Genomic DNA, 57,671 nt, shown 5'->3' with positions numbered 1-57,671 from the left:
ACCACGGACCCGCGCACCACCGATCCTCGCACTGCGGATCCGCGTACGTCCGATCACCGCGCTTCGGACCCGCGTACGTCGGACCCGCATCGGGACACCCCGCCGCGGCCGGACCAGACGCGTCCCGATCCCCTGGAGCATCCGCGGTCGGAGACCCCGGACAGGGACCGGTCCGAGCTGCCGGACCAACCCCGGCCGAACGACCCTGCCCCTGACCGGTCCGACAGCCACAACGACCGTCCGAGCGACATGAACAAGGACTCCGCGGTCCCCACGCGCGAGAGCCTTCCGAACGGCAAGAACGCCGATGCGGCCAACTACGTCAAGGACTCCGTCAACGGGAAGAAGCCGCTGTACGGCGACATCGCGCCCGAAAACCCGGCGCAGGCCTCCCGGCCGACGAGTCCTGAGCGTCCCTCCGGTCCTGCGGAGCCCGCAGGCAGCACCCCTGACGGCAACGGTCAGCCAAGCGGTCGGCAGCGTGATCTGGACATGCTCGCGCGCGCCAATGCGGGGATGCGCGCGCGTGACAGAGGGGAGGAGTCGGCGGACCGAACCTGGTTCGAGAAGTACTACCACCCGAATAGCGGGTACCGCAGGAGCAGGACGAACCCGGCCGAGGACGGACGCCCCGTTTCTCAGCTGCATCCGACAAACGATCCCGAAAACCCGTGGATGCTGGCCAACGATGCGCCGGACGCCCCTGAGGAAACGTACATCGACGAGGGAGCGAGGACGGGAGAGCGGAAGAAGGGGATCTCTGAGGAGAACCAGAAGCGGCTCGACAAGGCCGCAAAGGCCCGCCAGGACGCAATCGACGCGGACTGGCAGCCGCACAAGGATCGGAAGGCAGCCAAGGACGCGTACGAAAAGAACAAAACGCCCGAGAACAAGAAAAAGTTTGATCAGGCGGACGCGATACACAGCCCGCTGCACGGAGAGATGACGCGGGCCAGTGAGGACTACGGCGAGCAGGTGGCCGAGTTCCACGCGATGCCCGAGCACTTCGGGGAGTACACCCGCATCGACGACCGGGCCACGGGTAACAACCGGTTCGACCAGATCTGGACGATCCCGGACAGTGATCCGCCCAAGTTCGTCGTCGTGGAGGCCAAGGGATCTACGGACGCCGAGCTCGGCCAACGACGCGGCATACCGTCGGAGGAAGGCTCCACCCCGGACTCGTCGCCCCACAGTTCCGTCCCGGACCAGACCGATGGCGGGCAGAGCGACGGCCAGGACAGTCAGGACGACCCGCGTCCTGGTGTGCCAAAGGTCAGGCAGGGTACGCGCGAATACTTCGAGACGATCCTGCACGAGATGGAGCAGCGGTCGCAGAGGATCCTCGCCGACCCCAAGAAGAGCGAGGCTGAGAAGCTGGCCGCCGTGGAAGAGGCAAAGCTGGCACACGCTCTCGCCGCGGCTCTCGAGGACGACCCGTGCCGGGTCACCTACATACTCGTCAAGGGCAAGGCAGACAAGCAGGGCAACCACGACGGCTACGAGATGAAGCAGTTCGACACCAGGCCGCAAGCAGAGAAAGACAGAGAACGAAACAATGACCAGGATCCCGAGGCATAACGCGCGCTCCACCAGCCACCTAGAGCTCCAGCTGGAAATCGCGAACAGCGGATTCTGGCAGAAGGTCGGTTTTCTCAAGAAGAGTCCGTCCTGGTTCTCGAATGCTCTGGCAGGGGCCGTACAGCTGTTGAACCTGCGCTGCTCGGTGGACACCGAGGCGGACAAGGTAGAGACCTGGGAGGCCTGCGTCACTGCCATGCAGGTCGGTTCCGCCCTGTTCGCCTCGGCCCGCGCCACCACCGACACCGTCGAATGCCGCATCGGTCACGAGGTGCGCACGATCCGGGCCGGCGCGCTGCCCCGGGCCCACGCGGGAAACTGGCTGACCGCGTTCTGGCTGGCCGCCGTCTGCCGCGAGAAGAAGCGCATGAGCGAGCTGTGCCAGTTCCCGGTCTCCCAGCTGCGGGAGTCCGGCGCCACCTTCGACGCGTACATCTACGACTGGGTGGAAGCACTCCAGGCGTACTGGCTCAACAAGCCGGAGTTCGGCGACAAGCTGGTGGCCGCGGTGGAGGGAACCGACCCCGACTCGTTGCAGCACGCCCCGCGCGACAGCGTCCTCAAGATCATGTACCCCCCCATGAACCTACTGACCCAGTTGGCCCGCGGTGACGAGGAAAAGTTCAACACCGAGCTCGCCAAAGCCCTCGAATGGCACAAGGACTACTGGACGCACAACGAGGATCGCGCCCTGGACGCCGAAGGGCTCACTGCCCTGGGCCCCCTCGCCGTCTCATGCCTCGCCCGTGACAAGGGCTTCACCATCACCGTCGAATCCGAGTACCTCCCCAAGTACCTCCTCGACGGCGGCTGGGTGAACGAGTTCCCCACGTAATCCTCCGTCCGTACTCCTCCTGCACAGAGAGGCCGCCCTCATGGCGCCGGAAAGCCCCGCTGCCCCCCCCCCACACACCCCGCCCACCACCCCCGACCAGGCCCTGGCCATCGTCCGCAGCCGCTACGCCCAGCCCAAGCTGCCGGACGGCACGACCGCCGAGCTGAACGTCCACGAGTTCGACATCGGCTACCTGGTGTACGCGATCTTCCCGCCGCGTACCGACGCCGCCGGCCGGCCACAGCCCTCCCCGCCAGGCGGAGCCAAGATCGTGGTTTCCAAAGAGACCGGCAAATCCGTCACCGTCCCCAACTACCCGATTGAGCAAGCCATCGCGCTCTATCGCAAGAACCTCGAACGCAACATCTAGTCGTCACCCGACGCCAGACAGCCAGCCTTCGCCCGTTACCCGGCACCCGCGAGGACCACACCCATGACCGCCCCGACCAACGGCTACGCGCCACATCCCCACATAGGCGGCCGCGTCGCCGTACTGCGCGCCCTCGCTGCCTGGCGGATGGAGTGGCCAGGAACGCCGCGCGTTATCGTCCTCACCGGCAGCCCGGGCAGCGGTCGTTCGCATCTGGTCACCGGGTTCCTCATGCTGTGCGACCCGGAGTTCCGCAAACGGCTTCCGCTGGCCGACCTCGACCCGTCGACCGTGCCGCCCGAGCTCCCCGCCCCCGCGGTGCCGAGCCCGGCAGGGCTCACCGCGGCGCAATTCGGGTGGCTGCTCGCGGAGCATTACGGTCTGCAGGCCACGCGCATCGAGGACGTGTACGCCGAACTGGCCGCCCTCGACCGGACCGTGACCGTCGTCGTGCCGGACACCGACCTGGCAGGCCCCCTCCGAACCACAGGTGAGCCGGCCCGCCTCGTACAGGAAGCACTCAGACCTCTCGCCACGACGGAAACCGTCCGGCTCCTTGCCGACGTACCGCGTGAGCTCGCCGCGAGCCTCATTGAAGGGTTGCCGCCCGGCACCGCGCAGATCATCGACCTCGACGACCCTCGGTGGGCGGACCCCCAGGGTCTGGTGCTGCAGGCCGAGGCCCTGCTCAGCCCCGAGCACGGGGCGCCGGAGCTGCCGTTCACCACCGACCCTGCGACCCGGCGGACCCTCGCTGAGGCGATCGGGCGCCGCGCGGGGACCAGCCCACTCACCGTGCAGCTTGCCGTCCAGAGCATCCTGGCGAGTCCAGCAGGCTTCGTACCCACAGACGAGAGCCAACTGCCAACATGCCTGGGCGAGGCACTCGATCTGCACGCACGCCGACTCGGAGCCGATCCCCAGACACTGCGCCAACTGCTCGCTCCCCTGGCCTTCGTTGAGGGGGACGGTCTGCCGGTCGACCTGTGGGGGCGGCTCGTCAGCACCCTGGCCGGCAAGGACATGACCACGGCGATCTCGGGCAGTGCAGCGCTGGCCGGTCCGTTCGTACAGTCCCTTCAGACGGGCGCGAACAGCGAGCGCACGCTGCTCAAGCCCATCCACCCCGCGCTCGCCGAAGAGCTCCGATCCAGTCTCCCCAACGTCCGGGCCGCACAGTCGCAGATCGCCGTGGCACTCCTGGAAGCCGTCCCCGGGCAGGACTGGAGCGAGGCCGATCCCTACATACGTGACTACATCGCCGGCCACACCCTGGAAGCGGGGCTGCTGCCCCAACTTCTGACCGACCCCGGCTTGTTCGTGTACGCCGACTCGATACCGCTGCGCGCAGCGGTCGAAGCCGTCCCGGTGGAGGAGCTCGGTGCACCGGGACGCACGTATCTGCGTATCGCCCCCCTGCTGACCCGCACGCAGGCGCCCACCCTTTCCCGCGCTGCGCTGCTGGAGAGCGCGTTCGTCGAGGACCAGCTTCCGGATTTCGCCGCGGCGGTGCACCGGCTCAACCTCGACCTGCCCTGGCAGACCCTGTGGAGCGTCCGCCTCCGCAACATCAGCGAAGTCACGATCGGCATGCTCCCACGCCCCGCAGAAGCGCCCACCCCTGTCGCCGCTCTCTCGGTACCCACCGGCACCCCCGGCGCCTTCCCTGTGGCCGGGAACAGTGATTCCGCCCTGCTCATGCACAGCCTCGTACAGCCGACTGTCTTCAACGAGCCGGGACCGGAACAACTGCTGCGGCTGTCCGAACAGGACCGGGCAACCGCCCCGCTCACGCTCCACCGAGGCACAGATCAGCTTCGTGTCTGGGACCGGTCACGCCAGACAGTCGCGGCTGCCCTGATCTCGGACTCCGCCTTCACCGGCGCCGACCTCTCCCCCGACGGCATCCTGGTCGCCGCGACCGAGCATGGGGCGAAGGCGCTGCGGATCCGGCAGCCGGCGCCGGCCACCTCGTAGTTCAGCGAACGCCGACGACGCAGTTCCGCGAACAACAAGGGGCAGGAATGACCACGCGAGTACGCCGTCACGAGGTGCCTGCCGACCGGGTTTCCAGCGTGCAAGCACCCGTTCCTTCACCTGTATCACCGGAACAGACCCTGACTGATCTGCTCGAGTGGCAGAACAGTGAAACTCACGGCGTGGCTGAGCTGACCGGCCCCCCGGGCTCCGGGCGGACCCAGACACTGCTTCGGCTGCGTGAGGCCGTTCCCGGAGCGGTCTTCGTGGATGCCACCGGGCTGACCTCTGAAGACCTCATCGAACGCGTCATGGAAGCAGCCGGACTCGACGTTCCACCTGAGCGCCGTGCCGACTGGGGTTACGCCCTTCGACGCTCCTCGTTCAGTGGTGGCTTGGTCATCATCGCCAACGCCCAACGGGCAGGCCGCACACGACGCTCCTCAGAGCCTGACCGGATGGTGCACCGCTTCACGGTCGAACTGGCTGTTGCCGGCCGCTTGAAGGTCTTGATCGAACGGGACATGCCCGATGCCAGAAGCCGGCACAGGAATGTGGTGGTGGCGCTCCAGCCGAGTACGGGCGAAGAGGCTGCGGAGGCCGTGGAGCGGCAGCTTTCCCGGACGGATGCCGACGCTCTGCGAGCGCTCGCCCTGGCCGAGGTACGCCGTGCACCACTTGTCGTCTGGACAGCGCTCGCTCGGGCCCTGGGATCGCATACGGGCCGGCCCGCTGATGCCACTTCAACACTGCGGTCAGCCAGTCAGCTGCTTGAGGTCGATGCCCGGCTGGGTCTCCTTCCGTGACGAGCGCATCGCCGAGTCCTTCCACCGCACCACCGACCTCGATGTCGTACGTGCGGTGAACCTGGAGTTCGTCGAGTGGCTGCGGAGCCGGTCGGCAGCGGAGACAGCAGGCCCGTACCTGGCACGAGGGCTGGCCATGCATGCTGTGCAAGCCGGCCAGTTCGATGCCGTGCAGCGCTCCGGCCGCCTGGTGGCCCACCTCGACCAGGTCGCACTGATCGACGCGGCCCATTGCGACGACCCCTACAGGGTCGACCCCGAATCCCCGGCCGGAGACGCGGTCAATCTGTGGGTATCGGGCGTGGATTCCCTGCCGCAGGGCGAATGGGCGTCCTGGCTGCACCTGATGAGTACCGTGCGCGGCGACCTGGAGACCGCCGCCGACATCGCGGCCTCCGGGCAGCAGCTCCCGTGGCGGGTGCGTTGGGCACGCTGGCGGCCGCCGGGCGCACTGAGCGCGGCGTTCGTCCGGCCCGGTCCGTTGGAAGACCCGACCGTCGCCCCTGAGGGCTACTGCCCCGGGCGGCGTGCGGTGATCGCCCAAGGGGAATGGGACGGGCGGTACAGCGTCTGGGACGTCGAGACCGGTGAGGAGCTGGCCGGCCCCTGGCCGGATGCGGTGCCCGCACCGGGACAGGGCGAGACGCTGTGGCTCCCCGACACCGAACGCAACGTCACACCTGCCTGGGACGACCTGACCGTGTTCGACACCTTGGGACCGCCCTTCGTCGCGGAGCAGTTGGCGCTGGGCGACGTTGTGGTGGTGACCGGGCTCGGCGGTATCTTCGCCGTCGAACCCCAGGACCCCGCTGCCGCATCAGGGATCAGCAGAGTGCACGGCGAGCCGATTTTCGGTGATCACGGCTTCCTCCCCGCCCTGCACACCGGGACGCCGCAGCGCCGGGGCGCGTACGACCCCGATCTCTTCGAACCAGGTGTGGTACGTCGGCTGCCCACCAACCGGCTCCCCGAGGGGGTGACAGACACCGAGACGCGGCGAGTCCTTACCGACATCGGTCTGCCCGCCTTCGAGGGCGTCGAGATGCAGCTTGCGGCCCTGGACGAACAGGGCCTGCCCGAATTGGACACCGCCGAACTGCCGGCGGGGGTCCTCACCGGGGCGTACTACAAGATCGGTGAGTGGGTGACCAGTGACATGGTCCTCCACGGCCCCACCGGGCAGGTCTTTCTGCTGGACACGGACGGCTGGGCCAATACCGAAGACGACTTCGACGACTACTTCGACGACGAGTCCGGCGACGAAGACGACGGTGAAGCGCAGGGCGGCCAGGCCGTGTTGGTCGCCAGCAGCCTGACGGCGTTCATCGATCTGCTCCAGTTCTACGTCATGGGCCGGTGCATGCTCGCAGCATCAGGCAGCCGCATCGAACGCGTGGCGGTCAGAGACCACTTGGCGGGCACGCTGCCCGACCTCGACGAGACCGGCACCGCCGCAGGCGTCTGGACGGCCGCCTTCCAGGCAACCGACTGACCATAGGATTTTGCTCGTACCAGCCCCTTCTCAGCGAACGGCGGAGGACCGAGACTGTGACCGCCCCGAGTGACGGCTACATGCCTCACCCCACATAGGCGGCCGCACAGCAGTGCTGCGCGCCTTGGCCGCGTGGCGCATGGCGTGGCCCGGTGCCCTGCGCATTGTCGTGCTCACAGGAGGGCCGGGCAGCGGGGTGTCCCGGCTGATCACCGGTTTCCTGATGCTCTGCGACCCGGACTTCCGCAAGCAGCTGCGCCTCGACGAGATGGACCCGGCCACGGTGCCACCGGAGCTGCCGGCTCCTGCCGTGCCCAGTGCTGAGAGGCTGACGGCCGCGCAGCTCCTGTGGCTGATCGCAGATCATTACGATCTGGAGGCCACGGACTCAGCAGGGGTGTACGCCGAACTGTCCACGCTCGACGAACCGGTAGTGGTCTTCGTGCCTGATGTGGACCGCGCAGGGCCAGTCCGCGGCTCGGGTGAGCCCGCCAGAGTCGTGGGCGAGGTACTCAAGCCGCTCGCCGCGGTCGAGAACCTCCGGCTTCTTGCGGAAGTACCACGGCATCTCGCCTCCGATCTGGCGGCCGGCCTGCCGTCGGGCGTAGTGCAGGTCATCGATCTCGACGAGCCGGAGTGGGCCGATCCCGATGCGCTCGTCGGGCACGCCGAGGCGGCCCTGAGCACCCGGTTCGGTGCCCCCGAGCTGCCGTTCACGGTGGACGCCGAGGCACGCCTCGGCCTCGCCGAGGCAGTCGGCCGCCGGGCCGGGGCCAGTCATCTGGTGGTGGAGCTCGCCGTCCAGTGCGTTCTCATGGCCCCCGATGGCTTCGACCCCGCCGATGAACAGCAGCTGCCGAGGTCTGTGGGAGAGGCCTTGGGCCTGCACGCCCGCCGGCTCAGCGCTGATCCGCAGATGCTACGGACCATGCTGGCCCCGCTCGCGCTCGGTCCGGACGACGGGATGCGGTCGACCTCTGGGTACGGCTCGCCGGAGCCATCGCAGGTCATGACATGAGCGCGCCGATGGCCGACGGGATGCGGCTCGCCGGTCCCTTCGTACAACCTGCTGCCTTCGTACAACCTGCTGAAGGCGCCGAGGGGCGCCCCCTGGTCCGGCTGACTCATCCGGCCATCGCCGACGACATACGCGCCGGTCTTCCCAACATGCGCAGCGCCCAGTCGCGCATCGCCATGTCGCTGCTCGAAGCCGTGCCCGAGCAGGACTGGAGCAGGGCGGACCCTATGTACGGGACCACATCGCGGGCCACACACTCGAGGCGGGTCTGCTCCCACAACTCCTCACCGACCCAGGGCTCTTCGTGTACGCCGATCCGGTGCTCCTGCGCGCCGCGATCGAGGCTGTCGCTCCCGAGGAACTGGGGGCACCCGCCCACAGCTATCTGCGTACTGCACCGCTGCTGACACGCACCATGGCTCCCGTGCTGCTGAGGGCGTCCCTGCTGGAGACCGCGTTCGTCGAGGACGGGCTGCCCGGGTACGCCGCCGCCGTGCACCGCCTTGGCCTGGAGCTACCGTGGCAGACCCTGTGGAGCCTGCCAGTGGCGGGCGTCAAGGCGGTGACGATCGGCAGCCTGCCGCAGCCCGGCGGTGCGGAGGCGATCCCCGTCGCGGTTCTCGTCGTGCCCGAAGGCACACCCGGGGCTCGCCCTGTGGGCGATGGGTCCGCGCTGCTGGTCCACAGCCTCGTACAGCCGGCGCCTCTCGGTGAAGCGGCACCGGAACAGATCCTGCGCCCCTACGAGGACGAGCGGGTCGCTGCGCCACTCGCGCTCAGCCGCGGCGCCGACTACCTGCGGGTCTGGGACCGGGCGAGTGAGGAGGTCGTCGCGGCACTGATCACGGACACTCCCTTCACCGCCGCCGACCTCTCTCCCGACGGCATCCTTCTCGTCGCCACCGAGCGCGGGGCCAAGGCCCTGCGGATCCGCCCGCGCGCCGCACAGATAGCCTCGTAAACCTACGTCGACCCACTTACCCCACGGCCTCGAAGGAGTCCCCTCGTGATCAGCCAGGAGCAGGCATTCGCCACCGCCGACCGTTGGCTCAACCCCGACGGTTCGCAGGCTCCACGCCGCGAGGTCCGGATGCGGGAATTCGACCTGGGGTGGGTGGTGTGGGCCGCGCCCGCGCCGCTGGAGCGTGACCCGGTGACCGGGGAGCGGCGGCCGCCCGCCGAGATCGGGGACGCGTGCGGGGTTGTCGACCGCCGGACCGGTGAGCTGACGGTCTGGCCGTCGGTGCCGGTCGAGGACGTCGTACGGATGTATCAGCAGAAGCACGGCGGCGGTGCGGTGGAAGGTGCCCGTCCGGTCACCGGGCCCGGAAACACCGCCGTCTTCACGTACCTCGACCCGTCGACCGGCGAGGAGACGACCCTCTTCCGCAATTCGGGTCCCGGCCTGCCGCCCGTCGAATACCAGGCCTGGTCCGAGCTCCAGCGCATGAACGTACCGATCGGCAATGTCGTCGCGATCCACACCGACCTGCGCCCGAGCCTGCTCCCCGGCGGCTACACGGCCGAGTTCCTCAACACCTTCCCCAACGCCCAGCTCTCCTGCGCACACACCTATGGCGCCAGGCCCGAGACGCGCGCCGAAGGCATCGCCTCGCTGCTCCAGCACGTCGAGACGATGCACCGGATCGCCGACCAGCAGCCGCCGCCGCGACCGCACCGCGTCCCGGTCCCCGCGAGCGTGACCCCGGCCGAGCCGATGCGCGACGTAACCCTGGGGCGGCACCTTGCCGAGGTCTTCGGCCAGGACGGTGTACGCCGCTACGACGCCGACGACCTCGCCGACAGCCGGCTGCCCGAGGCCGCCCGGTCGACGCTCACCCGGTCCGGGCTGCCGGCCGACATCCCCCTCTTCTTCACCGCCGACCGGCCGGACAGCCCGCCCGCCGGCGGCCTGTTCACCGACATCGCCACGAACCTGCGCGAGCGCCGCAGCCCGGCCGGCGAGGAGAAGATCGCGGCGCTGGCCCACCTGGCCCGCATCGGCTGGGACGGGGTGGCCGCCATCGCCGTACAGTGCCAGCCCGGCCCGACGGAACCCAACGGCCTCGGCGCCCTGTGGGCGATCGACCCTGTCAACGCGGCAGCCCGCTACATCAACATCTCAACCTCCGCCTTCGCCCGCTCCCTCGCCCTCCTCGCCACCACCCGGCAGCAGATGCGGGGCATGGATCCGGTCGCGGCCGGTGCGGCGATGGCGACGTTCCAGGAGCAGCTGACCGCGATCGACGCCTCGGCCCTGGCGGACCCGGGTGCCTGGTGGTCGCTGATCGTCGAGCAGATGTGGCACGGGCTGTTCTGAGGGCAGGGAACGACGAGATTGAGGAGCACCGTTACGTCCGTGATCCACCACCCAGTCGTCGGCCTCCCGTGACGGCTCCCCTGCTCGTACGGCGAGCCGACCCGTACCACTCAGCTCAGGAGGCCGGCTCAGTACAACGAGAAGCCACCGCTGTGCCGCGCCGGTCCCTTCTTCCGCGGCTCGGAAGGCTGGCCCGCCGGGCGCCGGGGCTCATTCGGGTCCGAAGGGGCACCGGTGCCGTCCGGAGGCACCTCACCGAGCCTGATCTGTTCGCGCTCTTCCTCGGAGAGCGACTCCCACTGGCCCCGCAGGGACGCCAGGCCGCTGCCCAGGGCACGGGCAGCCGACGGGTCGTCCAGAACCTCACGCAAGGGCAGGCGGCCCGAGAGCATTTTCTTCGCCGTGTCCTGCAGTTCCTTGCTCCCGCCGCCACCGTCGGCGAGCTTGCGCAGCGCGGAGTTCAGGGAGCGGACCTGCTCGGGCTCGAGCGCTTCGTCCCACACGCCGCGGTCGGGGCCGGGTCCCTGGGGGTTCCGGGGTTGCTGGGCCATCTCTCTTCTCCTCACCTGTGGTCCCCCAGTATCTCCCGTCAAGCGACGGACCATGCTTCAGAGTTGGCTCTCCATGCCCTCAACAGTGTTCGGCCACCCGGTGCCGTTGACGCGCTACAGCGGTCATCCGCCGTACCACATGATGGGCTGCTTCCAATTCCTCTTGTCGAGCCCCGCCCGCTCCGCGCGTGCGATACGTTCGGCGCCGGCCTCGGCGCGCCTCTTGGCTGACTTCTCCCAGTCCTCAGGGTTGAGAAACAGCAACGTTTCGTTGCCGGGCACCACCAGTACGCCGCCGAAAGGGAAGTCGCCCGCGAACCATGCGCCGTTCTCCACACCTCCCGGCCAGCGGCGCTTTCCCGCAGCGTTGATGGCCAGCATGGTGGCAGCGCCGCTTTCACCCCGAGTCGAGATCCGGAGCGTGTACACGTCGGCATATTCGGCGTGAAGCACGCTCTTCTTCACCACCCGGGTGTGAAACTCGAGCGGATAGTGGCGCAGCACCCTCGCACACTGCACGAGACGCACTCCGCACCTGATGCGGTAGACCGTCAGCACGAAGAAGACCATCGCGGCGACGAGAGGCAGGGCCAGGAAGAACGTTGCTTCGGCGCCGGACCTGTTCAACCAGATCGGCACACCGACCAGTACCGCTATGACGGTGATACGTGCAGCTAGAAGCCTGTAGAGCTGGCGATAGCCGGACTTCAGTACCTGTTCGACGTCCGGGGCCACCGGCTGGTCTGTCATCCGAAGTCGCTCCTCACCATCGCAGCCACGGATCCCGGTTCCGGGTCCCCGTCCGTGGCATCCCCCGCCGTTTCCGGAAGCGACGGGTCTGTGAACGAGACAGTGTGTGCGACACCGATCAGTATGTCCCGGTAGTGATCGGCGAGATCGACAGCAGGCGTCACCATCTGGAGCACGAGGATGTCGGAGTTGCCGGGGCAGGTAAGCGCGACCGTACCCTGCCACACGGTCTCGACGGGAGGGTCGTCGCTGCCCTCGGGCGGGGGCCCCGGTGCAGGCATGCTTCGCATCTCCTCGGTGAGCAGGCCCAGGCCGGCAGGCAGCTCCAGCGGGCGCAGGCCCTCTTCCGGTGAGTCGGCAGCGGTTCCCGCCATACCGGCAATGACCAGCTTCGCGTGGCCGCCGGATGCCTGGACCGTCGAGAACGTGACCACCGAAAAGGTGGGGTCGCCCTGATCATCCGGATGCATGCCGAACAGGCAAACCCGCACGTCCTGCGCGTTCATCGAGGTAATGATGCCGGTGTAGAAGCGCAAGACGCGCTCCGCGCGGTCACGCTGTTCATCGGGCAGGCTGAGTACCTGCCGGACAAGGGATTCGATCTGCTCGAGCGGGGGGTTCAGATCCAGCGGAACGTAGCCGTGCGGAATCAGATACCAGAAATCCGGCTTCGGCTCCGTCACAGGACACCGCGCAGCCTGGCGAGACCATACGCTCCGACAGCGGCCTTGGTGTCCTCAGCGGCGTTGTGAGACGCCCCTTCCTTCGACAGCATGCCTTCTTCTTCCATCGACGTCACGCTGTTCGCCGCGACGTTGAGACCGTTGGCGGTGATGTCGCCCATGAGCCTGGCGGAGCCCCTGGCACTCTCGCCGGCAGCCTGCCACATGCCGTAGGACCCCTCCCTGGCAGCCGTCATGTAGCCCGTGCCGAACTCTCTGCCGAACTCGGTCACCTTTTCGACCATGGTCGGAGACACGTTCATGCTTCTGGCCATCTGCAGTCCATCGCCGATCTCTCTGGCTGTCGCGCCCACAAGCCTCGCGCCCGGAACCATTCCGAGGACGTCACCGCCAATGGAGGCCCAAGCAGAGAAAGCGTCCATGCCGCTCCCCTGGAACATCAAATCTCCACGGAATTTTCCGTCGGAGAGGTTTTTGCCCATGGAGAGCGCGCTGGCGCCGATCGCGATGCCGGCGAAGAGCGGCGCAAGGGGGGTGGGGAAAAGGGCCAGCAGCCCGGCGATAGCACCGATCGTTCCCGCGTGCTTCTTGAGGAAGTCCCAGGTGCCACTGATGATGTCCCCGACTTTGCTCCAGAAACCCGGCTCCTTGGGCGCCAGCTTGTCCGTGGCACCATCGAGCGCCTTGGCGACGATCTCCGCCTGATCTGCGTGCTGAGTCTCCAGCTCCTTGGCCTTGCTGGTGACATCGTTGTACGCCGCGTTGGCCTTCTCCAGCGATGCGGCCGCCTCGTTCATGCTCTTCTCGGCCGCCCGCAGCCGCGCCGTCGCCGCGTCGGCCTCGGCCTCGCTGGGGAACTGCTGGCCGGCAAGCTTCAGGTCCGGGTGCTGCCCTGCTTGCTCGTACGCTCCCTTGGCCTTCGCGGCTGCCGACTTCTTCTCCCCCGCGTCAGCGTCGTATTTCTGCGCCAGTTCGCGGTTAGACGTCAGGTGGCCGTCCCAGTTCTTCAGCTGGTTCGATGCCTTCTGCAGAGAGTGCGCGGCGTTCTTAATGTAGGTCGGCAGATCGCCGTCGATGGCCTTGCGGAACTGCTCTGCCGCATCACCCTGCCAGTAACTGCTCTCGCCGAGCAGCTTCTGGAGCTGTTTGTGGCAGGTGTCCAACGCGGTCGCCGCCGAGGCGACCTTCCGTTGCAGCGAGGTCACTTCTGTGGGGATGCCGGGTACGGGGTTCCAGCCGAGATTGGGGTAGGGGTTGGCCGCCATTACTTCGAGGCCCCTTTGCCCGAGGTGTTCTTCGCCATCTGATTGAGCACCTTCTCCAGTGCTTCCTCGACTTCCTCGTAACCCTTCTTGTTGGACTTCACGCCTTCACTGACGGCTTCGATCATCTTCTTGGTCTGCTCAGATCCGTGCTTCCAACGCTCCTGGAATCCGTCACACGCCTCATCGAGCCGACTCGTCCCGATCTGGTCGGCACGGACGTGCTCGAGAGCGGAACGCGCCTCATTGAGATCCCGGACGCAACCCTCGAGAGTCTTGAGGAACTCCCCCAGCTGATCCGTATCTGTCTTGAACTGATCCCCCATGGACCGGAGTTCTCCCTCATCAAGTACCGACTCATCACGAACAGGCGACTCTCGGAGCGGGCCTCAAGGATCACCGCGAAAGGCAACCTCCGGTCGACTCGGCGGTCCGGCTGGCGTGCAGACTTTCTGGAGGCTCCCGAGAAAGTTTCGCAGGGGTGCTGGACGGGCAACACTCACCCTCAAATTGCCGGCGAAGCGGACGTCAGCCCCTCCGGCAACACCCTCCCCATAAGTCACACAACACCTTATGCCCTCGCGATCCCGAGGTCGCAGACACCGGCGGCTGGTTCCGTGGAGAACTTGTGACCGCGGCTTTGGCTGCGCTCAGGTGGGGAAGTGCCCCGGAGGTGGCGCCATGCCCGTCGGCCCTGCTCCGACTGTGGCTCCGGCCCTGCGCCGTGCCATGGCCAGGACCGCTCCGCCGATCAGCATCACCAGTCCCACCCCCGCGACGCCCAAGCCGGTCAGCCATACCCCCTGCTCCATGGGCTGGGTGGTGGACTTCGACGTACCGGTCGGATCAGCCAAATGCTCCTTGCCCTGGTACTTCACCACCCCGGCCTTGTCCGTCGGCGGTGAGGCTGCGGCCTTCACGGCGGCAGCGGCATCGATCTGTCCATATCCGACGTGGGCGTCGCGCCCGCCCGGCGGGTGGTGAGCAGTGCGCGTCAGGATCGTGCGGATCTGCCCGGGCGTGAGCTTCGGGTTGTGGGCACGCATCAGCGCTACGACACCGGCCGCCAGGGCAGTCGCCGGTGAGCTGCCGTTGATGGCCCGGTAGCCACCCTCCTTCGTGGCGCTGATGATGCCCACGCCCGGCGCGGCGACCGAGTTGTGCGTGCGTACGGTCGAGAACTCCGCCCGGCCGCCGCCCTGCTGCGTGGCGGCGACGGCGATCGTGCTCGCATAGCCCGCGGGGAAGGCACCGTTGGAGGAGTGATCCCCGCTGTTGCCGGCCCCCGCCACGACGGTCACCCCATGGCTCACCGCGTAACCGACCGCTTCCGCGTCGTAGTTGGAGTACGTGGTGAAGTCAGCACTTCCCAGGGACAGCGAGATCACGTCGGCACCATGGTCAACCGCATACCTGATGCCGTCCGCAATCGGCTCCAGGCCCTCTCCGCGCTGCTTGTCGCCCTCCTTGGAGTCGTCGATCACCCTGACGGAGAGAATCTTGGCCTGCGGGGCGACTTTGAGGACATCCGAGGCCATGGCCGTACCGTGCTTGCCCCACCGGGGGCTCGCTGGGTCGAGACCGTCCGCGTAGAAGTCGGGCCCAGTGGTCACTTTCCCTTTCAGGCCAGGGTGATCGGCCGCCACCCCACTGTCGAGAACAGCGACAGTGACGCCCGCGCCCCGGCTCGCCCGGTGGGCCGCCGAAAGGCCGAGCGCATCCGCTTCCCACCCGCGAGGCGCTGCTTCGGCCGCCGCTGCAGCAGGCGCGGGGGCCAGGGCGTACAGGAGTCCGCTCAATGCCAGTGCGACCGCTGTCGGCCTTACGTGCCGGAATCTCATGCGCTCGCCCCCGCCATCTGCAGTTCGTCGATGTGGGCTTTCAGCAGCTCCACGACATTGCCCGCTACACCGTGCCAGGACTCTCGGTCCAACGTTACGTCGATGTCAGACGCGTCCGGCAGGTCTCCGGCGACTCGCCCATCAGCCGCTCCCGTGGTCGCCGCGATGGCGTAGGGAAGGTTTTCACCGCCCGTCTGCCGGAGCGCCGCACCATTGCGCCTGTCCGGCTTGAAACCGGCCGCGAGAGTGCCAGGCACCGGCAGTGGATTCACCGTCGCCGCCTGCCCGTCCTGCGCGAGAAAGAAATCTTCCAGTTCCTTCTTCTTCGACTCGCCCTCGGGGAGAACAATGAGCACGACTGTCGCGACCGTGTTCCCCGTCGGATCGACGTATGTGGCACGCAGCACCGCTTTGCATCCGAGCCGGTTCGCGGCCCTTTTGACAGTGGCGGTCAGCCCCTTGTCGCATGACGTGTCGGGCGAAATGCCGAGCCGGTGCCAGCTTGCGTTCTCGGGCTTCGTGACGTCGCCGGCCCCGCCGTCCCTCCTGCCGAGGTGGTCGGGGAAGAGCTCGTCGGCGGGCTCGTCTCGCCACAGCACAGGCCCGTAGGCAGGATTGGCGATCGTCTGGCGGCTGTTGTTGTACGCGTGCATTGCGACAGCGCCGCCGCCCAAGAGCGCGATGGTGCCGACCAGAGCGAGCAGAACACCGAAGACCGCGCGGACAGTACGCCCTCCTGAAGGAGGCGGAGGCGGAGGCGCAGGCGGCGAACCGGGAGGGCCTATGGGCCATACCCCTGGAGGAGTGGCCGGTACGTGCGGTGTGTGTATCGGTCCGTGCTGCGGATGGTGTTGCTGCCAGCCACCGTGCTGGGGCGGCGGCTGCCCGTACGGGTTGCTGGCGCTGCCCGGGCCTCCGGGCGGCGTCGGGTAGGTCATCTTCTCCCTCTCGCGCGATACTTCCGGGAGAGGCACGAGTCACTCCACCCGTCCGCACGCGACGGCATTGATGTTCCGAACCACGTGCGACGAAGTTGTGCTCGCCAACTCGCCAACTTGCCAACTTGCACGAAGCAACACAGCGTTCGCCGGACAAGCCCTCCCCGTTGGGCACACAACACCCTATGGTGTGCGCCAAAGCAAACACGCCCGCCCTGTGTGCCCTGCGTGCAGGAATCGTGATCAACGCGCGTGCCCGCCCTCCGTCGCACCTGCTGGTGCCTGCGACCGGCGGATTGCGCGCTCGCCACTCATCCGAAGTCGTCCCTGATGTCGCGCTGTCGAGGTGAAGGCCGCCTCGCGGGAGGCCCACCGTCTCCACCCGACCGCGAGTCGGCTGCGGAGCGCGGGCCACCCCCTTCTTGGTGGCCGCTCCCAGACGGCCGCGCTGTATCGGGAGTCGCCGGGGGGACGGCCGGGCTGCCCGCCGCCTGCAGCCGGTGGTGGGCCCTCGCTCCGATGCCCACTCCGCCGATGCCGCCGACGCCACCTCCTGCGGCATTGACCACGGCGTTCTTCAACCACTGCGGCTTCTCGCTTCCCGTGGCCCTGGAGACTCCGTCAATGGCGACTCCACCTGTGACGTTCCCTACTACCCCACCCGCCGCGTTTTCCGAGGCCCGCATTCCCAGTTGGCTTACGCCACGGTTCCGTAGCAAGGCCGTCGCCCCTCCCGCCCCGGCCATCCCCAGCGGCGTACCGGCGAGTGATGAAACGCCACCCTGCCAGGCCGCTTCACAAAGGTCCTCACCATCAACTGCTTCTCCTGTTGCGGCCGCACTGGCGACCGTGGTGAAGGTGTTCCCTGCCCAGTTGATGCCGGAGTCGACGAGCAGCTTGGTCAGCTTCGCCGATCGCTGGTACGCACGCATGGCGGCGGCGATGCGACTCAACAGCCGGCCCAGGCGCTCGGAGTGGCTGATAGCTTGACCGGCCAGCCTGGCGACGTTCGTCGCCGCGGCGGCGCTTCCGAGGCCGAGCGTCACGAAGGACAGAGCTACGCCAACGCCGATCGAGACGCCGATTTCGATGTAGATATCGTGAATCTCTGAGTTGACCTGATCGATCGAGTCGGCGGCTTCCTCGAGCTGTCTGGCGATTTCGTCATACTGTGCCGTCGACTTTTCGACCGCCGCCCTGACCTCACGCCAATGCTGTTTGAACGCTTCGGCGGCAGGGCCACGCCAGGTGTCCCCGACCACGTCCTCGACATTCCTGTCGAGAGCCTTGAGCAAGCCATCGGCGCCCGCGACCTCGGATTGCAGCCGGCGCCACGCCTTGGCAGCCTGCCGGAGCTCCTCGGGCCTGCCTCCCGGATTGACGAGCTCGATGCCGAGTTCTACGAGCTCCTCACCGACAGATTCGTTTCCACTCACCTCTTACCCCCGTCGCGATTAGCCCCGAAAAGCACCGAAACGTCCTCGTCGGTGATCTCGGTGTCGCGGTTCACTTTCCTCAGGGCATCAGCGACAGCATCCAGATACTGGTGAACCCGCTTCATGGCGTCGGCGGCATCCGTGGAGTATTCGATGTAGGCGGTCCTCAACTCGTCCGACTCCGTCAGGAAGCCGAAACCGTCAGAGATGGCCTCTTCTCCAGTTTCCTGGATAAATTTTTTGAGGTGCGCCCGTAAATCGTATGCTTGCATCTCAAACCTGCGAGCGAGATTCCTGCCTGCGTCCTGTGCGTAAAATGGCGCATCGTCAGCCACTTGAGGCCCTCATTCATATCGGCGGGGCCCACGCAGCGGAGAACGCGCGCGCCCACCTGTCGACCGTGTCCCTGAGACCGGGTGGGAGCGCAGCTTGCGACCCCGGCTCCAACCCACTCGTACGACGGTCTTAACGATCAACCCGCAGCGCAGGACATGGTCTTGTCCTATTGGCTCCGGAACTGAGTCACGCCTGAGAGCTCCGGCGTTTGAGAGCGAAGATGGGCTGGGATACGCAGAGGGAGCCTGGTGGGGATGCACACAAAAAGGGGGACGCGGACGACTGCCCGCGTCGTCCGCGTCCCCAGGGAGTAGTTCAGTACTGCTTGCCACATGTTCGCCGGCAGCCAGGCCGGCCACGTGGTCGGTCGCCACTTGCGACGCTGAGCGATGTCGCCGCATGGGGAGTCACGACCGCGCCCGTGTGTTGGCCGAGACGGTCGAGTACCACATAGGCATTGTTCGTGCCTTCGCCCAGCTCTACGGTTGCTGGTAAGGGTTGGGGCTGCCAGGGTTATGGGACGTCGGAGCGGCGGGGTACGGCGCGTAGTTCGCGGTCTGCGCTGAGGTGCCGCCGGGGCTACCGCCTTGGCCTCCGTAGGGTCCACCACCGTTGCCGCGGTTGCGACGGCTGCGGATTATTGCGAAGACGATGCCGCCGATTACGACTACGGCTGCGATGCCGGCGATAGCGAGGATGCCGGTGGAGGAAGACTTCTTCTTCGCCTGGTTGTTCGTCGAACTGCCGTCGCCCTCGGATGCCTTACCGGAGTTCGTTGACGTGGAGGACGGAGCCTGCGGAAGGGGGCCCTCCTTGGGGCCCTTGGGGATGTCCATTGTGAGAGCCGAACCAGGACGGGCGATGCCGTAGCCGTACTGCCGGTCGGGAACCTCACTGACCTTGTTCTCGAGGAATGAGGCCGACTTGATCAGACGGTTGATGACCTGACCTGCTGTGAGGTCGGGGTACTTGGAGCGAACTAGGGCTGCGATGGCGGAGACGTAGGCGGTTGCATCGGAAGTGCCGTTTGCTACAGCGTATCCACCAGAGCGAGTAGGGTCTGCACTTAGGATTTTCTCCCCTGGAGCAGCAAGAATCACACCCTTGCCGCTATTCGAGTCATTCCAGAACTTCAACGACTCATCGATCGCAGTCACAGCCACTACTCCTGGTAGCGCCGCCGGATACTTGACGCTACCTCCATCGTTACCGGCTCCCGCGATGACTACGACATCATGCTGTTGCGCATATGCAATCGCTGCTGCAGCTTTTGATCCTGGATAGGCGCCGTCGTCATTGAAGGACAGGTTGATTACCTTGGCGCCTTGGTCTACGGCATAGCGAATTCCACTAGGCCACGTCGTATCCATGTCCTTGCCAGCATCAGCCTTCACCGGCAAGATTTTGGCCTTTGGCGCCAAACCCATCACACCAGATCCGTTGTTCGGCCCATGGCCGTGCCCTGCAATCAAGCTTGCCATGCCGGTGCCATGACCATCGTCATCTTGGTGAGGATCTGAGCTGTCCCTCGAGAAGTCCTTCCCTGGCAGCACCTGCCCGGTCAGGTCTGGATGACTAGCATCCACGCCGGAGTCGACCACAGCAACAGTCACTCCTTCGCCTTGAGATGTCTTCCATACCCTCTGAGCATCGAACACCCGAAGCGGCCACTGCTGATCCCTGATGGAATCTGCTGACGCCAAGGGGGCTGAAGTGAGGAGCAAGGCTCCTGTCAGCGCCAAGACTCCTGTCGTGGACCAGACTCGCTTGACACCCATTCCTTGCTCCTCACTCAACTACGACTGGTTACGCCAGCCTGCATAAGCGAACCGTCGGCAGCATGCCACCCGGACCGCTCGTGTGCCTACTCGATGTTGCGCGGCACGTTGCGCTTGCGGTCCTCTTCCGACACCCAGGTCTCTTCGTCCTCGACCAGGTAGTCGGGACGCTCGCCCCGGCTGTTCTCTTCCTCGGATCGCCTGCCGTTGCCTCGGCCCATGCCACCGGCCATACCGCCCGCCATGGCGCCGCGCTGTGAGCCACCGCGACTGCCGTGCAGGCCCGCACCTGCAGCTGTGCCCTTGCCTGTAGGCGCCTTGGCCGCACCCACTACGCCGCCGCGAGCCTTTGCGAGGGCTCCTCGGCCACCCGCTGCAGCGCTGCCTCGGCCGGCCGCGCCGGCTCCGGCGCCGCCGCCCATGCCGCCCATGCCGCCCATGCCGGGTCGGCCTCCTGTACCACGCCCAGCTGCGGCACCACCGGGGCCGCCGCCCAGGCCGGCACGGCCGCCGGGGGTTCCGAGGCCGCTGCGGCCCGCAGGTGCGATGCCTCCTCGTCCCGGACCGCCGACGCCGCTGCGGCCACCACCGCTGAGACCGGGTCCTGCGATGGGAGCAATGCCGCCACCTGGCAGAGCACCAGCACCGCCGCCACCACCACCGCCACCGACGGGGCCAGGGCTAAGACCCGGTCCAGTCAGCCCGGGCTTAATGCTGTCCACGTTTGTTCCGGTAGTGGGCGGCAGAGGTGTGCCGCCAGTGATGCCCTGGGGACGCGGAATTGGGGGGGCTGCGCCGATCTTGCTGGTGCCGCCAGCGCTCCACGGCTTGGGGGCTGCACCCGGCGCACCTGGGCGGCCGCTACCCGAAGGATTCGGCATTGCAATCGGCGGCGGCATCGGGATGTTGTTCGGGCTCGGAGGCGAGTAAGGGTCCTGGGAGTCATGGACGCGAGGCGTCGCCGCGTACGCCTTGTAGTTGACTGCCAGCTGCTCCATCACCGCGACAGCCTCGAGCTGCTTCTGCTTACCCAGCGACAGCGAGTCCGCGTTCGCCTTCGCCGCAGCTTCCGTGCTGGCGCCGTTCTTGATGTCTTCGAGCAGTCGAGCGTCGTTCCGCTCATCGTCGAAGGCCTTGTCCCAGGCCCTGTCCCAGCCGGACGGCTCCTTGATGTCCCGCATTTTCTCCCTGGAAGCGCGCAGGTCCTTCTGTGCAGCGTCCATCATCTGCGCGTTGCGGTTTGCCCAAGCAGCGCCATTCCTGACGCGCTGAGAGAGCTTCGCCGCCTCGCGCTGGAACGCCTGGGCCGCCTCGCCTTCCCAGTGCTCCAGAACGTTGTCGACAGCCGTCTGCAGCATGCCGGCAACGCTGTCCTTTGCCGAGACCGAGTCAACGCCGCCGCCGCTGCCGTCTCCTCCGGAGAGGATGTTGTGCACCTGCTTCCAGTGCTGACTGACCTCATAGATCCGGTCCGGATCCGCGTTCATGATCATGTCGCGAAGGGCAGGGATGCCCAGGTTCATCAGGGGCGTGTCGATCTGACTGCGATCCGGCCCGCCCTTGCCGCCGTCGGGCTGCTCCTCGAGCAGCTGGTCGTGCTTCTCCTGGATGCGCTGCTCTCGCGCTTCCTGCTGTGCCTTGATCTGTTCTGGTGTGGGGTGGTAACCGTATGCCATCTTCGAACATCCCCTCCGTCAGTCGCCGATGCCTGTAAGTCGTTTAGAAAGCTGCGCCCTTGGGCCCACCAGAGCCGCCACCCATGTTCTTCTCGACCGCGAGCTCCTGCTCGGCGTACTTGTCCTTGACCTTCGACGCGCTCGTGCCGAACTTCTCGATCAGGTCGTGAAGTCCCCGGATGATGTTTTCGATCCGGACCTTCTCTTCTTCATGAGCCGCGTGCAGCGCGTTCGACTCCAGGAACTTCTCACTGCCAAAGGCACTGCTGGGGATGTTCGTCTCGTACTTCGCCTTGGTCTTGGCCGACTCCATGTCGCCAAGAAGACCCAGCAGCTTCCGGATGACCTCATCCAGCGCGCTCAGATCGACCCGCATTCCGTTGCTCATACCCCGTTGTCCTCTCCCCTGTTTTTCTTAACCTGACTGCCTGGCGCGCTTGTTCCGCCAGTCGCGTACCGCTACGCCGCTGCCGCTCGCCACGAGTACCAGGAGCAAGCCCGCGCCCACCACGTACATCGCGACCCGGCGTTCCTGCTCCGCTTCCGTCTCGCCCATCGTTACTGCCATGGGGATGACCTCGCCCGTGCCCTGGGCAACCGGTGGGTCCGGTTGGGGGCGGGTGCCTGGCTCGGAGTCGTCCGCGAGGGCGGCTACTGGGTCCACTACGCCCCAGCCCAGGTAGCGGTTCGGGCCGCGGCCGGGGCGGTTGGCGGATTCCTGGAGGCGGGTGGTGATCTGGGCCGCCGTCCAGTCAGGGTGCTTTTCCTTCAGCAGCGCCGCTACGCCCGCCACGTACGGGGCCGCGAAGCTCGTGCCGTCCGCGGCGCACTGGCCGCCCTTGGGGACGGTCGACACCATGCCGACGCCCGGGGCCGCCACGTCCACGAAGTCCCCCGCCTGCGAGAAGAAGGCTCGCTCGTCGTTACGGTCCGAGGCCGCCACCGCCAGGACCCCGGGGTACGACGCCGGGTAGGTGTTCGCGGACTTGCCGTTGGCGCCGTCGTTGCCGGAGGCCGCGATGATCAGGGCGCCGTCCTGCACGGCCTCCGCCACGGTGTTGCGCAGCGTCGGGTTGTCTTTCTTGTTCGCCGTGTCCGACGAGATGTTGATGATTTCCGCGCCCTTGGCGACCGCGTCCTTGATCGCTGCGGACATCGTCCCCGAGTCGCCCTGCTTCTCCTCCCCGCCCGTGTAGCGGAGGGAAAGGATCTTGGCTTTCGGGGCTATGCCCGCGAAGCCGGTGTCCGGGATCTCGCGGGCCGCGATGATGCCGGCCACCCGGGTGCCGTGACCCTCGATGTCGTCCGTGCCGTCGCCGCCGACGTAACTCTTACTGCCCGGGGCCATGGCGCCGCGCAGCTGCGGGTTCGAGTCGTCGACGCCGGTGTCGATCACGGCGACCGTGACGTTCTTGCCCGTCGCCTGCGCGCGCAGTTGGTCCAGGAGTACGCGCTGGAGCGACCACGGCGTGGACTTTATGATCTCGCCGCCGAAGGTGCACTCGGAGCTGGAGGACAGCCCGAAGGACGGCTTGTCGGCGTCTGCCAGGCGGGTTGGGTGAGCGGGAGTGTCTGTCGCTACTGCCGGCGGGGCGGTCGTGAGACACACCCCGGTTACCGCGAGAACGCCAAATGCCCGCTGCAGTGCGCGGGTTCCACTCGTGCGCGTACGCGGACGGGGTGTCAGGACCCCCATTTTCAGGCTCCCCAGGCTTTCTTGCTTCGTCGAAGGTCTAGTTGTTGCGCTAGTTGTGGCTTTGGGTGGTGCAGAAGTGGGGCGGCCCAGCTGACGCCATGGCGTCGGCCGGGCCGGCCCATCTCGTCTCACCTCGGGTTGGTTCAGCCCCAGGTGTTGGCGTTGCTCTTCTCAGTGGCCTGGTAGTTCTCGGCCGAGCTCTGCAGCGCCGCGGCGATCTTCATCAGCGTCTGGTGCAGGGAGGCGGCGGTCTTGTCCCAGTCGCGCTGCCGGCGCTGGTAACCCTCCTGCGCCTCACCCTCCCAGGTGGTGGCGACGCGCCGGACAGCGGCCTCGACGTCGTCGAGCTGCTGCTTGATGCGGCCGGCGGTGTTCTTCACGTCCGTGGACGCGTTGGTGATGGTGGCGTAATTGACGAGAATCGACATCGTTGCTCCCTTTCAGGAAGAAGTCTTGAGGAGGCGGGGAGTGAGTGGATCAGCCGAAGTCGGACATGATCTTGCTGACTTCAGCGTTCTGCTGCTCTTCCGACGCGGTGTAGTTGCTCCGCGTGGAGTCCACGGCTTCCTTGATGCCTTCGAGGATCTCGCTCATCCTCTTCGCCTCTTCGTTCCACCTGTTCTGGAGCTCGTGGTACGACTTGGCCGCCTGGCCCTGCCAGCCGCCCGCGACCTGGTCGATCACTCCGCTGAGACGGCGGATCTCGCCCTGAATCTGACCATTCACCGTGGTGATCTGGCCCGAGAGCCTGGTCAGCTCATCTTCTGTTACCCGAAACTGCCCGGCCATGGTGAACCTTCCCCCATGTCGTTGATGGTCCGGGAAGCCTGTGCCACTCCCCGGATAAGCGTCACATCAATGAGCGCTGCAAGCACTCTATCGTCCGTCCGTCGCACATCCACATGTAGCGGTTATCAGTTACAGACTTCACACACATGCGCGACGACACTGTGATCGATTACGCCCAAGTCCCGGCGGTCTTGCTGCTGTTGGGCTCACTGGCTCTGTGGCTGCGCCGCGCTGGTGGTGTCGAGCGTGGGGCCCTTCGGGATGAACTCCGCCCACGACTGGGGCACGACCGCGGCGTTCACGAGCTTCTCGTATCCCAGCCGGGTGCGTGCCTTGTCCGTCTCGCTCGCCTCCCCCTCCGACGAGGACGAGGACCCGTTGCCTTTCTTGTCCGCCGCGCTGTCGTTGTTCGACGGCAGCGAGTACCGCAGGCCCGTGTCCGTCAGCAGGTACGTCGCCCCGCCGCCCTGCGCCGAGCCGGTGACCTCCTGGAAGAGCAGCCCCGAGCCCGAAGAGACGTACGCGTTCAGCGAGTCGGCGATGACCTTCTTGGGGTACGCCGTCCCTGCCCAGGCGGCGAGCTTCGGCTTGTTGTCCGGTCCGAGCGTGCCGCTGTAGACGCTGCACGAGGTGTTCCGGGCCGCACTGGCCGCCGTCGCCTCCGGGTTGGCCTGCTGCGGGACGGTCTGCGGCCAGCCCTTGTCCGCGTAGAACCTCTTCGCCGCGCCCCGGTTGGCTTCGATGATGTCCGAGGTGTTGGCCTCGATGTAGGTGGGGTCGCCGGTTCCGTACGCCACCTCGGCGGACGGCGAGTGCTTGAGCAGATTGGCGACGAACGGCGTGATGGCCGCGACCTGGTCCTTCAGTACGACGTAGTACTGGTCCCCTTGGGCGTCCTGCGCCTTGAGGATCCGGCCCACCGTCCCCGCCTCGGCGGGAAGCCCTTCGACCCCCGTCTGCGTGCCGACGTCCGGCACGGTCGGGAACGTAATGGCGCCGCGCAGGATGAAGGTCCGCAGCCACTCCGTGCTCACCGGCTGCGGCTCGGGCGCGGTGCCGATGACCGCGGCCTTCAGCTGCTCCATCTCGGTGTCGTCGAGACCCGATGTGCCGCCCAGCAGGAACGCGTTGCCCTTGCCGTCGATCAGGTATTCCAGCTTCGTCTTGGTGTCGACGACGTACAGCGCCTCTCGCTCGTCGACCTTCCCCGTGTTCGAGACCGACTTCGCGTCCTTGTCGTTGAGGACGAAGACGGCACGGTCGATCGACGTGTTGGAGCCGCGCGCCGGGCGCTCGCAGACCGCCCAGGTCTTCGGCCTCTCGGCGTCCTCCTTGGTGGGCAGCCGGTCGGGGGCGTACGGGATGCCGAGGGTCGCGCCGTGCGGGATGCCGCTCTTGTCGATCTCCTTGCCGGGGACCTCGATGACGGTGCCCTTGCCCTTGTCCAGAAGGAGCTTGGCGGAGGCGTAGTTGAGGACCGGGTGCAGCGTCGCGACCTTCTTGCCGCCCTCGCCCTTGTCGGGGATCACGACGTAGCGCGTCGTCGAATCGCTGTCGACGATGATGTGCTGGCCGGGGGTGTTCCAGCCCTTGGGCGCCGAGGGCTTGATCACACCCCAGGCGATGAAGCCGATCACCAGGACAACACCCACCGCCAAGCTGGGCATTACTGTACGAATAGGACGCGGCGCACCTTCGTCGGAACCTCCGGGCGAAGGTGCCAGGAACGCAGCGACAGTGCGCTTGCGAGCGAACGTATAGGCGGCGAGCTCATCCCGACGCGTTGCCATGGTCCTGGCTCTCCCGTTTGGTCGTGCGTAGTCGTGCGTATACGTGAAGACTGCTTCTGCCGAACAGGCCACCTACTATGCACTGCGCCGCGCGACGGTGATCCACCAGGTGTGCGGTCCCCGTCGCATCTTCACAGGCCTGTGCCATGTTCGTAGCCCGGCACCTGTGTCGCCCCGTGTTCATCAACGGGTACCGTGACCACTCGCACAACTGACGTGGGCAATTGTGGCCCCTGGCCCCGTCGCTGAGATCCGCGCAACCGGATCCGCGCCGACGACGGCCACCACTTCGCGAAAGGGATGTCCCGGGGGATGACCAGCGCTACGAGCACTCGGCGCGGACGCCGCGCACCGCAGCAACCGGGACGCGGCCGCAGAGCCGCGCCGGCCCCGGCTCCCGCGGCCACCGGCAACTCCGCGGCGCCGCGCACGCTGCCGCACCCCGGCGGCCTGGGTCCGCTGCGGCTTCAGCAGCTCATTCTGGTCGAGCTGGCGGCGGCCGTCATGCTGGCCGCCTGGGCCACCTCCGAGCGCTGGCTGCTCGCCCCGGCGGGTGCCGTGGCCGCGCTGCTGCTACTCCTGGCGATCCTGCGCCGACACCACCGGCCGCTGCCCGAGTGGTACGAGACGACGCGCGCCCTCAAGCGCCGCCGACGCGAGGCCAAGCTGCCCGTCCCGCCCGGTACGGACCCGATGCTGGCCCCGACCGTGGAGTGCGACCCGGCGCTGCGGACGTACACCTTCGTCTCCCGTGACGACCGTTCGATCGGCATGATCGGCGACGGGTCCTTCCTGACGGCTGTGCTCTTCGTGCAGCCGGGCGACGAGCCGCTGCGTCCCGCGTTCGCCGGGCGGCAGCTGCCGCTGCAGCTGATCCAGGACGCCCTTGAGGTCGACGGCATCAAGCTCGCCTCCGCGCAGGTCGTGCAGCACACCCAGCCGGCGCCCGCGCCGCATCTGCCCCAGCAGTCCGTCGCCGCACGGTCGTACGGACCGCTCCAGGCCCAGGCCGGTTCTCCCGCGCTCCGGCTCACCTGGGTCGCCCTCAAGCTCGACCCGGAGCTGTGCCCCGAGGCGGTGGAGGCGCGCGGCGACGGCGTCCCCGGCACCCAGCGCGCGCTGCTGCGCGTGGCGGACCAACTGGCGAGCAGGCTGGCCGGAGCCGGCTTCGAGGCGACCATCCTGGATGAGAACGAGCTCGTACAGGCGCTCGCGACGTCGAGCTGCCTCAACCCGCGGGCCAACGCGCAGCACGGCCAGCAGGGTCAGGACGGGCGGCCGGCTCAGCGGCGTACGGTCGAGTCGGTGCGCACCTGGCGGGTCGACGACCGGTGGCACTCCACCTACTGGATCTCCCGCTGGCCGCAGTTGGGGGACGGCGGCGTCGCACTGCCGCGGCTCATCACGCAGTTCACCTCGCTGCCCGTACTCGCCACGACGTTCAGCATGACCCTGAGCAAGGCCGGCAACCGCGGCATCTCCGTCACCGGGCATGTGCGCATCACCGGCCGCGGCGAGAACGAACTCGGCCAGGTCCGGCGTGAGTTGGAGCGTGCCGCGAGCGCGTCCAAGGTCGGCCTCGTGCGCCTCGACCGGGAACAGGTCCCCGGAGCACTCGCCACCCTGCCGCTCGGAGGTACGTACTGATGTCCTACCCCACGCCGACCATGAATCCGGGGCAGCGCGGCCAGGAGCCCGCCCGCACACCGGCGCACGTGGCCTCGCCCACCGACACCGGCCTGATCCCGATCATCCGGCCGGAGACGCCCCAGCAGCAACGGCGCATCTTCAGTCCGGGGTTCGGGCTGCGCGGCCCGCGCCGTAACCGTCATGTCGTCACCGCCGAGGAGATCGCGGCGATCAGCGTGCCGATCGGTGACGACGGCGTCGTCATCGGCACCGACACGCAGTCCCAGCCCGCGGTGCTCGGTCTGGCCCGCCCCACCCCCTTCGACGTCGTCGTCGTGGGCGGCCTGTGGATCGCCCAGGTACTGGCGCTGCGCGCGGCCGCGACGGGTGCGCGCGTGGCTGTCGAGACCGGACGCCCGCAGGCCTGGCAGCAGCTCGCCCAGGCGGCGGGCGGCGGGCAGCAGTGCATGACGGTCTATCCGGTGGGCCGTGTGCCCGCGCAGGGTCCTTCCGTCTCCAGCCCGGTGGTGCTGATCCGCGACTGCGGTGTACGGCCGCCGCGCGGGCGCGTGACCTCGCTGCCGTGGCAGGCCGTGGTGACCGTGCTGCCGTTCGTCGGCGAGCACGCGCCCCGCTGGCTGGCGCAGGCGCAGTTGGTCGGGATCCAGCGCATCTCGCCCCAGGAGACCGAGGTCGTACGGGAGACCCTCGGCATCCCGGCGGAGCACCTCGAGATGCTGCCGACGCTCTCCGACAACGTCGCCCTGTGGTGCACGCGCAAGCACCGCAAGTACGTCATGACCGAGCCCACGGACGCGGAGACGGGTCTGCTCGGCATGGCCCGCCGACTGGACTGAGGGCCGCGCCGAGCGTCGTGGGCGGGGCGTCGGGCGGGCGGGGTGCCGGGGGGAACATGGGAGCCGGCCCGCACGCAAGGGCGCTTTTCCGTACCGTGGGGCGAAAGATTAGTCTTCTGGTGATGCGGTGAACGTCGCAGCCGCGTAGGACGCGCCACCCCATCCGCCCGACCGCGACGACGCCAGCAGCAGTTGCTGACCAGGAGGCAAAGCAGTGAACAGGGATCGGTCCGAGTACCACGGCGACGGCCAGTCCTCGGACGGGGACGACCGCGAGCTGGATCTCACCGGCGAGTTCGAAATCGTCTACGAGCCTCCTGCCTGGTACGACCAGAGCAGCACGCGGGGTGGCTCCGCGCAGGGTGGCCAGGGGAACGCCGGACCAGCGTCTCCCCCGCCGCCGACCGGTCCGCCGCTGGGGCAGGGTGGCCCGGCCCAGCAGGGGCCGCCCGCGCCTCAGGGCCAGGCACCGGCGCAGCCGTACGCGCAGGGCGCGCCTCAGCCTCAGGCGGATCAGTACGGCACGGGTGGCTACGGCTTTCCGCAGCAGCCGGGGCCCGGCGCGCCCCAGCAGGCCGTCGGGTACGGGTACCCCCAGCAAGGCGCGCCCGGTGGGTACGGGTATCCCCAGCAGCCCGCGCCGCAACAGGCCGCTCCCGGCCAGGACCCGTCCGGTGGTTACGGGTACCCCCAGCAGCCCGCGCCCGCCGCGCCGCAGCAGGCTGCCCCCGGAGCGCCGCAGCCCGGCCAGGACCCGTCCGGCGGTTACGGGTACCCCCAGCCACAGGCACCGGCGCAGCCCGCCCCGGCTGCCGCGCCCCAGGTGCAGGCCCCGGCTCCGGGCTTCCCCGTACTGCGCCCGGTCGAGGACGACGCCCAGGGCAACGCGCCGCAGGCTGCCGCTCCGGAGACGAACGTCCCCGAGCAGCGGTCGGCCCCCGCTCAGCAGACGCCCGAGCCCAACTACGCCGCCGCCGACGCAGAGGCGGCAGCGCTGTTCGGCGGTGCGGACGACGACGCGGAGGAGGCGGAGCACGGCGACGAGGCGGCGACGGGCGACTCCGAGACCGCGTCAGGCGGCGACGGCGAGGCCGGCGCCAGCTCCGCGACGGACGCAGGAGTCGACGCCGACGCCGAAGGCGGTGGCGAGCCCGGTGCCACGTCCGCCCCGGTGGCGCCCGCTGCCTCCCAGCCGCAGCCGGCAGCGCAGGTTCAGCCGCAGGGTGATCCCGCGCCGCAGACCTCCCAGGAACTCCCCCCGCTGCCGCAGGGCTTCCAGCCTGCGGCGCAGCCGCAGGCGCAGCAGCCCGTCCAGGGCGCACCGCAGCAGGCAGGACAGCCGGACCAGCAGGCCGCAGCCGCGCAAGCCGCACACGCCGCCGGATACGGCTACCCCCAGCAGCCGGTCCAGGGCGTACCGCAGCAAGCGGGACAGCCCGACCAGCAGGCCGCAGCCGCGCAAGCCGCACACGCCGCCGGATACGGCTACCCCCAGCCCTTCCCCCAGCAGCCGCAGCCGCAGCACCAGCCCCCGCAGCAAGGCACCTTCGGCGCGGCCCAGCCGCTGCCGCAGCAGCAGGCCGCGCCGCAGCAGCACCCCGGTTACCCCGCGCAGGGCGGACAGGCGGCACCCGGCTACCCGCAGCAGCCCCAGCAGCAGGCACCGCAGGGCGCACAGCCGCAGCCGATGCAGCAGCCGCAGCCCGTACACCCGCAGCAGCAGCCTCCGCAGCAGCCGCAGTCCGGCTACAACTACCCGCCTCAGCAGGCAGGTTACGGCTACCCGCAGCCCGCGCAGCCGGTGCCGCCGCAGCAGGCCGCACACCCGCAGGCACCGGCACAGCAGCAGCCGCAGGCCCAACCGCCTCAGTACCAGCAGCAACCTCAGCAGCAGGCACCACAACAGGCACCCCAGCAGCAGCCCCCCGCCTACGGCTCACAGGGCTGGACCGCCCCGGCAGGTCCGCAGGCCGGTGCTCCCCAGCAGCAGGCCGCGCCCGGCACGCCGCTCGGCTACAACGCCGCCGTCGAGCTCTCCTCCGACCGGCTGCTGCGCAACCAGCCCAAGGCCCGCAAGAACAACTCGGGTCCGTCCCGCTTCAAGCTCGGCGCCAAGAAGGAAGAGGAAGAGCGGCAGCGCAAGCTGGCGCTGATCCGTACGCCGGTCATGTCGTGCTACCGGATCGCGGTGATCAGCCTCAAGGGCGGCGTCGGCAAGACCACGACGACCATGTCGCTCGGCGCCACGCTCGCTTCCGAGCGCCAGGACAAGATCCTGGCGATCGACGCCAACCCGGACGCCGGCACCCTGGGCCGACGCGTACGCCGCGAGACCGGCGCCACCATCCGCGACCTGGTGCAGGCGATCCCGCAGCTGAACAGCTACATGGACATCCGACGCTTCACCTCGCAGGCGCCGTCGGGGCTCGAAATCATCGCCAACGACGTCGACCCGGCGGTCTCGACCACCTTCAACGACCAGGACTACCGCAGCGCACTCGAAGTCCTGGGCAGGCAGTACCCGATCATCCTGACCGACTCGGGCACCGGGCTGCTCTACAGCGCGATGCGCGGAGTCCTCGACCTCGCCGACCAGCTAATCATCATCTCCACACCGTCCGTGGACGGTGCGAGCAGCGCCTCGACGACCCTCGACTGGCTTTCCGCGAACGGTTTCGCCGACCTCGTCCAGCGGTCGCTCACCGTGATCTCCGGGGTCCGCGAGACCGGTAAGATGATCAAGGTCGACGACATCGTCGCGCACTTCGAGACCCGCTGCCGCGGCGTCGTCGTGGTGCCCTTCGACGAACACCTCGCGGCGGGCGCCGAGGTCGACCTCAACATGATGCGTCCCAAGACGCGTGAGGCGTACTTCCACCTCTCGGCCCTCGTCGCCGAGGACATCGCCCGCACCCAGCAGGGCCAGGGCTTCGCCCCGCAACAGCAGGTCCCGCAACAGCAGCCCCCGCAGGGATACGCGCCGCAGCAGCACCCCGGCGCCGCGCCTCCGCCGGGTCAGGGCTGGCAGCAGCCGGGTCATCAGCAGCCCCCGCAGGGCCAGGGCTGGCAGCAGCAGCCGGCGCAGCCGCAGAACCCGAACCAGCCCGGACCTGGCTGGACGCAGTAGCAGCCGGGGCTCGTCCCTCGTGCGGGTGAGTTACTACAAGGTGCTTATGCGCAGGGCACGTTGTGTCGGCCTAAGATGCCGGAACGACGTACTGCCGTTGGGCCGAAAGGGAGTTTGACTGATGGGGAGCGCACAGGAGAAGGAAGAGCTGTACGCCCTCGACATCTCCGGGGTCGAGTGGCACAGCGCCCCCGGCACGAGCGAGAACGAGGAGCGGGTCGAGATCGCGTACCTGCCCGAGGGGGCTGTCGCGATGAGGTCGTCCATGGATCCGGAGACCGTCCTTCGGTACACCGAGGCCGAGTGGCGGGCGTTCGTACTCGGAGCGCGCGACGGTGAGTTCGACCTGACCTGACCTGACCCGACCTGACCTGACCTGAGTGCGGCGCTGATGCCGTGACAGCACTTCGCCCCGCCGGACGAGATCCGGCGGGGCGAAGTGCTGTTACGGGCGCTCGTTCCCGGCGCGTGTCACCTGCGGTTCCTGCCGGTGACGAAGGCAAGACCCCAGGCGGCTGCCGCGGCCACCACGAGGCCGAGCAGAGAGTGCAGCTCGGTTCCGCTCCGGCTTCCCCACCAGGCCCTGGCCGGGAAGAAGGGGTCTTCGAACAGCATGTCGCCGAGGAAACGCAGGCCACCGACGTCGAGGTACATGAAAACCATGCCGTTGGTGAAGCCGAAGAAGGTCCCGAGCATGGCTACGACGATCCCGCTGATCCAGGCGCCGATGCTGCGCCGGCCGACGAGGCCCACCACGGCGCCGACGGCGGCTCCGTTGAGGAGCGCGTGAAGAATGTAAAGCGTGAGCCCCACGTTCCTCGACTGGTCCTCGGCCGTGGCGTAGAGGACGACGCTGTAGATCAGCGCGACGAAGAACGAGACGAGGAACCCGAGGAAGAACGCCCCCACCGGGTTGCCCGACCTCGGCTGCTGTCCGTACGGCGCCTGAATCGGGTACGCCGGCTGCGCCGGGAAGTGCCCAGGACCGACCGGCGGCGGCGCGCCGAACCCTTGCGGGGGTCCGGGCGGCTGCTGGGGTACGGGTGGCTGGTGGCCCGCGTTGTACTGGGGCTGCCAGGGCTGGCTCATGAAGGGGTCCCCCGAGAAGCAGAAGCTGGAGCTGCCCAAATTATCAAACCGGGCCGCCCGCGCCCGACGGGCGATCCCGGTCTCCTTCAGACCCTCACCAGGAGGGCAACAATGGTGTAGACCAATGAGGCCGAGCTTGGTGTCCGCGGCACCCGCCCGCTGCCCTCCGCTCCGCCATTCCCGCAGTACACACGGGGTTTCGGACATCGTTGACGCGGCCCATCAGCGCTGATAGACCTTCGCTTCACCAGCTGGACATCAGTGATCAACACGCCTTCTGAACAGGCCTTCTCCGTGCGAGTGATGACGCGAGGTCAAACGTCCCATGGACACCACCACAGTTCCGCGCAATGCCCGGCCCTCCTCCCGGGTCCGAACCCTGCTCGCCGTCGGAGCCGTCGGAGCCACCGCCCTGGCCCTGGCCGCCGCGGCCGCGACTCCACTGAACCCCGCCCCGCGGCAGGTGAAGGCGGCGACAGCGGCGGCCGACGGGAAGCGGACGCTGACCGTCGCGGTCTCGCAGAGCGTCGACTCCCTGAGCCCGTTCCTGGCCCAGCGTCTGGTCTCCACCACCGTCCACCGGCTGATCTACGAGAACCTGACGAACTACGACACCAAGGACAACCACGCGATCCCCGGCCTCGCCACCAAGTGGGAGCCGTCCCCCGACAAGCTGACGTGGACGTACACCATCCGTGAGAACTCCAGGTGGTCCGACGGCAAGCAGGCCACCGCCGAGGACGCCGCCTGGACGTTCAACACGATGATGAAGGACGAGGGCGCGGCCACCGCCAACGGCAGTTTCGTCGCCAACTTCAAGAAGGTCACCGCCCCCACCCCCACCCGGCTGGTCATCGAGCTGAAGAAGCCGCAGGCCACGATGGCCGCCCTCGATGTGCCGATCCTGCCCAGGCACGAGTGGGAGAAGGTCGGCGATTTCTCGAAGTTCAACAACGACAAGAAGTTCCCGGTCGTCGGCAACGGTCCCTTCGTGCTCACCGACTACAAGGTCGACCAGTACGTGAAGTTCCGGCCGAACCAGAAGTTCTGGCGCGGCGCCCCGAAGTTCGACGAGCTTGTCCTGAAGTACTACAAGGACGGTGACGCGGCCGTCGCCGCGCTCCGGAAGGGCGAGGTGTCCTTCGCGGCCAACCTCACGCCCGCCCAGGCCGCATCCCTCGCCGCGTCCAGGAACATCAAGGTCAACGACGCCCCCGGCCGCCGCTTCTACGCGCTCGCCACCAACCCGGGCGCCAGGTCCAAGGACGGAAAGAAGTTCGGCGACGGCCACCCCGCGCTGCTGAACCCGAAGGTGCGCCAGGCCCTCTTCGCCGCCACCGACCGCAGGACCATCGTCGACAAGGTGTTCCAGGGCCACGCCGTCGAGGGCGAGGGCTACATCCCGCCGCGCTTCTCGGCGTACCACTGGAAGCCGACGGCCGGTCAGAAGATCGCGTACGACCCGGAGAAGGCTGCGGCGCTCCTCGACGAGGCCGGCTACAAGAAGAACAGCGCTGGCAAGCGCGTCGGCAAGGACGGCAGGCCGCTGGACTTCCGCATCCTGTGCCACGCCATCGACCCGAACGACAAGGCCGTCGGCAAGTACCTGCAGGAGTGGTGGGGCGATCTCGGCATCGGTCTGAAGGTCGACTGCCGCGACAACGTCTCCGATCCGTGGCTGGCAGGCGAGTACGACCTGGCCTTCGACGGCTGGTCGGTGAACCCCGATCCCGACTTCGTCCTGTCCATCCACACGTGCGCGGCGCTGCCGTCCACGCCCAAGGACACCGGCGCGACGGACAACTTCATCTGTGACAAGAAGTTCGACGAGCTCTACGCGAAGCAGACCACGGAGTACGACGCGGCCAAGCGCGCCGGCCTCGTCAAGCAGATGCAGTCGCGGCTTTACGACACCGGCTACATGAATGTCATGGCGTACCCGAACGCGCTTGAGGCGTACCGTACGGACCAGATCAAGGCGATCACGACGATGCCCGAGTCCGGCGGCAACATCTGGGGTCAGGACGGCTACTGGAGCTGGTGGTCGGCCGTGCCCGCAGACGGCGGCGACACCTCCGGGGAGAGCGGTTCCTCCACCGGTCTCGTCATCGGTATCGGCGCGGCCGTCGTCCTCGCCGCGGCGCTCGGTGCCTTCGTCGCCATGCGCCGCCGGTCCACCGCGGAAGACCGTGAGTAGTCCATGAGCACTGCAAGCACCGCCCCCCTCGCGGAGGGTACGGCCGACGGCCCGGTCCCGGTGAAGACCGGGCCGTCCGGCCCCCGCGCCCGCTCCGCCCGTGCCTATCTGCTGTACGTCGCCGGAAAGCTGGGCGGCGCGGCCGTCTCGCTCTTCGCCGTACTCGTCACGAGCTTCTTCCTCTTCCGGATCATTCCGGGTGACCCGGTGCGTACCATGACGCACGGCCGCCAGGTGTCGGCCGAGCAACTGGCGTCTCTGCGCCACCAGTTCGGCCTGGACCTGCCGGTGTGGCAGCAGTTCACCGGCTACTGCGTCAAGGCTCTGAGCGGTGATCTGGGCATCTCGTACCAGTTCCACGCGCCGGTCGGTGAGCTGATCGCGCAGAAGCTGCCCGCGACCCTGCTGCTGACCGGCGTGGCCGTCGTCATCTACTCGGTGCTCGGCCTGTGGCTCGGCACGCGTTCCGCATGGCACCGCGGCCGGCTCGGCGACAAGGTCAACACCGGCGTGGCCCTCACGCTGTGGTCCGTGCCGTCGTTCTGGCTCGGCCTGCTGCTGATCATCACCTTCTCGGTGGGCATCGGCCCGATCCCCGGCATGTTCCCCACGGGCGGCATGGAGTCGGGCGGCGCGACCGGTTTCGCGTACGTCGCCGATGTGGCGCACCACATGGCACTGCCCGTCGTGACCCTGGTCGCGGTGGGCTACGCGCAGACGCTGCTGGTCATGCGGGCCTCGCTGCTCGACGAGATGGGCAGCGACTACCTGACGACGGCGCGCGCGAAGGGGCTGCGCGACGACCTGGTGCGGCGCCATCACGCCGTACCGAACGCCCTGCTGCCCACCGTCACCATGGTCTTCATCAACCTCGGCCATGTGGCGGCCGGTTCGATCCTCGTCGAGACCGTGTTCTCCTGGCCGGGGCTCGGTGGTCTCTTCTACCAGGCGCTGAGCGTGCCCGACCTGCCGCTGGTACAGGGGCTGTTCGTCGTCTTCGCCGGCGCGATGATCCTGATGAATCTTCTCGCCGACCTGCTCTATCCGCTGCTCGATCCCCGGGTGGGCCGATGACTGCTCCTGCCGCGACCGCCGCTCAGACCGCCTCCGCCCTCGCCCGGGCGCGACGCCGCAGCTCCGTGGCCCGGTTCTGGCGTTCGTACCGTACGCACCGGGCGGGCCTCTTCGGGCTCTGCGCCCTCGCCGTGATCGCGCTGGTGGCGCTCGCCGCGCCGCTGCTCGCCGGCAGCGACGTACAGAGTGTGACGAACGCTCCAGGGGCGGCGCTGGAGTCCCCAAGCGCCGAATTCCCCCTGGGAACAGACCAGTTCGGGCGCTCGCTGCTCGGCCTGCTGGTCTGGGGCGCGCGGATCTCCCTCACGGTCGGGCTGATGGCGGCCGCGCTGTCGGTGGCCATCGGTACGCTCGTGGGCATCGTCGCGGGGCACTTCGGCGGCTGGTTCTCGACCCTGATCATGCGGATCACCGACTGGTTCCTGGTGATGCCGACGCTGGTGCTCGCGATCGTGCTGGCCACGGTGATGTCGCGCAGTGTGTGGACGGTGATCCTGGCGATCGGCGTCACCACCTGGCCGACGACGGCCCGGCTGGTGCGAGCACAGACGCTGGCCGTCGAGTCGCGTCCGTACATCGAGCGGGCGACCGCGCTCGGCGGCGGCCACGGGCACATCATGACCCGCCACGTCCTGCCGAACGTCATGCCACTGGTCCTCGCCCAGACCACGCTGGGCATCTCCTACGCCATCCTGACCGAGGCGACACTCGCCTTCCTCGGCCTCGGCGACCCGGACGTCGTCTCGTGGGGCGGCATGCTCCAGGACGCGCGGGAGGCGGGCGCGGTCTCGTCCGGGCACTGGTGGTACCTGGCGCCGCCCGGCATCGCCATCGCGCTCGTCGCGCTGGCGTTCACGCTGTGCGGGCGCGCGGTGGAGTCCGTCCTGAACCCGAAGCTGGGAGTGTCGAACCGATGAGCACACCGGGCCCCTTGCTGGAAGTGAGGAACCTGCACGTGACGTACGGCGCCGGGACGCGCGCCGTACGCGGCGTGGACCTGAAGCTGTCGGCCGGTCAGAAGCTCGGCATCGCAGGCGAATCCGGCTGCGGCAAGTCGACGCTGGCGCTCGCGCTGCTGCGACTGCTTCCCGCTTCGGCGAACCTGAGCGGTGAGATCCTGCTGGACGGTGAGGACGTCCTCACCATGAGATGGGGGCGGCTGCGGGCCGTACGGTGGGCGGGCGCCTCGATCGTCTTCCAGGGCGCGATGCACTCGCTGAACGCCGTGCACCGGGTCGGGGAGCAGATCGCCGAGCCGGTGCTGCTGCACGGCAAGTCCACCGCCGCGGCCGCGCGGCGGCGGGCCGGAGATCTCCTGGAGCAGGTGGGGCTGCCGGCCGCGCGCGCCGACGCGTATCCGCACGAGCTGTCCGGCGGGCAGCGGCAGCGCGTGATGATCGCGATGGCGCTCGCGTGCGACCCGCGGCTGATCGTGGCGGACGAACCGACGACGGCGCTGGACGTGATGATCCAGGCGCAGATTCTGCGGCTGATCGGGCAACTGGTGGCGGACAACGACATCAGTCTGCTGATGATCAGCCACGATCTGTCGGTGCTGGCCGACACATGCGACCGGCTCGCAGTGATGTACGCCGGGAGGGTCGTCGAGGAGGGCCCGGCGGACCAGGTCTTCACCGACGCGCAGCATCCGTACGGCCTGGCCCTGTCGGCGGCGTTCCCCCGCATCGGCGATCCCGCTTCGCGCCGGGCCCCGCGCGGCCTGCCGGGCGACCCGCCGGACCCGTCGGCGCTGCCGCCCGGCTGTACGTTCCACCCGCGCTGCCCCGTCGCGCTGGACGAGTGCGCCACGGAGGACCCGGCGTTGCGGGAGGCGGGGGTGGGGCGGCTGGCGGCGTGCGTGCGGGTGGCGGCGGTGCCGGCGCCGGGGCTGCCGCCGGCGTGAGGGGGTGCGGTGCGCTGCGTCCGCTGCGCGGTCCCTTTCCCCACCCCGCCCCTTCCCGAACTGGGGCGCTGCCCCAGACCCCGGTCCTCAAACGCCGGACGGGCTGAATGCGGCGGGGGTTGCTGGGGCTCCGCCCCAGACCCCGCTCCTCAAACGCCGGAGGGGCTGGATTTGGTTGCGGCTACCATCCAGCCCGTCCGGCGTTTGAGGACACGCCCGTAGGGCGTCCGGGGTCTGGGGCGGAGCCCCTCACGCGGCGGAGCCGCAAAGTGTCACAGCGGGAAGGGGCGGGGTGGGGAACGGCCCCGCGCAGCGGATACCCGCGCCCCGCCCGCACCGCCGTCGCCGCCGCCGCCCACCCACCCTGACCACTCCACAACCCACCGGAGCCTGTTATGACCACCACCCCCCTCCTCTCCGCCGCCGGACTCCACGTCGCCTTCCCCGGGCGGCGTGGCGCGGCAACCGCCCGTGCCGTCGACGGTGTCGATCTCGACATCCGCCCCGGCGAGATCGTCGCGCTGGTCGGCGAGTCCGGCTGCGGCAAGACCACGCTCGCCCGCTCCCTGCTCGGCCTCGTACCGCCCACCTCCGGCCAGGTCACCTTCGGCGGTGCGCCCCTCGACTACGGCTCGCGTTCCCTCAAGGCGTACCGCAAGCGCGTCCAGCTCGTGCTCCAGGACCCGAGCGGCTCACTCAATCCGCGTCACACCGTGTACGACGCCGTGGCGGAAGGCCTGCGGATCCACGGTTACGCCGGCGACGAGCGCGAGGCCGTCGCCGGGGCGCTGTCCCGTGCCGGGCTCAGGCCCCCCGAGCGGTTCTTCCTGCGGTACCCGCACGAGCTCTCCGGCGGCCAGCGCCAGCGCGTCGTCATCGCCGGCGCGCTCGTACTCGAACCCGAACTCATCGTCGCCGACGAGCCCGTGGCGTCACTCGACGCGTCCGTACGGGGCGAGATCCTGGCACTCCTGCTGTCGCTGCGCGACGAACTCGGCCTCTCCGCACTGGTCGTGACCCACGACCTCGGGCTGGCGTGGAACATCGCGGACCGGGTGGCGGTGATGTACCTGGGCCGGATCGTGGAGAGCGGCCCGGCCGAGCAGGTACTGACGGCGCCTCAGCATCCATACACCCAGGCCCTGTTGTCCGTGCTGCCGGAATCCGGCGAAGTGCCGGTCGTCCTCACGGGTGAGCCCCCGGACCCGTCCCGCGTCCCCGGCGGCTGCCGCTTCCACGCCCGCTGCCAGGTGCTCGCGTCGGGCGAGGCGGAGCGTACGGGCGTCGCCGCCGACTGTCGTACGACGCTCCTGCCGGTCCTGACCGGCGACGGCGAAGCGCAGGTCGCCTGCCACTGGGCGGCGGCCCTGCGGGCGGACCGCCCGGGGAAGGCGACGCTGGGGAAGGAGGGGTCGGGAAAGGAGGGGACGGCTACCGCGTCTCGTACGCCTCGATGAGCTCGCTCGATCGCTTCACGTCGGCCCCGATCGCTTCCAGCAGCGCATCGATCGACTCGAACTTCTCCTGGCCGCGCACGTACGCGAGGAAGTCGACGGCGACGTGGAGCCCGTACAGGTCGAGACCGACCCGGTCGATGGCGTACGCCTCGACCGTGCGCTCCGTGCCGTCGAACTGCGGGTTCGTGCCGACCGAGATCGCCGCGGGCATCTTCTCGCCCTCCACGGTCAGCCAGCCCGCGTACACCCCGTCGGCGGGAATCGCGGTGTGCGGCAGCGTCTCGACGTTCGCCGTCGGGTAGCCGAGCTCGCGGCCGCGCTGCGCGCCCCGCACCACGACGCCCTCGACGCGGTGCGGCCGGCCCAGGATCTCCGCGGCGCCTTCGACGTCGCCCTCGGCCACCAGCCGCCGCACCAGCGTCGACGAGAACGGCTCGCCGCCGCCCGCCTCGCCCCTCACGTACAGGTCGACGACCTCGACCTCGTAGTCGTACGTCTGACCGAGCTCGGCCAGGAATGCCACATTGCCTGCCGCCCGGTGCCCGAAGCGGAAGTTGGGCCCCTCGATGACCGCCCGCGCGTGCAGCTTGTCGACCAGCACCTTCACGATGAAGTCGGCCGGCGAGAGCTTCGAGAACTCCTGGGTGAAGGGCAGGATCAGCAGCGCGTCCACGCCCAGCTCAGCCATCAGTTCGGCGCGCCGGTGGTGCGGGGCGAGCAGCGGCGGGTGGCTGCCGGGGCGCACGACCTCGCTCGGGTGCGGATCGAACGTAACGACGACCGACGGCACGCCCAGCTCACGGGCGCGCTCGACCGCGCGACCGATGATCAGCTGGTGCCCGCGGTGCACACCGTCGTAGGAGCCGATGGTGACGACGCTGCGTCCCCAGTCCTGGGGGATGTCCTCCAAGCCACGCCAGCGCTGCACTGTGACCGCTCTCCTCGTCCGAACTCGAACCCGATTACGCAGGTCTAAGACTGCCATGCCCCAGGCCTGCGGCTCGCATCGGTATACGCGTCCTCCAGGCTCTCGACCGTCCTGCGGGCGCTCGGCCCCACCAGCGCCTCCCACTCGCGGGGCGCGGCGGCCAGCCAGCCGGTGACGAGCGCCGCGAATCCGGGGATCTCGCGGCAGAGCCCGGCCAGCAGCCGGTCGAAGCAGGCCGCACCCTCGGGCGTACGGACCAGGAGCAGCCCGGTGCGGTGTACGAGGTCCCTGGTCCGGGCATCGCCCCTGCGCCGGGCGCCGGTGGCGGCGGCCAGCAGCACCGCCTCCAGAACGCCGGGGTCCCGCGCTCCGTACCTCTCCAGGAGTGCGTCGAGCAGCTCGGCCCGCAGCGGCCGTGAGGCCCGGCTGCCGGGTGCGGCGAGCACGGGGGCGAGGGCGCGCGGCAGGTGGCCGGGGTGGTTCCGCAGCAGGCCCGTGACCAGGGGATAGAGGACGGCGCGGGCCGCAGGGCCGTGTTCCAGGCGCCGGTCCACGAACGCGGCGGCGTGCGCGGCACCGTCGGGGTGGCGGCCGGCGTACTCGCGGACGAGGGCGGCGCAGCGGCGGGCGAGGGCGGGCGTACTGACGTCGGCGAGCGCGCGCAGTACGTCGCCCGCGCCCTCTCCGCCGCGCGCCAGACGGGCCCGGAAAGCGGCGAGAACGGGCTCGGGGTGGGTGGTGAGCGCGGCGGCGAGGGCGGTGGCGGGCAGCCGCGAACCGTCACCGGTGAACGCCGCCAGCGCCTGCGCCAGACAGTGCGGCCGGGTGTCCGGATCCCGTACGAGCAGGCCGAGAGCGAGGCCGTGCAGGGCGCTGTCGCCCGGCCGGGCGAGGAGGGAGAGCGCGGCATACCTGAGCAGTTCGCGGTCGGCGTCCGTCGTGACGTACGGCGCGGTGGTGAGCCCGTACGTCGCGGCGGCGACCCGGCGGGCCGGCCGCTCGCCGTCGTGGGACCAGCGGTCGACGGCCCGGCAGAGCGCGGACGGCTCCTCCTCGGCGAGGGCGGCGAGCAGTTCGTCGGCGCGGGGGTGCGCGCTGTCGACGAGGGCCTCGGTCAGATCGTCGATGGCAAGCCGGCGGCGGGCGTAGAGCAGCGCCTGGGCCACGCCGGCGACGGTGGGACGTACCTCGGCGTCGTCGGCGGCGGGCAGCGGCCGCCCGTCGTCGAACCAGTGGCAGAGCATGGGCTGCACGGCCTGTGGCGCGGCTTCCAGCCTGCGCGCCACGGCGTCGAGGTACCGGCCGTGCGGCGGTACGTGCCCGCTCTCCGGCGCTCCGTCGGCGGGCAGGAGCCGCCGCAGCAGGTCGATCCGCTCCGCCTCCGCGAGGCGTACCCGCTCCCAGAACCAGGGCCCGAACTCCGCGAGCCCGCCGAGGCCTTGAGGGCCGCCTTCCCGTACCGACCGCCGGCTGATGCTGTCGGCCAGCGCACGCAGCACGCCCAGGTATCCCCCGGCGTCCCCCACCCGCAGCAACACCTCCCGCAGCAACCGACTGCCCCACCACCACCCGCTCCCGCACGGAGCCGCCGACCCCCCTTCGGTTACGCCGCCCGCCCGCCCGTGCTGTACGCGCCCCGGCGGCGCGTAGGGGCTCTCCGCCCCCGGAGGGTGCGGGGAAGAGTCCAGCGCGTGCACCAGGTCCATCAGCCGGCGGGACAGCGCGGGCGGACCGTGCACACGGCCCAGGCGCAGCAGCGCCTGCACCACCGTCCCGATGCGATGAGGCGGCACCGGCGCCGTCGCCGACGGCCAGCACCCAGCACCGTGCCCCCCGGCCACGGCCGACACCTGCCCGCCCGCCTCGCCCACCCCCTCGTCCGCCTGCCAGTCGGCGGCCCCGGCGTGCGCACCGCGCGGGGACGACACGGGCGCGGCGGCCCCCGGCGGATGGAGCAGGGAGTCCGCCGGTTCGGAGGCCCGAGCTTCGCGCGTCCCGCCGGCCTGCTGCGCCTCATAGTCCGCGTCCGCATGCGCACCGCACGGGAACGACACGGGCGCGGCGGGCCCCGGCGGACGGAACGGGAAGTCCGCCCGTTCGGAGGCCCGAGCTTCGCGCGTCCCGCCGGCCTGCTGCGCCTCATAGTCCGCGTCCGCATGCGCACCGCACGGGAACGACACGGGCGCGGCGGGCCCCGGCGGGCGGAGCGGCGAGTCCGCCCGTTCGGAGGCCCGAGCTTCGCGCGTCCCGCCAGCCTGCTGCGCCTCGCGGGCCTCCTGCGCCTCCTGTGCCTCCCGCACCTCGTGGACCAGGGTGTGCAGCGCCGTGTCGACGTCCAGGTGTATGGCCTGGAGCCAGTCCGCGAGCTCCTCGTGGGCGAACCGGTACCCGGACCCGGCCGGCACCAGCAGCCCCTCCGTCAATACCGCCGACGCCCACCCCGTACGCCACGGGAAGATCGCTTCGAAGGACGCGCGGTCCAGTTCGCCCCGCCCAGAGCCAAGACAGCGCCGCGCCGCCTCGTGCACCTGCCCCGAGACCCTCGCGGCGAGCCGCCGCACCGCCGTGCCCCGCGGCGTCGGCCGGGCCGCCGCCGCCAGCCGCGCCGCGATGCGCAGGCACTTCAGGTCCACGTACGCGGAGAACACGTCCTCGCGCGAAGGGTGTCCGGGTACATCCCCCGGCAGCGCCTCCCGTACCTCCGCCAGCAGCCGCAAGGTCAGCGGATGCCGGGCGTCGGAGGCGTCCGCGAGTGTCCCCTCCGGGATGCCGTACCGCTCGCGGGCGTGTGCCGCCTCGGCCTCGGTCAGGTCCCCGATCCGTACGGCCGCGGGCAGCCCGTCCCAAGGCCCGGCCCAAGGCTCGGCCCAAGACCCGGTCCAGAGCCGCGTCGGCCGGTGCAGTGCGCCCTCCGGGTACAGCGGCCCCGCCTGCTCCCAGTACTCGGCCCGGCACGCCACGGCCAGCCGCGCCCCGGCTCCGCGCAGCCAGCTCGCCGTCCCCGCGGTCCAGTCGGGCAGCCGTTGAGCCAGTGCGCGTGGCATTTCCTCCGGAGCGTCCAGCAGTACGAGCAGCGGCCGGCCCGCGTCGCGCGCCAGCCGCGCCACCCGCTCCGGTGTGGCCGCCCCCGGATCGCCGCTCCGCTCCCCCGAAGCGCCGACGATCCGCCCCGCCTGCCGCAGCGCCCGTGCCACCGCGTCCGCGACCGAGGTGTCACCGGCCCGCAGGTCCGCGCCGCGCAGCCAAAGCGTCGGGGCCGGCTCCGGGCCCTGGGCACACCGTTCGGCCAGCGCGGCGAGTTCCGTCGTACGCCCGGTTCCGGGGTCCCCGACCAGAGCGAACACCAGCGCGCCGGCCGACACCGAGTACGCCGAGGACGCCGAGGACGCCAAAAAAGCTGTGAACTCCCCTGCCGTCTCCGCCCGTTCCACCGGGCCCTGCCACCGGCCCGGCCCCGGCCCGGCCGACGTCGCCGTCAGCTGCAAGGCGCCCGCGAGGTTCAAGTCCGGCCCGAAGCCCGGCACCGTCGCCGCGTTCCGCCGCAGCAGCTCCGCCAGCGGCCCATCGGGCCATGCCGCTGCCGCCGCCCGCAGTGGTACGGCGAACCCCGCCGCCCGCCGCTCCGCGCACAGCCCGGTGCCCAGCACGGCCAGCACCGCCCCCGTCTCCGCGTCCAGGACCGGCGCCCCCGCCGCCGGGCCGCCGAGGCGCAGCGCGTCGCTGCCAGCCGTCCCCATCGCCAACTCCACCGCGTGGTCGATGAGATGGAAGCGGTCGGTCGCCGTGTAGGTGACCGTGACCGGCCTGAGGATCCGCGCTTCCCGCCAGCCCCCGGCCGCCAGCCGTACGTACGTGCCCGTCTCGATCCGGTCCCGCACCGCGACCGGTACGGGCCGTACGCCGAGCCCTTCGGTCCGTACGAGCGCCAGATCCGTCTCCGGCAGCGGAATGATCGCGTCGGCCTCGGCGAGACAGGTCCGCTCGCCGGCTCCACCGGGCTCGCCCGGCGCGTGCAGGACGACCCGGGTCAGGCCGTCGACCGCCTCGTGGCTGGTGACGACGGTGCCCCGGTCGTCGGCGACGAACCCGGTCCCGCGCGGGCGCCCCGCCGGATCGCAGATCCGCACCAGCGTGACGGAGGGCGACGCGGGCAACGCCGTCTCCGGTACCGCCATCGCCGAACCTCCCCGCCGTGCCCCGTGATCACCGACGGTAGGTCCGCGGTGATCACCAGGAGAAGGACGCACGGCGAAAGCGCCCCCCAGTGCACCCGTCAGTCACTCCGAGCGCCCGCCCAAAGGGGTGAATCGGCGGTGCGGACTGGAGAGACTTCCGGAGGGGGATCGTGGAGCGGACAGTCGACGGGCTGCCCGCTCCACGATGGGGGGCCGGCCACTCCCCGGCATGCCTCAGCCGAATACCACCGGCAGGCCTCAGCCGAATACGGCGAGACTCTTCGCCTTGCCCCGGCTCTCCTCGACCAGCGCCAGGAACCGTCCCTCGGGCCCGAAGACCGCGACCGGGCTGGTGTCGTACGCCGGCATGTCGAGCCGTACGCCGTGGGTCACCAGGCCCGCGCGCCGCTCGTCCACGTCCCACCGCGCGAACGCGGCCGCGGCCGCCTCGGCGATCGGCATGACGGTGAGCTCTTCCTGGAGCTGCTCCAGCGTCTTCGCCGCGTCGAGCCCGTACGGGCCGACCCGCGTGCGGCGCAGCGCGGTCAGGTGACCGCCGACGCCGAGGCCCGCGCCGAGGTCACGGGCGAGGGCGCGGATGTACGTACCGGAGGAGCAGACGACGGAGACGACGAGGTCGACGACGGGCGTCCCGTCCTCGGCCACCGCCGGGCGTACGTCGTACACCTGGAAGGACGAGACGGTCACCGGCCTGGCCGGGATCTCGAACTCCTCGCCCTCGCGCACCCGCGAGTACGACCGCTTGCCGTCGATCTTGATGGCGCTGACCTTGGACGGCACCTGCATGATGGCGCCGGTCAGCTCGGCGACGCCCGCGTCGATGCCTTCCCTGGTCACGCCCGAGGCGTCGACGGTCGAGGTGATCTCGCCCTCCGCGTCGTCGGTGACCGTGGTCTGGCCGAGCCGGATCGTACCGAGGTACTCCTTCTCGGTCAGGGCGAGATGGCCGAGGAGCTTCGTGGCCTTCTCCACACCGAGGACGAGGACGCCCGTCGCCATGGGGTCGAGGGTGCCCGCGTGCCCGACGCGGCGGGTCTTGGCGATCCCGCGCATCTTGGCCACGACGTCGTGCGAAGTGAAGCCGGACGGCTTGTCGACAATGACAAGGCCGTCCGGCGTCGTGGTGGTGCGCTTGTTCATTCCGCGGTTTCGCCCTTGTCCTCGGCTTCGGCTTCGGCTTCGGCTTCGGCTTCGGCGGCTTCGGCCTCGTCGTCGTCCTCGGGCTTGCGGTACGGGTCGGCCTCGCCGGCGTACGTCTTGCCCGTCGACACCTGGCGCACCTCGGCGTCCTTGGCGCGCGCCTTGTCGAGGAGGTCCTCGATCGTGCGCGCGTTGTCCGGGAGCGCGTCGGCGACGAAGGCCAGCGACGGCGTGTGCCGCACGCCGGTCTGCCGGCCGACCTCGGAACGCAGGACACCCTTGGCGCTCTCCAGGGCGGCGGCCGAGGCGGCGCGCGCTTCGTCGTCGCCGTAGACCGTGTAGAAGACCGTGGCCTCCCGGAGGTCACCGGTGACACGGGCGTCCGTGATGGTCACGAACCCCAGTCGCGGATCCTTGATTCGCCGGTCCAGGGTCTCCGCGACCACGACCTGGATGCGATCGGCCAGCTTGCGGGCCCGCGCTTTGTCGGTCACCGGTCCTTCTCCTCTTTCTGCTTCTGCTGAACTTCAGTCTTCGTCACCGTGCAGCCGCCGTCGTACCGACAGCAGCTCCACCTCGGGCCGGGCGGCGACCATGCGCTCGCACCGGTCCAGTACTTCCGTGAGGTGCCCCGTGTCCCCTGATACCACCGCCAGGCCGATCTCGACCCTGCGATAGACATCCTGGTCGCCGACTTCGGCGACGCTCACCGCGAACTTGCGCTGGAGTTCGGCGACGATCGGGCGTACTACAGAGCGCTTCTCCTTCAGCGACCGTACGTCGCCGAGGAGCAGGTCGAAGGACAGTGTCCCCACATACATGTGTGTGTCCGGATGTCCCGCCGGTTCGGGGTCGTGCCCTGCCAACGACTTGGCAGGGACACAAGAACCGTACACGCAACGGCCGGGGCCGCTCGACGGAAATAATCTCCGCCGAGCGGCCCCGACTGTCGTTGTACGGATCAGCTACACGGCTCAGCCGCGCGGCTTCTCGCGCATCTCGTACGTCGCGATGACGTCGTCGACCTTGATGTCGTTGAAGTTTCCGAGGTTGATACCGCCCTCGAAGCCTTCGCGGATCTCGGTGACGTCGTCCTTGAAGCGGCGCAGACCCTGGATGTTGAGGTCCTCGGCAATGACCTTGCCGTCGCGGATGAGGCGCGCCTTGGTGTTGCGCTTGACCTCTCCGGAGCGGACGAGAACACCGGCGATGTTGCCCAGCTTGGACGAGCGGAAGATCTCGCGGATCTCCGCCGTACCGAGCTCGACCTCTTCGTACTCCGGCTTGAGCATGCCCTTGAGGGCCGCTTCGATCTCTTCGATCGCCTGGTAGATGACCGAGTAGTACCGGACGTCGACGCCCTCGCGGTCCGCCATCTGCGCGGCGCGGCCGGCAGCTCGGACGTTGAAGCCGATGACGATGGCGTCGGAGCCCATCGCCAGGTCGATGTCGGACTCGGTGACCGCACCCACACCGCGGTGCAGGACCCGGATCTCAACCTCTTCACCGACGTCGAGCTGGAGCAGCGAGGACTCGAGAGCCTCCACCGAACCGGACGCGTCGCCCTTGATGATGATGTTGAGGTCCTGGACCAGACCGGCCTTGAGCACCTTGTCGAGGTCCTCGAGGGACACCCGGCGGGTGCGCTTGGCGAAGGCGGCGTTGCGCTCACGCGCAGCACGCTTCTCGGCGATCTGGCGGGCCGTACGGTCCTCGTCGACGACCAGGAAGTTGTCGCCGGCGCCGGGGACGTTCGTGAGACCCAGGACCAGGACGGGGGTCGACGGACCCGCTTCCTCGACGTTGTTGCCGTTGTCGTCGAGCATGGCGCGGACTCGGCCGTAGGCGTCACCGGCGACCATCGTGTCACCGACGCGGAGCGTTCCGCGCTGGACGAGCACGGTGGCGACGGCGCCGCGGCCCTTGTCGAGGTGGGCCTCGATGGCGATGCCCTGCGCGTCCATCTCGGCGTTCGCCCGGAGGTCGAGCGACGCGTCGGCGGTGAGGATCACGGCTTCGAGCAGCTGCTCGATGTTGAGACCCTGGCGCGCGGAGATGTCGACGAACATCGTGTCGCCGCCGTACTCCTCGGCCACCAGACCGAACTCGGTGAGCTGACCGCGCACCTTGGTCGGGTCGGCACCCTCGACGTCGATCTTGTTGACCGCGACCACGATCGGCACGTTGGCCGCCTTGGCGTGGTTCAGCGCCTCGATCGTCTGCGGCATCACACCGTCGTTCGCCGCGACCACGAGGATCGCGATGTCGGTGGACTTCGCACCACGGGCACGCATGGCGGTGAACGCCTCGTGACCGGGGGTGTCGATGAAGGTGATGGCGCGCTCTTCACCGTTGACCTCGGTGGCGACCTGGTACGCACCGATGTGCTGCGTAATACCGCCGGCCTCGCCCGCGACGACGTTCGTCTTGCGGATAGCGTCCAGCAGTCGGGTCTTACCGTGGTCGACGTGACCCATGACGGTCACGACCGGCGGACGGGAGACGAGCATGTCCTCGCCGCCCTCGTCCTCGCCGAACTCGATGGAGAAGGACTCGAGAAGCTCGCGGTCCTCCTCCTCCGGGCTGACGATCTCCAGGATGAAGTTCATCTCTTCAGCGAGGAGCTTGAGCGTCTCGTCGGAGACGGACTGCGTGGCAGTGACCATCTCGCCGAGGTTCATCATCACGCCGACGAGCGACGCCGGGTTGGCGTTGATCTTCTCGGCGAAGTCGGTGAGCGAGGCACCGCGCGACAGGCGGACGGTCTGTCCGTTGCCGCGAGGCAGCATGACGCCGCCTACCGACGGGGCCTGCATGGCCTCGTACTCCTGGCGCCTCTGCCGCTTCGACTTACGACCGCGGCGCGCGGGACCGCCGGGACGGCCGAACGCACCCTGCGTGCCACCACGGGCACCCGGGCCGCCGGGACGTCCACCGAAGCCGGGACGACCGCCGAAGCCGCCGCCACCACCGGGACGGCCCGCACCGCCACCGCCACCGGGACCACCGGGACGGCCGGCGAAGCCGCCACCGCCACCGCCGGGACCGGCCGGACGGCCGGCGAAGCCGCCGCCACCGGGACGACCGCCGCCGCCTGCCGGACGGCCACCGGGGCCGCCGGGGCCACGGCCACCGCCGCCAGGACCGCCACCGGGACGGGGGCTGGCCGCGGGACGCTGCGGCATCATGCCGGGGTTCGGACGGTTACCGCCCGGAGCACCACCCGGTCGCGGGGCGCCGCCCTGCGGACGGGGCATGCCACCAGGGGAAGGACGTGCGCCACCCTGACCCTGCGGGCGCGGAGCGCCGCCGGGAGCACCCTGGGGACGGGGGGCGCCACCGGGGGCACCGGCACCGCCGGGACGCGGGGCGCCACCCGGACGGGGCGTCTGCGGACGCGCCATGCCGGTGGAGCCACCAGAGGTGAAGGGGTTGTTTCCGGGACGCGGACCCGCGGGACGGGCGCCTCCCGGACGGGGGGCCTGCTGGCCACCGGGGCGGGCGGGACGCTCGCCACCACGGCGGTCGTCACGCTGACCACCGTCACGCTGACCGGCGGGAGCCGGACGGGCAGGGCGCGGGCCGGGCGTGGCACCCGCGGGACGCGGGGCCTGCTGGGGCTGCGCGGGGGCAGCGGGGGCCTGCTGGGCAGGCTCGGGCGCGGAGAACTCCGCCGCGGGCACCGGAGCCGCCGGGGCGGGCTTGGCCGGTGCGGGCTTCGGACCCGGACGCGGGGCACCGGACGGCGCGGAGGCCGCCGGAGTCTCGGCCGCGGCCGGCTTGGGGGCCGGTGCGCCCGGCTTCGGGGCGCCCGGACGGGCCGCCTGTGCCGGGGAGGGCGCAGACGAGGCGGTAGCCGGGGACGGCTTCGCGGGCGTCGCCTTACGCGGCGCGCCCGGCTTGGCTGCGGTCTTGCCGGCGTTGCCGCCGGGACCCTGCAGTGCGTCAGTCAGTTTGCGTACAACCGGCGCCTCGATCGTCGAGGACGCCGAACGGACGAATTCACCAAGTTCTTGGAGCTTGGCCATGACGACCTTGCTCTCCACACCGAACTCCTTGGCGAGTTCGTATACCCGGACCTTTGCCACTTCGCTCCTTTTAGGTCCGGGTTACCGCCGGACCGTCGCTACTTCATGGGCGTACTCATCGCGTACTCATCGAGTGCTCATCGCAATCTCGACCTACTTCCAACTCGCGAGGTACCTGACCGCACGGTTATCCGTGCCGTTCTCTTCTTACGGTGTTGCTGTTGCCTGCTCGACAAACCGGCTCAACGCCGTTGTGCCAAGCGGTGCCCGGCCCCGAAAGGCCCGGGGAAACGCCCGGCGGCGGACCGCCAGAGCGAGACACTCAGAGGCGGGGTGGATGTACGCACCCCGGCCGGGCAGCGTACCGCGAGGATCGGGGACACATTCACCCTCGATCTCCACGATGCGCAGCAGTTCGCGCTTGGCCGCTCGCTCCCGGCATCCCACACAGGTTCGCTCAGGGCATACGCGGGCATGCGTCCGGCCAGACACTATTAAGTCTACCTCCCCGCGGCGACCTCGCCCCATGGGGGCAAAAATCGAACGGTTGTTGTCGTAAAACCGGCCTCAGCCCTGGTCGGCGGACTGGGGCTGTTCGGTGTCGGAACGGATGTCGATGCGCCAGCCGGTCAGCCGGGCGGCGAGCCGGGCGTTCTGGCCTTCCTTGCCGATGGCCAGCGAGAGCTGGTAGTCGGGCACGGTGACGCGGGCGGAGCGGGCCGCCATGTCCACGACCTCGACCTTGCTGACGCGCGCGGGCGACAGGGCGTTGGCGACCATCTCGGCCGGGTCGTCCGACCAGTCCACGATGTCGATCTTCTCGCCGTGCAGCTCGGCCATGACATTGCGCACACGGCCGCCCATCGGGCCGATGCAGGCGCCCTTCGGGTTCAGTCCGGAGCGCGTCGAGCGTACGGCGATCTTGGAGCGGTGGCCGGCCTCGCGGGCGATGGCCTCGATGACGACCGAGCCGTCGGCGATCTCCGGGACCTCCAGGGCGAAGAGCTTCTTCACCAGGTTCGGGTGGGTGCGGGACAGCGTCACGGACGGACCGCGCACACCCTTGGCCACCCGCACGACGTACGAACGCAGGCGCAGACCGTGCGTGTACTCCTCGCCCGGCACCTGCTCCTGCACCGGAAGGATGGCTTCCAGCTTGCCGATGTCGACCAGGACGTTCTTGGGGTCCCTGCCCTGCTGCACGACGCCCGTGACGACATCGCCCTCGTGGCCCGCGTACTCGCCGAAGGTCCGGTCGTCCTCGGCGTCGCGCAGACGCTGGAGGATGACCTGCTTGGCGGTACTCGCCGCGATCCGCCCGAAGTCGGACGGGGTGTCGTCGAACTCCTTGGGCTCCTGGCCCTCTTCGAGGTCGGCCGGGTCTTCCTTCGCCCAGACCGTCACATGCCCGGTCTCGCGGTTGAGCTCCACGCGCGCGCGGCGGAAGCTTCCCTCGGTGCGGTGGTACGCGATGAGGAGGGCCGATTCGATCGCCTCGACCATCAGGTCGAAGGAGATCTCCTTTTCCTTCGCCAAGCCCTTCAGGAGCTTTACGTCGATATCCATGGCTACGCCTCCTCTTCCTTCTTGTCCTTGCGGCTGAACTCGATCTCCACCCGGGCCTTGGCGATGTCCGCGAAGGCGACCCGGCGGGCGGTGGGCTTACGGCCCTTCACGCCCGGCACTTCGAGGTCGAGCCCCTCGTCGTCCACGGTCAGAATGCGTGCGACCAGCTCGGTGGCGTCGTTCAGCGTCAGCTTGGCGAGGCGGCCGGTGGCCCGTACGTAGTGCCGGTGCTCCGACAGCGGGCGGTCGGCGCCCGGGGAGCTGACTTCGAGGACGTACTCGCCCTCGCCCATCGCGTCCGTCTCGTCGAGCTTCTCGGAGATGGAGCGGCTCAGCTCGGCACAGGCGTCGAGTTCCACGCCTTCGTCGGAGTCGACGACGATCCTCAGCTGGCGGCGCCTGCCGGTCCGGGACACCTCGATGTCTTCCAGATCGAGGCCTTCCGCGCTGACCAGTGGTTCCAGGAGTGCGCGCAGCCTGTCGCTCTGGGTGGTGCTCATCCGGGTGACTCCTCGGCCGCGTGTGCTGTTGTGTGGATCGTCGCGTGTCAGATCAAAGGGTATCCGGTCGCGGGGGGTGTTGCCGTCCGCCTGCCGGGGAGCCGCGGGTACGCTCGCCTGCGGTGATCACCGCAGAGCCCCGAGGGAGACACAGGTGCGGCGCACGGAAACCACACGCAGGGGTGCGCTCGCGGCGACCGGGGCCGCGGCCGTCGCGCTGCTGACCGGCGGGTGCACGCAGGACTCGGCTCCGCCTGGCCGGGACGGCTCCACAGCCGCCGCGGTACGGGCCGAGGCCGGGCTGCGCAAGCGTTCCGCGCGGGCCAGGCAGACGCTGCTGGCGCACTACGACGCCGTTGTCGCCGCCCATCCCTCCATCGCCGGGCGGCTGGAGCCGCTGCGCGAAGCGGTGGCCAGGCAGGCGGACGCCCTGCGGGGCGAAGGCCCGGCGGGCCGCGCCCCCGCGCCCCCGGCCGTCGCCGCGGAGCGCGGGGCCGCCCTGAAGAAGCTCGCGGCCGAGGAGCAGCGCGGCACCGACGCGTACACCGCGGCTCTCCTCGAAGCGCCGCCGGAGCTGGCCCGGCTGCTGGCGTCCGTCGCCGCGGCCGGCGCCGCCCACGTATATCTGCTGACCGGTCTGTTGACCGAAGGGAGCGACGGGTGAGCGGGACGCCGACCGCCGTGCAGGCGGTGGAGGCCGTGCAGGCCGCCCTGGCCGCGGAACACGCCGCCGTGTACGGGTACGGAGTCGTCGGCGGCCGGGTGGCCGAAGAGCGCAGGAACGAGGCACGGGAGGCGTACGACGCCCACCGTTCGCGGCGCGACGCGCTGGAGCGGACCGTGCGCGACCTGGGCGCCACCCCGGTGGCCTCGGCCGCCGCGTACGCCCTGCCGTTCCCGGTGCCGGACGAGGCGGCGGCCGTACGGCTCGCCGCCGAGCTGGAGGACCGGGTGGCCGGGGTCTACTCCGACGTCGTACGCGCCGCCGCGGGCCCCTTGCGGCGCGAGGCGGCGGGGGCGCTGCGGGAGGCAGCGGTGCGGGCCGTGCGCTGGCGGGGACGCGGCGTAGCCTTTCCTGGGCTTGCGGAGCTGACCACCCCGGCGGTGAGCCGCGAGCAGTGAGCTTCGACCCGGACTCCGAACCGGCCTTTGAAGGGGACACCACACGCATGCTTTTCGAACCGCCGCAGCGTCTCGTACGAGCGCTCGGCGAGGCGTACCCGGACGTGGCCGCGGACTGGCTCGGGCAGGTGCCGGAACTGGCCGAAGAGGCGGTGTCCCGGCGGAAGCTGACGGTCGAGCGGGTGCAGAACCCCGGCGGCAGGAGCAGCCTGGTCGTCCTCGTACGGCAGCAGGACGGCACCCCCGCCGCGCTCAAGATCGCACCGGAGGCGGCCGGGCCCGCCCTGGAGCGCGCGGCGCTGGCGCACTGGAACGGCTGGGGAGCGGTCGAGCTGCTCGACACCGATGCCGGCGCCGACGGGACCGCCGGCGCGGGTGAACTCCTGCTGGAGCGCCTGCACTCCGAGGTCTCGCTGCGTTCCCTGCCGGAGGCCAAGGCCCTCCTGGAGGCGGCCGGAATCGTACGCCGGCTCTGGATCGAGCCGCCCCCGGACCACGACTTCGAGACGGTCGCCGAGCGCACGGCCCGCCAGACCGCGGCGATGCGCTCGGCCGACCCCGCCCTGGCCCCGCTGATCGAGGCCGCCCTCGCGGCGCGCGACGAGCTGACGGCATCCGCGGACGAACTCCTGCTCCTGCACGGCAACTTCAGGCAGGGCAAGGTGCTCGCCGGCGACCGGGCGCCGTGGCTGGCCGTCGGGCCCGATCCGCTGGTCGGCGAGCGGGCGTACGACCTTGCCCGGCTGGTCCGCGACCGGGTCGAGGACTTGGTCGCCTCCGCCGGGGGCCCGTCCGCCACCCGCCGCCGGGTGAACAGGCTCGCCGACTCGCTGGACGTCGACCGGGGCAGGCTGCACGGCTGGACGCTGTTCCGTGCGGTGGAGTCGGGCGTACGGGCGACGGCGGCCGGCCGCCACCAGGACGCGGAGCTCCTGCTGGAGTTCGCCGGCTGGCTGTAGCTGGCCCGGAGCCGCTGCGCGGGGCCTTTTCCCCACCCCGCCCCTTCCCGCTGTGACACTTTGCGGCTCCGCCGCGTGAGGGGCTCCGCCCCAGACCCCGCTCCTCAAACGCCGGAGGGGCTGGAGGTGCCGGGCAGGACCGAGTTTTGCGGCCAGGGCCGCAACACTCGCCCCTGCCCGGCCCCCGGCCGGGGCTCAGGCCGTCAGGCGGGCGATCGCCTCGTCGACGGTCAGTTCCTCGCGCTCGCCCGTGCGGCGGTCCTTCAGCTCCACGACGCCCTCGGCGCTGCGGCGGCCCGCCACCAGGATCTTCGGTACGCCGATGAGCTCGGCGTCCGTGAACTTCACGCCCGGCGAGACGCCCGGACGCTCGTCCACCAGCACCCGCAGCCCGGCCGCGCCCAGCTTGTCCGCGACCTCGACGGCCAGCTCGGTCTGGAGCGCCTTGCCCGCCGCGACGACGTGCACGTCCGCCGGGGCGATCTCGGCGGGCCAGCACAGGCCCTTGTCGTCGGCGGACTGCTCGGCGAGCGCCGCCACGGCGCGCGAGACGCCGATGCCGTAGGAGCCCATGGTCACGCGGACCGGCTTGCCCTGCTGGCCGAGCACGTCGAGCTGGAAGGTGTCGGCGTACTTGCGGCCGAGCTGGAAGATGTGGCCGATCTCGATGGCGCGGTCGAGCTTGAGGCCGGCGCCGCACTTGGGGCAGGGGTCGCCCTCTTCGACGACCACGACGTCGAGGTACTCGTCGACCTCGAAGTCGCGGCCCGCGACGACGTTCTTCGCGTGGGTGTCGGGCTTGTTGGCGCCGGTGATCCAGGCGGTGCCGGCGGCGACGCGCGGGTCGGCGATGTAGCGGACCTTCTCCAGGCCCTGCGGGCCGACGTAGCCGCGTACGAGATCCGGACGGCCCACGAAGTCCTCGGCCGTGACGAGCTCGACCACGGCGGGCGCCAGGTGCTCGCCGAGCTTGCCGAGGTCGACCTCGCGGTCGCCGGGGATGCCCACGGCGACGATCTCGCCGTCGACCTTGACCAGCAGGTTCTTGAGGGTCGCGGACGCCGGTACGCCGAGGTGGTCGGCGAGGGTCTCGATCGTCGGGGTGTCGGGGGTGTCCAGCTCCACGACCGGGCCGTGCTCCGCGTCGTCGTACGCGGCGGCGACGGCAGCGGGGCTGAAGGTCACGGCCTCCGTGTTGGCGGCGTAGTCGCAGGACGGGCAGTCCACGAAGGTGTCCTCGCCCGCCGCGGCCGGGGCCAGGAACTCCTCGGACGCCGAGCCGCCCATCGCGCCGGACACGGCGGAGACGATGCGGAAGTCGAGGCCCAGGCGCGCGAAGATCTTCTGGTAGGCGGCGCGGTGCAGCGCGTACGACTCGGCGAGGCCCTCGTCCGTCGTGTCGAAGGAGTAGGAGTCCTTCATCTGGAACTCACGGCCGCGCAGCACGCCGGAGCGCGGACGCGCCTCGTCGCGGTACTTCGTCTGGATCTGGTAGAGCATCACCGGCAGGTCCTTGTAGGACGTGCACTGGTCCTTGACGGTCTGCGTGAAGATCTCTTCGTGCGTCGGGCCGAGCAGGTAGTCGGCGCCCTTGCGGTCCTTGAGGCGGAACAGCAGGTCGCCGTACTCCTCCCAGCGGCCGCTCGCCTCGTACGCCTCCTTGGGCAGGAGGGCGGGCAGCAGCACCTCCTGGGCGCCGATCTCGTCCATCTCCTCGCGCACGACGCGCGAGATGTTGTCGAGGACCTTCTTGCCCAGCGGGAGCCAGGTCCAGATCCCCGCCGCGTTCCGGCGGACGTAGCCTGCGCGCACCAGCAGCTTGTGGCTGAGCGTCTCGGCGTCCGCCGGGTCGTCACGCAGTGTCTTGACCATCAGACGGGACATGCGCTGGACCTGGGCCATGGTGAACTCCTGCGAAGAAAAGTGTGATGGCTAGGAGGTTAGCCGGGCAGCACAGGCACCGGGAAATCCGTTACGCGCCGTGACGGCGCAGCGGGAGTGGAGCGCCCATCACGGCGTACGGCCTGGGGGCGCTCGGGAAGTGGACCTGGCGCGCCAGGTCGACGTAACCCAGCGCCCGGTAGAGGCCGCGGGCCGGGCTCTCGATGTCGATGGCGGAGAGGATCGAGCGGGGCTGCGCGGCGGTGTCCGTGATGGTGGTGATCAGCTCGCGGCCGATGCCGCGTGCCTGGTGGGTGGGGGCGACGTGCAGTTCGGTGATGACGAAGGAGTCGTCGAGCCAGTCGTCGTTGCCGGTGCGGCGCAGATACGGCTCGACGACGGTGGACCACCAGTGCGTACGGTCGTTGGGCATCCCGTAGACGAAGCCGACGAGCCGTCCGTCGGGCGTCGTGGCGCCGAGCGCCCGCGCGCCGGGGCTGAGCAGGTGCCGCAGCACGATGTGCCGGCGTACGCCGATCTCCTCGTCGGTGAGCCCGAAGGCGAGGGCCTGTACGGCGAGCGCCTCGTCCACGCGCGCGGCGAGATCGACCGGCGCGACCACTACGGCGGGGGTCTGGGGTACGCCCCCGGAAAGAGGTGCCATGCTGCGCACCCTACTTCCAGGCGATGTCAGAACAACACGCTCATGAACGCGCCGACCTCGCGGAAGCCGACCCGGCGGTACGAGGCACGCGCCGCCGTGTTGAAGTCGTTCACGTACAGGCTGACGACGGGCGCGACATCGGCCAGCGCGTAGCGCAGAACGGCCGCCATGCCGGTCTCGGACAGTCCCTGGCCGCGGAATTCGGGGGCCACCCAGACGCCCTGGATCTGGCAGGCCCGCGAGGTCGCGGCGCCGATCTCGGCCTTGAAGACGACTTTGCCGTCCTCGATGCGGGCGAACGACCGGCCCGCCGCGACGAGTTCGGCGACCCGCGCCTGGTAGAGCAGCCCGCCGTCGCCCGCGAGCGGCGAGACGCCGACCTCCTCGGTGAACATCGCCACGCACGCGGGCATGATCACGTCCATCTCGGCCTTGTGGATGCGCCGGACGCGGGGGTCGGGCCGGACGTCGGGCGAGGGCTGTTCGGTGACCATGAGCGGCTGGTGCGGGCGTACTTCGCGGGCGGGGCCCCAGCTGGGTTCGAGCAGCCGCCACAGCTGCCTGGTGCTCTCGGCGGGGCCGACGATCGACGAGCAGCGGCGGCCGGCCCTGCGGGCGCGGTCGGCGAAGCCGCGTACCGCTTCGGGGGTGGCGCAGATCGGGACCAGGTTGGCGCCGGAGTAGCAGAGCGAGCGGAGGCGGCCGTCGGCGTACCAGCCCCACATCTCGCCGCCGAGGCGCCACGGGTCGAGACCGGCGGCCTGGACGCGCGAGGTCACGAAGGCGTTGGCGACGGGCTCGCTTTCGAGGATGGCGAGCGCGGCGCCGAGTTCGCCGGGGTCGAGGACCCGGGTAGTGGTCTGAGTCAACACGTGAGGGGCCTCACCGTACGGTCTTCTGATCTCCGCACTCTACCGGGCGTGTCCGCGGGGCGTCGCATACGGAACGGAGCCCCGCCGGTGAGGGCGGGGCTCCGTGTCGTCGGTGTGCGGGCGCGTCAGCCGACGGAGACCGCCGGCTCGCCGGACATGACGCCGTCCTTCTCCATCTGCTCGGCGATTTTCATCGCCTCTTCGATGAGCGTCTCGACGATCTTCGACTCGGGCACGGTCTTGATGACCTCGCCCTTGACGAAGATCTGCCCCTTGCCGTTGCCGGACGCGACACCGAGGTCCGCCTCGCGCGCCTCACCCGGACCGTTGACGACACACCCCATGACGGCGACGCGCAGCGGCACCTCCAGGCCGTCGAGACCGGCGGCCACCTGGTCGGCGAGCTTGTAGACGTCGACCTGCGCACGCCCGCAGGACGGGCAGGACACGATCTCCAGACGCCGCTGCTTGAGGTTGAGCGCCTCCAGGATCTGGAGGCCGACCTTGACCTCCTCGACCGGCGGCGCGGACAGCGAGACCCGGATGGTGTCGCCGAT

General features: G+C 69.7%; 51 protein-coding genes (1 of these 51 running past the window's edge). 21 read left to right on the top strand and 30 right to left on the bottom strand.

Features of this window, described 5'->3' with window-relative positions; all coding sequences use genetic code 11:
- The 9 genes from G412_RS36200 to G412_RS0127155 all read left to right on the top strand — a co-directional run.
- On the top strand, nucleotides 1-1,581 hold the 3' end of the coding sequence (locus G412_RS36200; protein ID WP_157839173.1) for a toxin glutamine deamidase domain-containing protein. 3,543 nt of this gene lie to the left of the window's left edge; the window shows 1,581 of its 5,124 coding nt (coding positions 3,544-5,124); its start codon lies off the left edge, out of view; it ends in the stop codon at nucleotides 1,579-1,581.
- The gene (locus tag G412_RS36195) at nucleotides 1,559-2,416 is read left to right on the top strand and encodes an immunity 49 family protein (protein ID WP_037650005.1); all 858 of its coding nucleotides are present in this window, start codon (nucleotides 1,559-1,561) and stop codon (nucleotides 2,414-2,416) included. Before G412_RS36200 ends, G412_RS36195 begins: the two co-directional genes overlap by 23 nt.
- A gap of 40 nt (nucleotides 2,417-2,456) precedes the next feature.
- Nucleotides 2,457-2,786 carry a hypothetical protein gene (locus tag G412_RS0127180; protein WP_028814828.1) on the top strand — a complete coding sequence of 110 codons (330 nt, stop codon included), beginning with the start codon at nucleotides 2,457-2,459 and terminating at the stop codon, nucleotides 2,784-2,786.
- A 63-nt stretch (nucleotides 2,787-2,849) separates the two neighbouring features.
- Nucleotides 2,850-4,763, top strand: a complete 1,914-nt coding sequence (locus G412_RS0127175; RefSeq protein ID WP_028814827.1) for a hypothetical protein — start codon at nucleotides 2,850-2,852, stop codon at nucleotides 4,761-4,763.
- A 47-nt stretch (nucleotides 4,764-4,810) separates the two neighbouring features.
- On the top strand, nucleotides 4,811-5,569 hold the full coding sequence (locus G412_RS39845; RefSeq protein ID WP_157839172.1) for a P-loop NTPase family protein: 759 nt from the start codon (nucleotides 4,811-4,813) through the stop codon (nucleotides 5,567-5,569).
- A complete protein-coding gene (locus tag G412_RS0127165; protein WP_028814825.1) occupies nucleotides 5,544-7,061 on the top strand; it encodes an SUKH-4 family immunity protein in 1,518 nt (505 codons plus the stop codon). Before G412_RS39845 ends, G412_RS0127165 begins: the two co-directional genes overlap by 26 nt.
- 169 nt (nucleotides 7,062-7,230) lie before the next feature.
- Nucleotides 7,231-8,079 (top strand): hypothetical protein, encoded by an 849-nt coding sequence (locus G412_RS41125; RefSeq protein WP_244283242.1) that lies wholly within the window; start codon nucleotides 7,231-7,233, stop codon nucleotides 8,077-8,079.
- A gap of 304 nt (nucleotides 8,080-8,383) precedes the next feature.
- Complete coding sequence (locus G412_RS41120; protein WP_244283240.1) at nucleotides 8,384-9,040, top strand: hypothetical protein; 657 nt, start codon at nucleotides 8,384-8,386, stop codon at nucleotides 9,038-9,040.
- A 45-nt stretch (nucleotides 9,041-9,085) separates the two neighbouring features.
- The gene (locus G412_RS0127155) at nucleotides 9,086-10,399 is read left to right on the top strand and encodes an SUKH-4 family immunity protein (protein ID WP_028814824.1); all 1,314 of its coding nucleotides are present in this window, start codon (nucleotides 9,086-9,088) and stop codon (nucleotides 10,397-10,399) included.
- Nucleotides 10,400-10,527: 128 nt separating this feature from the next.
- On the opposite strand, the gene G412_RS36185 is transcribed toward G412_RS0127155, so the two are convergent.
- The 16 genes from G412_RS36185 to eccB form a co-directional block, all read right to left on the bottom strand.
- Nucleotides 10,528-10,950 (bottom strand): hypothetical protein, encoded by a 423-nt coding sequence (locus tag G412_RS36185; RefSeq protein ID WP_051338641.1) that lies wholly within the window; start codon nucleotides 10,948-10,950, stop codon nucleotides 10,528-10,530.
- Between the two features lie 123 nt (nucleotides 10,951-11,073).
- The gene (locus tag G412_RS0127145) at nucleotides 11,074-11,700 is read right to left on the bottom strand and encodes a hypothetical protein (protein WP_028814823.1); all 627 of its coding nucleotides are present in this window, start codon (nucleotides 11,698-11,700) and stop codon (nucleotides 11,074-11,076) included.
- Nucleotides 11,697-12,383: a hypothetical protein gene (locus G412_RS0127140; protein WP_028814822.1), complete on the bottom strand. Its 687-nt coding sequence runs from the start codon at nucleotides 12,381-12,383 to the stop codon at nucleotides 11,697-11,699. Before G412_RS0127140 ends, G412_RS0127145 begins: the two co-directional genes overlap by 4 nt.
- Nucleotides 12,380-13,648: a putative T7SS-secreted protein gene (locus G412_RS36180; protein WP_051338640.1), complete on the bottom strand. Its 1,269-nt coding sequence runs from the start codon at nucleotides 13,646-13,648 to the stop codon at nucleotides 12,380-12,382. Before G412_RS36180 ends, G412_RS0127140 begins: the two co-directional genes overlap by 4 nt.
- Nucleotides 13,648-13,971 (bottom strand): hypothetical protein, encoded by a 324-nt coding sequence (locus tag G412_RS0127130; RefSeq protein ID WP_028814821.1) that lies wholly within the window; start codon nucleotides 13,969-13,971, stop codon nucleotides 13,648-13,650. The genes G412_RS36180 and G412_RS0127130 overlap by 1 nt, the downstream gene beginning before the upstream one ends.
- A 324-nt stretch (nucleotides 13,972-14,295) precedes the next feature.
- Nucleotides 14,296-15,486, bottom strand: a complete 1,191-nt coding sequence (locus G412_RS0127125; RefSeq protein ID WP_028814820.1) for a S8 family peptidase — start codon at nucleotides 15,484-15,486, stop codon at nucleotides 14,296-14,298.
- Nucleotides 15,483-16,139, bottom strand: a complete 657-nt coding sequence (locus G412_RS36175) for a hypothetical protein (protein ID WP_051338639.1) — start codon at nucleotides 16,137-16,139, stop codon at nucleotides 15,483-15,485. The genes G412_RS0127125 and G412_RS36175 overlap by 4 nt, the downstream gene beginning before the upstream one ends.
- Nucleotides 16,140-16,735: 596 nt before the next feature.
- Entirely contained in the window at nucleotides 16,736-17,860 is a 1,125-nt protein-coding gene (locus tag G412_RS36170; RefSeq protein ID WP_051338638.1) for a WXG100 family type VII secretion target, read from the bottom strand.
- Nucleotides 17,857-18,195 carry a hypothetical protein gene (locus tag G412_RS0127110; RefSeq protein WP_028814819.1) on the bottom strand — a complete coding sequence of 113 codons (339 nt, stop codon included), beginning with the start codon at nucleotides 18,193-18,195 and terminating at the stop codon, nucleotides 17,857-17,859. The genes G412_RS36170 and G412_RS0127110 overlap by 4 nt, the downstream gene beginning before the upstream one ends.
- 480 nt (nucleotides 18,196-18,675) lie before the next feature.
- Nucleotides 18,676-19,974, bottom strand: coding sequence for a type VII secretion-associated serine protease mycosin (mycP, locus tag G412_RS38530; protein ID WP_078607426.1), 1,299 nt, complete (start codon nucleotides 19,972-19,974; stop codon nucleotides 18,676-18,678).
- 86 nt (nucleotides 19,975-20,060) lie between these two features.
- A complete protein-coding gene (locus G412_RS39840) occupies nucleotides 20,061-21,650 on the bottom strand; it encodes a WXG100 family type VII secretion target (protein WP_157839170.1) in 1,590 nt (529 codons plus the stop codon).
- A gap of 43 nt (nucleotides 21,651-21,693) precedes the next feature.
- On the bottom strand, nucleotides 21,694-22,038 hold the full coding sequence (locus tag G412_RS36160; protein WP_051338637.1) for a hypothetical protein: 345 nt from the start codon (nucleotides 22,036-22,038) through the stop codon (nucleotides 21,694-21,696).
- A 27-nt stretch (nucleotides 22,039-22,065) separates the two neighbouring features.
- Nucleotides 22,066-23,259, bottom strand: coding sequence for a type VII secretion-associated serine protease mycosin (gene mycP / locus G412_RS0127075; protein ID WP_051338636.1), 1,194 nt, complete (start codon nucleotides 23,257-23,259; stop codon nucleotides 22,066-22,068).
- Between the two features lie 230 nt (nucleotides 23,260-23,489).
- The gene (locus tag G412_RS0127070; protein ID WP_028814814.1) at nucleotides 23,490-23,774 is read right to left on the bottom strand and encodes a WXG100 family type VII secretion target; all 285 of its coding nucleotides are present in this window, start codon (nucleotides 23,772-23,774) and stop codon (nucleotides 23,490-23,492) included.
- A 49-nt stretch (nucleotides 23,775-23,823) separates the two neighbouring features.
- Nucleotides 23,824-24,135: a WXG100 family type VII secretion target gene (locus G412_RS0127065; protein ID WP_028814813.1), complete on the bottom strand. Its 312-nt coding sequence runs from the start codon at nucleotides 24,133-24,135 to the stop codon at nucleotides 23,824-23,826.
- 206 nt (nucleotides 24,136-24,341) lie between these two features.
- Nucleotides 24,342-25,925, bottom strand: coding sequence for a type VII secretion protein EccB (gene eccB, locus G412_RS0127060; RefSeq protein WP_028814812.1), 1,584 nt, complete (start codon nucleotides 25,923-25,925; stop codon nucleotides 24,342-24,344).
- Between the two features lie 312 nt (nucleotides 25,926-26,237).
- Here eccB and eccE point away from each other — a divergent pair, with 312 nt between their 5' ends.
- From eccE to G412_RS0127040, 4 genes are all read left to right on the top strand, one after another.
- Nucleotides 26,238-27,572 (top strand): type VII secretion protein EccE, encoded by a 1,335-nt coding sequence (eccE, locus tag G412_RS0127055; RefSeq protein WP_028814811.1) that lies wholly within the window; start codon nucleotides 26,238-26,240, stop codon nucleotides 27,570-27,572.
- Nucleotides 27,572-28,411 (top strand): hypothetical protein, encoded by an 840-nt coding sequence (locus G412_RS0127050; protein ID WP_028814810.1) that lies wholly within the window; start codon nucleotides 27,572-27,574, stop codon nucleotides 28,409-28,411. Before eccE ends, G412_RS0127050 begins: the two co-directional genes overlap by 1 nt.
- 214 nt (nucleotides 28,412-28,625) lie before the next feature.
- The gene (locus G412_RS0127045; RefSeq protein WP_028814809.1) at nucleotides 28,626-31,538 is read left to right on the top strand and encodes an SCO5717 family growth-regulating ATPase; all 2,913 of its coding nucleotides are present in this window, start codon (nucleotides 28,626-28,628) and stop codon (nucleotides 31,536-31,538) included.
- Between the two features lie 121 nt (nucleotides 31,539-31,659).
- Complete coding sequence (locus G412_RS0127040; RefSeq protein WP_028814808.1) at nucleotides 31,660-31,893, top strand: DUF397 domain-containing protein; 234 nt, start codon at nucleotides 31,660-31,662, stop codon at nucleotides 31,891-31,893.
- 116 nt (nucleotides 31,894-32,009) lie between these two features.
- On the opposite strand, the gene G412_RS36155 is transcribed toward G412_RS0127040, so the two are convergent.
- On the bottom strand, nucleotides 32,010-32,627 hold the full coding sequence (locus G412_RS36155; protein WP_037650001.1) for a hypothetical protein: 618 nt from the start codon (nucleotides 32,625-32,627) through the stop codon (nucleotides 32,010-32,012).
- A gap of 325 nt (nucleotides 32,628-32,952) precedes the next feature.
- Between G412_RS36155 and G412_RS0127030 the strand changes: the two genes are divergently transcribed.
- The 5 genes from G412_RS0127030 (at nucleotide 32,953) to G412_RS36145 (ending at nucleotide 39,258) form a co-directional block, all read left to right on the top strand.
- Nucleotides 32,953-34,824, top strand: coding sequence for an ABC transporter substrate-binding protein (locus tag G412_RS0127030; RefSeq protein ID WP_028814807.1), 1,872 nt, complete (start codon nucleotides 32,953-32,955; stop codon nucleotides 34,822-34,824).
- A gap of 3 nt (nucleotides 34,825-34,827) precedes the next feature.
- Nucleotides 34,828-35,898 carry an ABC transporter permease gene (locus G412_RS0127025; RefSeq protein WP_028814806.1) on the top strand — a complete coding sequence of 357 codons (1,071 nt, stop codon included), beginning with the start codon at nucleotides 34,828-34,830 and terminating at the stop codon, nucleotides 35,896-35,898.
- Entirely contained in the window at nucleotides 35,895-36,815 is a 921-nt protein-coding gene (locus tag G412_RS36150; RefSeq protein WP_037650000.1) for an ABC transporter permease, read from the top strand. Before G412_RS0127025 ends, G412_RS36150 begins: the two co-directional genes overlap by 4 nt.
- Nucleotides 36,812-37,801 (top strand): ABC transporter ATP-binding protein, encoded by a 990-nt coding sequence (locus G412_RS0127015; protein ID WP_037649998.1) that lies wholly within the window; start codon nucleotides 36,812-36,814, stop codon nucleotides 37,799-37,801. Before G412_RS36150 ends, G412_RS0127015 begins: the two co-directional genes overlap by 4 nt.
- Before the next feature lie 395 nt (nucleotides 37,802-38,196).
- The gene (locus G412_RS36145; RefSeq protein ID WP_078607424.1) at nucleotides 38,197-39,258 is read left to right on the top strand and encodes an ABC transporter ATP-binding protein; all 1,062 of its coding nucleotides are present in this window, start codon (nucleotides 38,197-38,199) and stop codon (nucleotides 39,256-39,258) included.
- Here the strand turns inward: G412_RS36145 and G412_RS0127005 are convergent.
- The 9 genes from G412_RS0127005 to rimP all read right to left on the bottom strand — a co-directional run bounded on the left by G412_RS0127005 (nucleotide 39,233) and on the right by rimP (nucleotide 51,616).
- Nucleotides 39,233-40,186, bottom strand: coding sequence for a bifunctional riboflavin kinase/FAD synthetase (locus G412_RS0127005; protein WP_028814804.1), 954 nt, complete (start codon nucleotides 40,184-40,186; stop codon nucleotides 39,233-39,235). The genes G412_RS36145 and G412_RS0127005 overlap by 26 nt on opposite strands.
- A gap of 44 nt (nucleotides 40,187-40,230) precedes the next feature.
- Nucleotides 40,231-44,361, bottom strand: coding sequence for a S1 family peptidase (locus G412_RS37390; RefSeq protein WP_244283235.1), 4,131 nt, complete (start codon nucleotides 44,359-44,361; stop codon nucleotides 40,231-40,233).
- 258 nt (nucleotides 44,362-44,619) lie between these two features.
- The gene (gene truB, locus G412_RS0126995) at nucleotides 44,620-45,522 is read right to left on the bottom strand and encodes a tRNA pseudouridine(55) synthase TruB (protein ID WP_028814803.1); all 903 of its coding nucleotides are present in this window, start codon (nucleotides 45,520-45,522) and stop codon (nucleotides 44,620-44,622) included.
- Nucleotides 45,519-46,016 (bottom strand): 30S ribosome-binding factor RbfA, encoded by a 498-nt coding sequence (gene rbfA, locus G412_RS0126990; RefSeq protein ID WP_028814802.1) that lies wholly within the window; start codon nucleotides 46,014-46,016, stop codon nucleotides 45,519-45,521. The genes truB and rbfA overlap by 4 nt, the downstream gene beginning before the upstream one ends.
- Nucleotides 46,017-46,049: 33 nt before the next feature.
- Complete coding sequence (locus G412_RS0126985; protein ID WP_028814801.1) at nucleotides 46,050-46,343, bottom strand: DUF503 domain-containing protein; 294 nt, start codon at nucleotides 46,341-46,343, stop codon at nucleotides 46,050-46,052.
- A gap of 153 nt (nucleotides 46,344-46,496) precedes the next feature.
- Nucleotides 46,497-49,610, bottom strand: coding sequence for a translation initiation factor IF-2 (gene infB, locus G412_RS38525; protein ID WP_078607422.1), 3,114 nt, complete (start codon nucleotides 49,608-49,610; stop codon nucleotides 46,497-46,499).
- Nucleotides 49,611-49,757: 147 nt separating this feature from the next.
- Entirely contained in the window at nucleotides 49,758-50,042 is a 285-nt protein-coding gene (locus tag G412_RS38520; RefSeq protein ID WP_078607420.1) for a YlxR family protein, read from the bottom strand.
- Between the two features lie 75 nt (nucleotides 50,043-50,117).
- Complete coding sequence (nusA, locus tag G412_RS0126970) at nucleotides 50,118-51,116, bottom strand: transcription termination factor NusA (RefSeq protein WP_028814798.1); 999 nt, start codon at nucleotides 51,114-51,116, stop codon at nucleotides 50,118-50,120.
- Nucleotides 51,117-51,118: 2 nt separating this feature from the next.
- On the bottom strand, nucleotides 51,119-51,616 hold the full coding sequence (rimP, locus tag G412_RS0126965; protein ID WP_028814797.1) for a ribosome maturation factor RimP: 498 nt from the start codon (nucleotides 51,614-51,616) through the stop codon (nucleotides 51,119-51,121).
- A 154-nt stretch (nucleotides 51,617-51,770) separates the two neighbouring features.
- On the opposite strand from rimP, the gene G412_RS0126960 reads away from it, so the two are divergent.
- The 3 genes from G412_RS0126960 to G412_RS0126950 are packed head-to-tail and all read left to right on the top strand — an operon-like array spanning nucleotide 51,771 to nucleotide 53,697.
- Nucleotides 51,771-52,280, top strand: a complete 510-nt coding sequence (locus G412_RS0126960) for a twin-arginine translocation signal domain-containing protein (RefSeq protein WP_028814796.1) — start codon at nucleotides 51,771-51,773, stop codon at nucleotides 52,278-52,280.
- Complete coding sequence (locus tag G412_RS0126955; RefSeq protein WP_244283233.1) at nucleotides 52,277-52,738, top strand: ferritin-like domain-containing protein; 462 nt, start codon at nucleotides 52,277-52,279, stop codon at nucleotides 52,736-52,738. Before G412_RS0126960 ends, G412_RS0126955 begins: the two co-directional genes overlap by 4 nt.
- A 47-nt stretch (nucleotides 52,739-52,785) precedes the next feature.
- On the top strand, nucleotides 52,786-53,697 hold the full coding sequence (locus G412_RS0126950) for an aminoglycoside phosphotransferase family protein (RefSeq protein WP_028814794.1): 912 nt from the start codon (nucleotides 52,786-52,788) through the stop codon (nucleotides 53,695-53,697).
- A gap of 195 nt (nucleotides 53,698-53,892) precedes the next feature.
- On the opposite strand, the gene G412_RS0126945 is transcribed toward G412_RS0126950, so the two are convergent.
- The 4 genes from G412_RS0126945 to G412_RS0126930 all read right to left on the bottom strand — a co-directional run.
- On the bottom strand, nucleotides 53,893-55,599 hold the full coding sequence (locus G412_RS0126945) for a proline--tRNA ligase (RefSeq protein WP_028814793.1): 1,707 nt from the start codon (nucleotides 55,597-55,599) through the stop codon (nucleotides 53,893-53,895).
- A 70-nt stretch (nucleotides 55,600-55,669) separates the two neighbouring features.
- Nucleotides 55,670-56,242 (bottom strand): GNAT family N-acetyltransferase, encoded by a 573-nt coding sequence (locus G412_RS0126940; RefSeq protein ID WP_051338645.1) that lies wholly within the window; start codon nucleotides 56,240-56,242, stop codon nucleotides 55,670-55,672.
- A 26-nt stretch (nucleotides 56,243-56,268) separates the two neighbouring features.
- Nucleotides 56,269-57,114 carry a GNAT family N-acetyltransferase gene (locus tag G412_RS0126935; protein WP_244283232.1) on the bottom strand — a complete coding sequence of 282 codons (846 nt, stop codon included), beginning with the start codon at nucleotides 57,112-57,114 and terminating at the stop codon, nucleotides 56,269-56,271.
- 125 nt (nucleotides 57,115-57,239) lie between these two features.
- Nucleotides 57,240-57,671 (bottom strand): flavodoxin/ferredoxin-dependent (E)-4-hydroxy-3-methylbut-2-enyl-diphosphate synthase (locus tag G412_RS0126930; RefSeq protein ID WP_028814790.1); only part of this gene is annotated, 432 nt, incomplete at its 5' end.

Origin of the sequence: Streptomyces flavidovirens DSM 40150, from assembly GCF_000429085.1 — a bacterium.
GTDB lineage: Bacteria > Actinomycetota > Actinomycetes > Streptomycetales > Streptomycetaceae > Streptomyces > Streptomyces flavidovirens.
The sequence above is the reverse complement of the archived record's forward strand: the minus strand, read 5'-3'. Positions and strand labels throughout refer to the sequence as shown.

Bases quoted from the DNA above. Each gene is read 5' to 3' on its own strand.
- G412_RS36195 (WP_037650005.1), top strand. From the start codon at position 1,559: ATGACCAGGATCCCGAGGCATAACGCGCGCTCCACCAGCCACCTAGAG.
- G412_RS0127180 (WP_028814828.1), top strand. From the start codon at position 2,457: ATGGCGCCGGAAAGCCCCGCTGCCCCCCCCCCACACACCCCGCCCACC.
- G412_RS0127175 (WP_028814827.1), top strand. From the start codon at position 2,850: ATGACCGCCCCGACCAACGGCTACGCGCCACATCCCCACATAGGCGGC.
- G412_RS39845 (WP_157839172.1), top strand. From the start codon at position 4,811: ATGACCACGCGAGTACGCCGTCACGAGGTGCCTGCCGACCGGGTTTCC.
- G412_RS0127165 (WP_028814825.1), top strand. From the start codon at position 5,544: ATGCCCGGCTGGGTCTCCTTCCGTGACGAGCGCATCGCCGAGTCCTTC.
- G412_RS36185 (WP_051338641.1), bottom strand. From the start codon at position 10,950: ATGGCCCAGCAACCCCGGAACCCCCAGGGACCCGGCCCCGACCGCGGC.
- G412_RS0127145 (WP_028814823.1), bottom strand. From the start codon at position 11,700: ATGACAGACCAGCCGGTGGCCCCGGACGTCGAACAGGTACTGAAGTCC.
- G412_RS36180 (WP_051338640.1), bottom strand. From the start codon at position 13,648: ATGGCGGCCAACCCCTACCCCAATCTCGGCTGGAACCCCGTACCCGGC.
- G412_RS0127130 (WP_028814821.1), bottom strand. From the start codon at position 13,971: ATGGGGGATCAGTTCAAGACAGATACGGATCAGCTGGGGGAGTTCCTC.
- G412_RS0127125 (WP_028814820.1), bottom strand. From the start codon at position 15,486: ATGAGATTCCGGCACGTAAGGCCGACAGCGGTCGCACTGGCATTGAGC.
- G412_RS36175 (WP_051338639.1), bottom strand. From the start codon at position 16,139: ATGCACGCGTACAACAACAGCCGCCAGACGATCGCCAATCCTGCCTAC.
- mycP (WP_078607426.1), bottom strand. From the start codon at position 19,974: ATGGGTGTCAAGCGAGTCTGGTCCACGACAGGAGTCTTGGCGCTGACA.
- G412_RS39840 (WP_157839170.1), bottom strand. From the start codon at position 21,650: ATGGCATACGGTTACCACCCCACACCAGAACAGATCAAGGCACAGCAG.
- G412_RS36160 (WP_051338637.1), bottom strand. From the start codon at position 22,038: ATGAGCAACGGAATGCGGGTCGATCTGAGCGCGCTGGATGAGGTCATC.
- G412_RS0127070 (WP_028814814.1), bottom strand. From the start codon at position 23,774: ATGTCGATTCTCGTCAATTACGCCACCATCACCAACGCGTCCACGGAC.
- G412_RS0127065 (WP_028814813.1), bottom strand. From the start codon at position 24,135: ATGGCCGGGCAGTTTCGGGTAACAGAAGATGAGCTGACCAGGCTCTCG.
- eccB (WP_028814812.1), bottom strand. From the start codon at position 25,925: ATGGCAACGCGTCGGGATGAGCTCGCCGCCTATACGTTCGCTCGCAAG.
- eccE (WP_028814811.1), top strand. From the start codon at position 26,238: ATGACCAGCGCTACGAGCACTCGGCGCGGACGCCGCGCACCGCAGCAA.
- G412_RS0127050 (WP_028814810.1), top strand. From the start codon at position 27,572: ATGTCCTACCCCACGCCGACCATGAATCCGGGGCAGCGCGGCCAGGAG.
- G412_RS0127040 (WP_028814808.1), top strand. From the start codon at position 31,660: ATGGGGAGCGCACAGGAGAAGGAAGAGCTGTACGCCCTCGACATCTCC.
- G412_RS36155 (WP_037650001.1), bottom strand. From the start codon at position 32,627: ATGAGCCAGCCCTGGCAGCCCCAGTACAACGCGGGCCACCAGCCACCC.
- G412_RS0127030 (WP_028814807.1), top strand. From the start codon at position 32,953: ATGGACACCACCACAGTTCCGCGCAATGCCCGGCCCTCCTCCCGGGTC.
- G412_RS0127025 (WP_028814806.1), top strand. From the start codon at position 34,828: ATGAGCACTGCAAGCACCGCCCCCCTCGCGGAGGGTACGGCCGACGGC.
- G412_RS36150 (WP_037650000.1), top strand. From the start codon at position 35,895: ATGACTGCTCCTGCCGCGACCGCCGCTCAGACCGCCTCCGCCCTCGCC.
- G412_RS0127015 (WP_037649998.1), top strand. From the start codon at position 36,812: ATGAGCACACCGGGCCCCTTGCTGGAAGTGAGGAACCTGCACGTGACG.
- G412_RS36145 (WP_078607424.1), top strand. From the start codon at position 38,197: ATGACCACCACCCCCCTCCTCTCCGCCGCCGGACTCCACGTCGCCTTC.
- G412_RS37390 (WP_244283235.1), bottom strand. From the start codon at position 44,361: ATGGCGGTACCGGAGACGGCGTTGCCCGCGTCGCCCTCCGTCACGCTG.
- truB (WP_028814803.1), bottom strand. From the start codon at position 45,522: ATGAACAAGCGCACCACCACGACGCCGGACGGCCTTGTCATTGTCGAC.
- G412_RS0126985 (WP_028814801.1), bottom strand. From the start codon at position 46,343: ATGTATGTGGGGACACTGTCCTTCGACCTGCTCCTCGGCGACGTACGG.
- nusA (WP_028814798.1), bottom strand. From the start codon at position 51,116: ATGGATATCGACGTAAAGCTCCTGAAGGGCTTGGCGAAGGAAAAGGAG.
- rimP (WP_028814797.1), bottom strand. From the start codon at position 51,616: ATGAGCACCACCCAGAGCGACAGGCTGCGCGCACTCCTGGAACCACTG.
- G412_RS0126950 (WP_028814794.1), top strand. From the start codon at position 52,786: ATGCTTTTCGAACCGCCGCAGCGTCTCGTACGAGCGCTCGGCGAGGCG.
- G412_RS0126945 (WP_028814793.1), bottom strand. From the start codon at position 55,599: ATGGCCCAGGTCCAGCGCATGTCCCGTCTGATGGTCAAGACACTGCGT.
- G412_RS0126940 (WP_051338645.1), bottom strand. From the start codon at position 56,242: ATGGCACCTCTTTCCGGGGGCGTACCCCAGACCCCCGCCGTAGTGGTC.